This window comes from Methylocystis sp. sgz306128 (assembly GCF_056032725.1).
In genome coordinates, this window is record NZ_JBVYWO010000012.1 from 1 (window position 1) to 57172 (window position 57172).

The window sequence follows — 57172 nt, forward strand, 5'->3', positions numbered from 1 at the left end:
ATAACCCGCAACGTAAGCATGTCAGAAACGGCATGCTGTCACCGGCTGACTTCGAGCAGCAGCAAAAATTGAAACTGTAAGGTGTCTAGAAAACTCGGGGCTATTCACTTGCCAAGCCTGATGTAAAGCTCAACGGCGCGAAGCCTGTCTGCGTAGGAATACATGAACTACCTCCCGGTGGTCCAAGTTTTCGTCCGCACCCCCATTTTTCCATTTAGTGGTGATCTGCGTTATCGAGAAATTTTTGATAAATTTCAGTGATTTGATTAAGTCAAAACGGATCAGCGTAGAGTGACAAAATGGGTCAATCTGAAGCGAAAATTACCACCCACACCTATCCTTGGACCGCCTGAGGGTAGAGTTTCCGGCTTGTGACCCCTTTGGAGAGAGAGGAGAGTTTCGATCCAATGACGACAAAATGCACGATCTTGACAGCGTTGAACATCGCCGCATTTTGAGAGCGGTTGCCAATCATCGCTAGCGAAATTACCTGTCTGATAGTGCTATTGGATTGCCGCAGTATTGGTTCGAATTCCTCCGGCTTGGCCGGGAATAATCTGTCTTCAGCTCGTATTATCTCTACTGCGGCTAATCCGGTCGGGCAATCAATTGGTGATGGGCATTGACTCCGATCTTGCCGCGCTCGGCACCATGAAAGCGGCTGTCGCTGTGATAGACGAGAAGGATCGCGTTGACATGCGTCGGTACATCTGGCGCCTTGATTAAAATCTGTGCTGAGCCGTCGGCGCGGGCGATGAAATTGTTCCTGATGCCTTTACCGTCGAGCGGCGTAAAACCGGTGGGTGACTGATCGAAGTGATTTTCGAAAAGGCTGTAATGGCCGCGCGGACGCAGGTCCTTGAATGACAACGAGATCAGCGCTCCGTCAGGCTCAGACTTGATTATCGCCCGGCCGCGGGCAGTAAGCCATTGCCCCAGATTAAAGCCCAGCGGCTTTGCCTCAGCATTGACCAGTGGCGTGTTCTTGCCGTCATCAGCAATGAAAGCGGGGCGAACACCCGGTGCGTGCGCAATGTTTTGCGGCCCAATTCCGGCTGCCACACCCGAATCAGCGACAAAGGCTTGCGGATCAAGCGCCTTTGCCTGTTTCGTTTCAGCGGAGAAAAAGGCGGCATGCGTTTGAAACTCCAATATGACGACGGGTGCAGCAGAGGCGGGGGCTGCGACGATGCCGGTTGAAATTACCAATGCTGCGCTGAAGGCAAATGGTCTCATATGGTTCTCCAGTTCTGATGCTATATTGCACATTCAAATGAGGGCGATTGCGTGGCAATTGCTCGTCAGATGTCAGCGCAGTGCCTTGCTACGGGTTTGGCGTCCATGCATAGGCCGAAAAAGCAGCATCCAGTTCCGGCATGTTCACGTGGTTTGCATAATTGCTAATGGTCTTAACAGCCAAGGCCAGAACGATTTCCAGAACCTGAGATTCAGTGAAACCAGCCGCGAGAAATTTACGCAACTGGCTTTCGGCCGGTCGGCCACGTGTGGCGAACATGTGTGAGGTGAAGGAGCCCAAGACCGCGAGTTTTTTATCGGGAACGTCGGCGTCGGAGCGCAGGGCCTGCAACACGTCGGACGGCACTTTTGAAACCCGGTCTGCGATCATACTATGCGCCGACATACAATATTCGCAGCCATTTTCCCGGCTGATTGTCAGGAAAATTACTTCTTGCTCTGCCGGTGTGAAGCCAGAATGCGCACGAAATGCATTGTAGCCTTCGAGATATGTATGTAACAGCCCCGGCGAATTCGCCATACCGGCATACATGTTAGGAATGAATCCCACCTGAGCCTTTACTTTTTCCAACATCGCTCTGGCCTGTGGATTGTCCGATTCAAGCGTTTGCGGGGCGAGTGATAATTTTGCATTTTCGGACATTTCATTCTCCTTGGAGTGCTTTTTACCTTGGCGGGCGCAGCAAAGATCAGATTGCCGCGGTTTAAAATCGAATATTTGAAAATTGAACACGGTTCATTCAGCGCTGAACCAGATATTTCCATAATAGGCCACAGCATCGCCGCCGTGATTGTCGGTGTCTGTCATCAGTGCGGCGGCATCGATTTCTTCGATGTCTTGACCAAAGGCCTGATGCAGGTCGGCGCGCAGGTTGCGCTTATGGCTGGTCCAGGTACCAAGATTCCGTGTTCCGGAATCGACAGCAAACAGCATGACCTGGCCGGTATAAGGGCTTGGCCAGAGACTTTGCGCCGGGTGCTCGCTCGCCCAGACATAATTGAGCGAGAGCGAACGCATAACCATTATCCCGCGCTCGGCCACGACGTAAATACGCGCCGGAAAATCATCGCCGGCTTTCGAGCTTTCGTCTATCCCCGGGAAAATATTTTCGACTTTCCAGGACCAATTGATGAATGGCGTCTTGGAGAGATCGACCTTGATTTTGCGATAAAGGCCGGAAGCCGAGTCATGCGCCTGCGCTTTCAGCACATTCACATGTTGATCCGAATCCGGCACGAAGGAATATGCCGTCTCACCTTTGAACAGCTTCGTTTCCCAGCCCTGCAACTGGCTCGCAGAAAAATCCCCCACCATAATTCTGGACGGCATATCTTGAGCTTGTACTCCGCTAGCAAATAAAAACAGAAAAACTAAAATGGCTTCCCGGCACTTGGGCATGGGTTATCCCTCTGACTTGCGCTCTTGTCCTGGTGAAGGTCGCTCATGCCGTGTCCTTGTCCCGGAATGGCTGAGTCAGCATTTTATCAAGACGCTGTTCTGCGGAGTCACGAAATTCATTAATGCCGAAGATCATGTGTGATTGCCCAGCCTCGGGTTCGGCGCGGTAAGTCCGGAACACGAAGTCCCACCAGGGCAGGTTGAAGCCGAAATTGCTATCTGTTTCGGCGCGGACCACCGAATGATGTACGCGGTGCATGTCCGGCGTGACCAATATCCAGCGCAACAGCCCCTCGAGCCAGAAAGGCAGGCGTATATTGCTATGATTGAACATGGCTGTGCCGTTGAGGAGGATTTCGAAAATAATCACAGCAACAGGCGGAGCACCGAGAAGCGTTATGGCGCCGAACTTGATTATCAGCGAAAGCAGAATTTCAACCGGATGAAACCGCAGGCCCGTCGTCACATCGAATTCGGTATCGGCATGGTGGACGCGGTGCAGGCGCCAAAGGACCGGCACGAAGTGAAACAGTACGTGCTGGCAGTATATAGCCAGATCGAGCAATATTACCGAAAGGATGACGGCCAGGCCGCCGCCGGGCTGGATTGTGTTGAACACGCCCCAACCCGCCTGCTCGGCATAAAGTGCAACCCCGACAGCGGTGGTTGGAATGAGCAACCTGACCAGTAAAGTATCCAGAATCACAAGGCCGAGATTTGACGGCCAGCGCGTGGCGCGGCCAAGTGTCTGAACCCGCCGTGGCATGGCCAGTTCCCAAAGAACCATGAGCGTGAAAATGCCGATAAAAAATATCAGCCGCAACTGGCTAGCGTGATGGTTGATGGCCTCAAAACCCGATATCACTCTTGCCCCCATATTGTCGCGCATTTTCCATCCCGGCTAAATCCGCCGAGACAAATTAGAAGATGCCAAGCAGTGCTCATGACCATTTGTCGCGCCAAGGCTCCAGATCTTACAGGCCGCGTGCAATAATATTTGAGGCGCAGGCGGTGCGGCTCATGTGAATTAACTGCGCAGGGCAACGATGTTGCCCCCGGCTGCGGCGGCATCGGCTTCGTCATGAGTGACCATCAACACCGGAAGATTTTCCGCCAAAGCATGTTCAAACACAAAGGACCGCACGTCCATGCGAAGGCTTTGATCGAGTTTTGCGAAGGGCTCGTCGAGTAATAGAGCTCGGGGCTTTGACAAGAGCGTGCGCAGAAGCGCGACGCGCGAGCGTTGTCCGCCAGACAGGGAGGCCGGATCGCGCCCGGAAAAGCCGGACAGTCCGGCGTTGATCAGCGCCGCGTCCACCCGTTCCTTCCGCGCAGCCCTGCCGCGAATATCTGATGGCAGTCCAAACATGAGATTTTCACCGACCGAAAGATGTGGAAATAGCAGATCGTCCTGAAACATGATGCCGATATGCCGCTTCTCGGGTGCGAGATGAGTAACATCTTGCTCGCCGATCCTGACAGTGCCTGTTGCCTGGAATGCCGGATCGAGATGTCCGCCGATGAAGGCCAGCAAGGTGGACTTGCCGATACCGCTTGCACCCATGATAACCGCTATCCTGCCCGGCAATACATGAAGATCGAGATCGTCAATAAGCGTCTGGCCGGAATTGCGCAGCCGGATCGTCACATGGCATAAGTGAAGCGCATTCATATGATATCTCCGCGCAGGGCTGCGCGCCGCGCATACACGAATCGTGGAATCAGAAACGCTGCCGCGTAAGCTAGCATCGGCAGAAAAGCCTGTAGCACCGCATAGACACCCTGCAGACGTCGGTCTGCGCCGCTTGCGAGCGCGACAGCTTCTGTCGTTAGCGTCGGCACGCGTCCTTCGCCAATCACGAGGGTTGGTAAATACAAGCCAACGCTCACTGCAAAGCCAATGGCGGCGGCGGTAAGAATCGGTCGAAGCAACAAGGGCAATTTTATCCTCACGAGGATATGCACCGGGTCGGAACCGAGCGCGGCTGCAGATCTGATGTAGCGCGGGTCCAGTGCGCGCCAAGGATCGGAAAGCGCCATCATAACGTAGGGGAAGACGAACAACACCTGTGCCCAGGCTACTGCGACAAATGACCCGCTCAATCCCCATCGCAGAAAGATGACATCAAGGCCGAACAGAAATGCAATTTGTGGAATGAAGAGCGGCAGGAAGACAACAAAGAGCAAAGCCGCGCCAGAGCCGCCTCGTCCTGATCCAGCCCCTTCAAACCATGCAATGGCAAGGACTAGCGCTGTCAGAGTTGTCACCAGCCCGAGCCAGATCGTGTTGGTAATGTTATCATACCCTGCGGTGACTGCTTCATGCCAAGCATGCCACGACCATACCGTGGGTGCGACGGCAGGAAAAGGCCAACGCCAGGCGAGCGACCACAATATGAGAGAGAAGAGCGCCAGCGCCGCCAAAGCAAAGAGAACCAGAACGAGGAACGAGGCGAAACGCAATCCGGGCTCACTCGTCAGGCCGCGCCCACCGCGCACGATCCACCAGCGTCCGATCCGGATGAATACGCGCTCAACCCACCACCAGAGCGCAATGGCTGCGACAATGATCAGCGTTTGCAGCATTGCCGCGGCAGCCGCCGGCTTCAGCAATGCCGTATCCGGGGCCTCGAACCATCGCATCGCCGCCACGGCGAGAGTCGGTGGATTGTTCGGACCGAGAATGATGGCCATGTCGACGACCGAAAAAGCGAAGGCAAGAACTACATAGAGGCTGAGGCGTATCTGAGGATAGACCTGTGGAAAGATGATCTTGACCCATACGAGGCCGCGAGCATAACCGAGGGCTTGTCCGGCCGCCAGATATTCGCGCACGGCGATCTGATTGAGCGCTGCCAGAATGACCAGCAGCAGAAACGGAACCTCTTTCGCGAGAAGACCAATTATCAGCGACATGCCCCAGCTATCGTGGATAATCACAATATCCGGGGGGGTCTGCCAACCAGTGGCCCAGGGGCTGACCAGACGGAACAAGAGCCCCGAAGGCGCCAGGAGGAAGGCCAATCCTATGGCCATTGCGGCGTGCGGAGTGGCAAGAAGCGGGGCCAGCATCCGCTCCGCAGCATTTCTGCCGATGCGGCCATGGACGATAGCGCAGAAACTCATGGCAAGCGCGAGGGCCAGCGCGGTTGAAGCGAATCCGGTGCCAAGGGTCAGCCGAAGACTGGTTCCGAAGCCAGGCATACTCACTAATTCTCGCCATGGCCCAAAATTTATCTCATTATCGCCAAGCGCTGGCATATAGCCGAATGCCGGCAATAATGTTTGCCAGAAACCTAGAGCGACAGGCGTAAGAAAGCCGGCGGCCAGGCACAGCGCTAAGCCCAGTCGATATCCAATTACATGGGTTGAGATCATCTGGTGTAGCGTTCGCTCCAGGCTTTGGTGAGGCGGGTCATCCACGAGGCATGCGGCTCCAGCAATGTTTTGCCGAGTTCGGCATTGGTGGGGAGCGCTGTTGATTTAGGCAGCGCCTTGAATGCAGCCGCTTGATCCGGATTCAGCTTTGTCTGGTCAAGCACCGAAAAACTGCCAAGAACATGGATATCCTGCGCATGGGCCTGTGTCGCGGGATCCAGAAGGAAATTGGCAATGACCATAGCCCCTTCCTTGTGGGCTGCGTTAAAGGGAATGGCGACAAAACTGACATTGCCAAGCGTTCCATTGGAGAGCGTATAGGTCTTGATGCTTTTCGCCAATTTACCATCCGCTATGGCCGCCGCCGCGCTGGCCGGGTCAAAAGACATTGATATGTCAATTTCGCCATCGGCCAGCAATTGCTGCTGCGCGGATTCACTGGCCGGAAAGTCATTACCTTGATGCCAAAGAGCCGGGCGCAGTTGGTCATACCAGGCCCAGAGCGGAGCGGTTGCTGCTGCAAAACTTGCATCGGTTGCGGGCAATTGCAGGACAGAGGGATCGGGCGCGAGTTCAATCAAAGCCTGTTTGAGAAAGGTGGCACCCATGAAATTAGAGATGACTGGATGGGTGAACCGGCCTGGATGCGCTTTGGCCCAGATGAGCAGGTCCTGCATGGTTTTGGGTGGCGACTCGACACGGGCGCTGTCATAATTGAAGACGAATTTTGCTAGCCTCCATGGCGATTCATACCCCTGCACAGGAACGGTAAAATCCACCGAGGCTGGGGATGCAGGGGAGAGATCAACAAAGCGTGCGTTGGGCAGATCTTTCACGAATGGTCCGGCAAGTAAGCCTTTCTCTTTCATAGACAGGAAATTAGGTCCATTGATCCAGATAAGATCCACGGAACCATCGCTGGTCTTGCCCGCTGTCCTTTCGGCGATCACACGCGTGACGGCCTCTGCTGTGTCCGATAATTTCACCTGTTGCAACCTTACGCCGTAGCGCTGGCTCACTTCGTCGCCAACCCAGTGAATGAAGGCGTTGGTGCGCTCGTCACCGCCCCATGCGTTCCAATAGACTGTCTGTCCCTTTGCCTTTGCCAGCGTTTCATCCCAAGAGCCGGCGGCTTGCGCGGTACTGGCCAAAATCATACATCCAACCGCGGCTAAAAAAACCGGACGAAACATGGATAATACCTCTCTCAAAATGACAAAAAACTCAGATTTAAAGCTTTGCTCATTAGTCGTGGTGACGCAGCGATTTGTTACAGAGTGTTACACATCATTTCGGCTTGAACGTCGTCCAGCCTTGATGCCAACGCATGAGCGTGGTGATCACGCATAAAAGCGCAAATCCATAGGCAAGCGGGGCAAACCAACTGGGCCAAAGACACATCGTAATGAAAAGAGCAATTGTCTCTGCGCCTTCGGTTAGCCCGCCGAGATAATAAATGCCTTTGTTGAGATGATGCTCCGCCTTCATCTGTCGCTGCGCGGCGAAAATCGCGAAGGCGAGAAAACTCGTCCCTGTGCCCACAAAAGCCGCGATCAGACTGGCCGCGGCAAGTGCATTGCGCGTAGGATCAGCAATTGCAAAGCCGAGTGGCACAATGGCGTAGAAGACGAAATCCAGAGCTACATCCAGAAAGGCGCCCCTGTCGGTTGGGCCTTCGAGTCGGGCAACCGCGCCATCAAGTCCATCGAGCAACCGATTGGCCAGAATGAACCAGAGCGCGATCCGGACATGATCGGACGCGAGCAAAGGCACAGCAAGCAGGCCGGCCGCAAAACCTGCCAAACTAATCTGATCGGCCGATATTCGCCCTGCGCGCAATAGCCGGGCTGCAGGCTGCAGCAGAATTTTCTGACCCGGCAAGATATAACGATCAAGCATGTCACGCGCCTCTTCGCCAGCGATGATACCATTCCATCAAGCTGCGTGCTTTTTCTGGGATATGCGCGCGTTTCCACTCGCCCGCGGCATATTTGTTCGCTTCGGCGAAGGTTGGATAGGCATGGATAGTGGCAAGAATCTTGTTAAGGCCAAGGCCGTGCCTCATCGCCAGAACAAATTCGGCCAGCAGGTCGCCGGCGTGTTCGCCTACAATCGTGACGCCAAGAATAGTGTCCTGGCCCGGCGGTGTCAGCACTTTGATGAAGCCACGCGCAGAGCCATCGGCAATGGCGCGGTCAAGTTCTGCAAGATCGAAGCGGGTCACTTCAAATTTTATGCCCTGTTGCTGGGCGTCCTGTTCGTTGAGGCCGGCACGGGCAATTTCGGGATCCGTGAATGTGGCCCAGGGAATGACCCGGTAATCAACCCGGAATTTGCGGAATATGCCGAACAGGGCGTTGACCGATGCAAACCACGCCTGATGTGCGGCAATATGAGTGAACTGATAAGGGCCGGCAACATCCCCAGCCGCAAGAATATTCGGATAAATCGTTTCAAGAAAATCGTTGGTATCAAGCGTCCGCTCCAACGAAATTCCGAGTTCTTCCAGGCCGAAGCCGGTTAGCCGCGGCGTCCGACCCACCGCGCAGATCAGTTCGTCAAAAGCGATCCGGCTTTTAACGCCATTGCATTCGATGTCGATCAGCTTTTCGCCGTCCTGAATGGCGCATGAGAGCGCCTTGTGCCCGGTCAGGATGGCGACGCCGTCCGCCTCAAGCGCGCGCCGCGCAAATTCCGATACATCCTTATCTTCCCGCACGAGCAAGCGAGGCGCCATTTCAATCTGCGTCACCTGCGCGCCCAGCCGGGCAAAGGCCTGCGCCAGCTCGCAGCCGATGGGGCCGCCACCTAGCACGACAATCCGTCGCGGTGGCGCGTCATATTGTGCAAATGTCTGCCACAACGTGTCGGAGGTGACATAACCGGTCTCCTCTAGTCCAGGCAGCTTCGGAACAAAGGGTCGCGCGCCAGTCGCAATGATGATGGCGCGCGTGGTAAGCCGGCGCGAGACGCCATCATTCAGTGCAATATCCACTGTCCAGGGATCGATGATGCGGGCATAGCCTTGCAGGACTTCGGCGCCCAGCGCCGTGTAGCGTGCAATGCTATCATGCGGCGCGATGGTCTCGATAACGTCTTGTATACGTGCCATGACCTTGCGGAAGGACGGCGGATTGGCGGAGGCGACAAGTCCATATTGCTCAGCATTGGTAAATTGATGCATGAGTTTGGCGCTTTTGATCAGGGCCTTGCTTGGCACACAGCCATAGTTGAGGCAGTCTCCTCCCATCTTATGAGCTTCAACAAGTGTCACTTTTGCTTTTACGGCAGTGGCGATATAGGTGCTGACCAAGCCGGCCGCGCCAGCGCCGATCACGATAAGGTTGCGGTCGAAATGTTTTGGCTTCTTGAAACGTTTGTAGATCCGCCGTTTGCGCCAAAGACTAATGCTGGCTTTGCCCAGCCAGGGGAACAATCCTAACAAAGCGAAAGACGCGATGAGCCCCGGAGATAGCACGCCCGAAAGCGAATGGAGGCGGCCAAGCTGAGTGCCTGCATTCACATAAACAGCTGAACCCGCCAGCATCCCGGCCTGACTAACCCAATAAAACGTCCATGCCGTGAGCGGCGTGAGGCCCATGGCCAGATTGACCAGAAAAAACGGGAACACCGGAATGAGCCGGAGGGTGAAGAGATAAATTGGGCCATCGCGCCTGAATCCTTCATTCATGCGTTTCAGACGCAGGCCTAGGCGTGTCTCAACCGCTTCGCGCAAGAAAGTGCGGGCGCTGAGAAAGGCGAGCAACGCGCCGAGGCTTGATGCAAATGAGACGATCAGCAAGCCCTGAATAAAGCCGAATATTGCTCCGATCGCCAGAGTCATGAGCGTGCCGACCGGCAGGGAAAAGGCCGTGACCAGCACATAAATAACAAAAGTCAGAAGAATTGAGGTGAACGGCGATTGTTCCCGCCAGACTGTCAGATCTGAAAGATGGGCTTTGAGATAAGCCAAATCCGGCACTTGTGCCCGAAACAAAAAAATACCCAGAGCAAGAGCGCCAGCGATTGCGGCAAAGAAGAGCGGACGCTTCATGGCAGGGCTGTGGGATTGACGCAGAGCCCTATGACGTTCGTAAAATCACTGATTGGGCGGATCAGATCCTCAAACTGAATTTCGGCCAGAACCATATGCTCTCTCGCGTCGACAAAGTGATCTTTGTTAGGTTTGTCGCGCGAGCGGGTAAATTCTTACACGGCACGCCGAAGATGGCGTCATTTTTCCGGATCGGGACTATCGGACCGGTTATCGGCCTCGCCCTGACGCATATAGGTGCGGGTGATCAGACGCAATTCTTCCATCTGTCTGGTGAAATGCCGGCATCCCTTGCAAAAGGCAATATGCATCTGGAGCGCGACCTGTTCCTTGATATTCAGACGGCGATCCAATTTTTCTGAAGAGAGACGGGAAACATATTCGCAGCTCATCATCTGTCATTACTCCCTGCAAACCAATGCAACTCGAGACACTCGCGCAAGCGCAGGCGTGCGCGATATAGCATGACATTGAGATTGGAGATGGTAATGCCGACCTCGCGGCAAATTTCATTTGAGTCGAGTTCGATCATTTCCCGCATCATGAACACACGACTATGCTGGGGCGGAAGATGGCTCATGCAGGTTTCAAAGACGCGCCAGAAATCCTGCCCAAGTAACGCAATCTCTGGGTTACCCCAGTCGGCAGGCTTATGCTGCGAAGACCACATGTCGCGCTCATTAAAATAGTTTTCCGTCCCTCGATCGGACTCATTGTCGGAATGCTCATCAATTGAAATCATCCGCCGCTGGCGTGCCCTTAAAATGTCGCGGATCTTATTTTTCAAAATGGCATAGACCCAAGTCTTGAATGCGGCCTGTGCACGAAATGAACCTGCATTTTTTAATGCACCCATCAGGGCTTCCTGGACAGCATCTTCTGCGAGCGCGCTATCTCCGAGCTGCTGGGTAGCAAATCTCAGCATCTGCTGCCGTAGTTCCTTGATAAATGCGCCGTCGGAGAAGATCACGTCGGCCTTTGCGCTGGCTTGAGAGGAACAGTCCGTGCTCATCATGTTTGCTCTTCGTATGGTCAGAAATTTGAATGAAGCTTAGGCGCACAGCACTTTAACTGCAAACGGGGGTAACCTGAGTCCCTAAATCTGCTCTAAAATTTGGTAGAGCCGGCTGCTCGGGGACTCTGCCTCAAAAATGGAGGGCATGCGGCTTTCAGGTCAGGCTTGCTTGTTGAATGGCCTGTCACTAAAATGACCTTTGTCGCGGCGGACAATTATCTTGAGGCGACATGAGCGACTTCAGCGCCTTCGCGGATACGGAAAGTTCGGCCTGGAAGGAAAATACTCGGGCTGCCGATTATGTGCAGCTTTTCGCTGGCGTTCCCCGACAGGCAATACCGGATCTGCTCGCTTCAGTTGATGTTCATGCAGGCGAGGATGCGTTAGACCTTTGCTGCGGTCACGGTTCTGTGGCGGAGGCTTTGGTCGCCGCTGGCTGCAAAGTAACGGGCCTTGATTTTTCTCCCGCCATGCTGGAACTGGCGCGGGCCAATGTCCCCGATGTCAGCTTTGTTGAAGGGGATGCACAGCGGATGCCTTTTGCCAGCCAGCACTTCGACATCGTACTCTCGAATGTTGGTATTCCGCATGTGCCTGAACAAGAGTTGGCGCTCAGGGAAGCCTATCGCGTGCTGCGTCCGGGCGGCCGTTTAGCGATGACCGCGTGGTTCGGCCCTCAAGACTCGCCCTGCATGGGAATTTTATATGCCGCGATACGTCAATGCGGCAGCCCGGACGTCGTCTTGCCTCCGGCTCCGGATTTTCATCAGTTTGCCAATGAGGATTTTGCTCGCGATGTGCTGAAAAGCATCCGGATCGAGCGCATAGCGTTCCGGCGCGTTGAATGCGTTTTGCGGCTCAGCTGTTGATTACCGTTACGATTTAATCGACTTTTTCATTTAACCGTAGCCTAGTGCTACGTCTGAATATTTCACAAAAACATATACTTAAATATCTCTTGAATGGATCAGCGCCACATGAAAAAGTGGATCAATTACTAGCGAATTTCTACAGTATTGCATTTTGGCTCGAACTAGCATTGCGACCTGGATGCACGATCGGCAATTTGTAAAGCGATCGGGCAGGACGGTATAAATCGTTCCAAGTGCAATTTTTGATCTGGCGCAAGGTCTTCGCCGAAAGATCGGCCTAACCTCTTCACACTTTGATTTGCCCGAGCAGGCTCCGGCATTTGTTATTATCTCGAACTTCTGTGCGAGGGATCATGCGTCTTAAAGACAAAATCATTCTGGTCACGGGCGGCGCCAGCGGTATTGGTCTGGCGACTGTGCAGCGCTGCCTTGAAGAGGGTGCCAGTGTGGCGATTGCCGATCTTCCTGGACATAATGGCGAATTCAGAGCCATGGAACTGGACAGGGATTATCGCTCACGCTGTTTGTTTTTTGCCGCAGATATGACCTCGAGTGATCAGGTGGACAAGCTGATATCGTCCGTATCCGCTGACATGGGCCGGTTGGATGGGGTGTTTAATAATGCCGGAATTGGCGGCATGAGCGCGGCTGAATCTTATCCGGACGGAGATTTTTTGCATGTCCTCGACGTCAATCTGACCGGAGTTTTCCGGGTGGCGCGTGCGTCCTTGCGCCAGATGTATCGTCAGGGCAGGGGCAGTATCGTCAATTGCGCCTCAATTCTCGGCGTTTTCGGTCAATCGATGACGGCGGCCTATTCTGCGGCGAAAGGCGGCGTCGTAAATCTAACTCATACACTGGCGCTGGAGGCTGCGGGCAAAGGCGTACGTGTCAATGCGGTTGGCCCCGGCTATATTGACACTCCCCTACTGGCTGGGCTGGATCAGGCCACCATGGATGCCTTGATCAAATTGCATCCCGTTGGCCGACTTGGGCGTCCGCGGGAGGTGGCCAATGCTGTTGTTTTCCTGCTCAGCGATGAGGCGAGTTTCATAACGGGCGCGCATCTGCTGGTTGATGGCGGATTCACTGCCGGCAAATCCTGAAAGGCAATCCCGGTTCGGTATCGGCAGGCCCAGAAAAAATGGTAAAGTTTCAAGGAAATGGCGTCCGACAACAAAGGCAGCACGGAATTGCTCATGAAACTGGCGCAAGCAACAGGTATTGTCCGCTCTGTTCGTGGCGCTATCGTCGACGTCGGATTTGACGCACCGCCGTTGCCCGAGATCAACAGCGCCCTTATTGTCGAATGGGATAGGCCGGGATCGCTCGTGCTGGAGGTTCACAGCCATGTTGGCAATGATATGGTCAGGTGCATCGCGTTGCAGGCCACAGCAGGTCTTGCGCGCGGTACGAAGGTTTGTCTGACCGGTGCGCCTATATCAGTGCCGGTGGGCGAGGCGCTGCTGGGGCGTCTGCTGGATGTGGTTGGCAATATCTGCGATCCGGGAGTGCCGCTTCCGCCTGACGTGCCGCGCCGCTCAATACATGCGCTGCCGCTGCCGCTGGAACGTGAAACATCGATCAATGAGATATTCGACACAGGAATCAAGGTCATCGATCTTTTGTCACCGCTTGCACAAGGTGGCAAAGCTGCCATGTTTGGCGGGGCGGGCGTGGGCAAGACCGTCCTTGTAATGGAACTCATTCATGCAATGGTTGAGAAATCGAAGGGCATTTCCGTGTTTGCTGGAGTTGGCGAGCGCTCGCGCGAGGGGCATGAATTGCTCACCGACATGCGGCGCTCGGGAGTTCTTGCCCGCACGGTTCTTATTTATGGCCAGATGAATGAGCCACCTGGCGCCCGCTGGCGGGTGCCTCTCTCCGCGCTCAGCATCGCTGAATATTTCCGCGATCAGAAGCACCAGAATGTGCTGCTGCTGATGGATAATGTGTTTCGCTTTGTTCAGGCAGGCAGTGAATTGTCGAGCCTGCTGGGACGGCTGCCTTCACGCGTGGGGTATCAGCCAACATTGGCAACGGAAGTTGCGGATCTGCAGGAGCGGATCGCTTCGGTTGCTGGTGCCGCTGTGACGGCCATTCAGGCGGTCTATGTGCCGGCGGATGATTTTACCGATCCTGCCGTCACTGCAATTTCCAGCCATACGGACAGTATCATAATGCTCTCGCGTGATATGGCTGCACAGGGTTTCTATCCGGCCATTGATCCGCTTGCCTCGAGTTCCGTGCTGCTTGATCCGCTCATCGTTGGCGCCGAACATTATGCGATTGCTGAAAGGGCGCGTGAGGCGCTTGCCCGTTTCAAGGATTTACAGGACATTATCGCCTTGCTCGGGATTGAGGAACTGGGCGCAGCGGACAGGCTCGTCGTGCAGCGGGCGCGGCGGCTTCAGCGATTTCTCAGCCAACCCTTCGCAGTGACGCAAGCTTTTACCGGCAAACCCGGACGCAGCGTTTCCCGAACGGACACTTTGGCCGGATGTCGTGCAATTCTTGATGGAAAAACGGATGATTGGGCTGAGAGCTCGCTCTATATGGTGGGCACGCTGGAAGAGGCGCGCCTGCGGGAGATCGCAAGCCGGGAGCATGCCGCATGAAATTGCGCGTCATCACGCCGTTGAGTATCGTTGCAAACGTCGATAATGTTTTGGCCATTCGTGCCGAGGACGAAAGCGGCGGATTTGGTATCATGCCCGGTCATGCACCGTTTCTCACCAGCCTGACATTATGCATCGTTAGCTGGCGCATTGCGGAAGAACGGCCGCATTATTGTGCTGTGCGTGGAGGAGTGTTGTCGGTTGCCCGTGATGGAATAGTAACCATTGCCACGCGCGAGGCGGTGCCGGGAGACGATATGGCGCGTCTTGATGAATTAATCCTCGTGCGATTCCGTGCAGATACAGAGGCCGAACGCACTGAACGCACCCAAAGCACTCGACTGCATCTGAATGCCATACGACAGATTATGCGGCATCTTAGGCCCCAACAGCAGGGCGGGCTGTTTTGATGACCGCACCTTTCCAGATGGATCCGCCTGACGGCACTGATGACGAGCAGGATCCGCTTGTCGGTCATGTACGTGTCCGCAGCAGGCGCTATCTGCGCGCGGCGCACGAAGGTGACCCTTCCGTGGCGCATCGTCTGGCGCAGATCGGCGTACTCGGCTGGATTATCGTCACCCCCATGCTGACCGGCATTTTCATTGGTCGTTGGCTCGATAGTATGTTCCATTCCGGGATATTCTGGACTGGTCCGTTATTGTTGATCGGGGTCGTGCTCGGTAGCTGGTCGGCATGGAAATGGATGAAAAACCCATGATCGGTCTGCTATTCCATCACTTGCCGTTCTGGGTGCTCATGCCTGTGCACCTGATGTTTGGATTTGGCGTTGGACTTATCTATTTCTGCTCGTTGTGGTGGAATGTGCGGCGTTTCGCTGGTGGCGGCCGGATATGGCCGGTTTTGATTGTCATGCCAGTCCGCCTAATGCTGCTGGGCATCGTGCTCGCGCTGGCCGCGCTTGCAGGTACTTGGCTCTTGCTCGCCACTGCGCTCGGCCTGCTTTTGGCCCGGCCCTGCGTTGTCAACAAAATCCGCGGGACATTGCCATGATTTCACCGCTAATTAGTACTCCGCTGTTTCATCTCGGGCCGGTGCCCGTCACCAACGGTGTCGTCACGACTTGGGTTATCATGGCGGCGCTGACATTTGCAGGTTTTGCCCTGACCTGCCGTCTCAAGCTGGCACCCACCCGTGTCCAGACGTTCATTGAAATGATTGTGCAGACGCTCGACGGTCAGATCCGCGATACGATGCGGGTGGAACCAGCACCATACCGAGCCTTTATTGGCACGTTGTTCATTTTCATTTTCGTTGCCAACTGGTCATCCTTGTTGCCAGGTATCGAACCGCCGACTGCCCATCTTGAGACTGACGCCGCGCTGGCTCTGCTGGTGTTCGGCGCGGTGATCTGGTTTGGGGTGCGTGCCGGCGGCATACGTGGGTATCTGCGCACATTTGCTGCGCCGAACCCGCTGATGATCCCGCTTAATTTTATCGAAAGTTTAACGAGGACATTCTCTTTGCTTGTGCGCCTTTTTGGCAATGTGATGAGCGGGGTCTTTGTTGTCGGCATCGTACTTTCGCTGGCGGGACTGCTCGTCCCGATTCCGTTGATGGCGCTTGATCTGCTGACTGGCGCGGTGCAGGCGTATATTTTTGCCGTTCTTGCCATGGTTTTCATCGCAGGTGCCGTCAGTGATGCAAAATCCGCGTCCGAACATACCAGCAAGAGGATATCTCCATGAACTGGCTCGCGTTCATCAGTATCATCGCCGCCGCTGTTGCGGTCTCATTCGGAGCCATTGGCCCGGCACTTGCCGAGGGGCGAGCTGTTGCCGCTGCCATGGATGCCATAGCCCGCCAGCCCGAGGCCGCCAACACGATCTCGCGGACACTGTTTGTCGGTCTGGCGATGATAGAGACTATGGCGATCTATTGTCTTGTCATCGCCCTTTTGCTGCTCTTCGCCAACCCTTTGCTGAAATAACACATGAAGATTGATTGGTGGACACTTGCGCTGCAGACGGTCAATGGCCTTGTTCTCATATGGCTGCTGGCCCGCTTTTTCTGGCGTCCCGTCGCTGCGATTCTGGAGCAACGGCAGAAGGCCGCGTGTGACATACTCGAATCGGCACGGGCACAGAAGGCCGCAGCCGACAGCGCATTGCAGGATGTTACTCAACTTCGTGCAAAATTGGAGGCTGAGCGGGCGCAGATCGCCGCTTCGGCGAAGCAAGCCGGCGAGGCCGTGCGCGACGAAATTCTCTCCGCAGCCCGGCGCGAAGCAGAAGCCATGTTGCAAGCCGCGCGGCTGGACATAAAAACTGAAAGCGCGGCCGCCCAGCAGGTTTGGCGCGAACAGGCGAGCCGTCTTGCCGTTCAGATTGCCGGGCACTTCTTGGCGCGGTTGAGCAAATCGGGCTTGAATGAGGTTTTCCTTAACTGGTTGGGGGCTGAACTTGCGGCTCTGCCGCAGGACAGGCGCGCGGCATTGCACGATGGAGTGCCGGTACGCATCATAAGCTCGTCACCGCTGCCGCAGGCTGAACAGGATAAAACCCGAAAAGTCATCGAAGATGCGGTTGGCGCAAAACCTCACCTGACGTTTCAGGTCGATCCCGGATTGATCGCTGGTCTGGAGCTGCAGTCGCCGCATCTTATTATCTCCAACAGCTGGCGCGCCGATCTTGCGGCCATTCAAGCGGAACTGGATCATGACGGCAATCTCTGATCCGATTGCGGAGCATTGGCTGGACAGCGCGGTGCGCAGGCTGCGTAAGCTCAGTCTTGGCCCGCATACGCAAGAGATCGGGCGTGTAGAGCGGGTGGGGGACGGCATCGCCCTTGTGTCCGGACTGCCGGGCGCGCGGCTCGACGAATTGCTGCGTTTTGAGGGCGGGCAATTTGGATTTATCCAGATTCTGGATCAGCACGAGATCGGCTGTGTGCTGTTTGATGGGGTTGATCAGGTCAAGGCTGGAGACATCGTGCGCGGCACCGGTGATGTTGTGCGCGTGCCGGTGGGGCCGGCCCTGCTTGGCCGTATTGTCGACCCGCTGGGAAGACCGCTTGACGGGAAAGGTGCTATTGCCGCTATCCGTAGGGAGCCGGTGGAGCGGCCTGCGCCGGCTATTCTGGAGCGTGACCTTGTCACCCAACCGGTACAGACCGGCCTGTTGGTCGTTGATACTTTGTTCGCTCTGGGTAGGGGGCAGCGTGAACTGATCATCGGCGATCGTGCCTTGGGCAAAACCACGATCGGCATCGACACGATCATCAATCAGAAAAACACCGATATGGTTTGCGTCTATGTCGCCGTTGGCCAGAAAAGTTCGGGTGTGCGGCGTGCTATCGATGCCATTAACGCATTTGGCGCGCCGGAGAGGTGCATCATTGTCGTGGCCGAGGCAGCGAGCTCGCCTGGTCTGCAATGGATTGCACCTTTTGCGGGCTTCACCATGGCGGAATATTTTCGTGATCTGGGCCAGCATGCGCTCATTGTCATTGACGATCTGACCAAACATGCGGCGAGCCACCGTGAAATTGCTCTGCTGACCCGCCAGTCACCAGGTCGGGAGGCCTATCCCGGCGATGTGTTCTATATTCATGCGCGGCTACTGGAGCGCGCTGCCAAACTCTCGAAGGAAAAAGGTGGTGGCTCGCTCACCGCGCTGCCCATTGCCGAAACTGATGCGGGCAATCTGAGCGCCTATATTCCCACAAATCTTATTTCGATCACCGATGGGCAGATCGTGCTTGATGGACGGTTGTTCCATGAGGGTCAGAAGCCTGCTGTCGATGTCGGACGAAGTGTCAGTCGTGTTGGCGGCAAGACACAAGCTCAGGCGCTGCGGGTGGCAGCTGAAAATCTGCGACTGGATTATGCTCAGTTTCTCGAGCTTGAAACCTTCACGCGATTTGGCGGGATGCCAGATGCCCGGGTCAGGGCGCAATTAACACGTGGTGCGCGCATCCGCACCCTGCTGTCACAGGCGCAACATGCACCGTTGCGGCTGTGTGACCAGATCGCCGAGATTATGGCCGTGCAGGCCGGGTTGCTTGATGACTTGCCGCTACAAGCGCTGCCCTTGTTTCGGCAAGGACTGGCAGCCTGGCTGGATCAGAATTTCGCACAAGTCGTCGCGGGGATCGAGTCCGCCGGCGTGCTTGGCGAAGTCGACCATGCTGCGCTGCTGAATGCTCTTGGTCGCCATGCACGCACGTTCCTTAAGCCTTCCGTGCCAGAGAGCAGCCAGTCATGACCGAGCGTCTGGCCGATATCAGTGCACGCATTGCCGGGATTAGTCAGCTTGGCACGGTGGTCAGTGCCATGCGCGGCATTGCGGCAGCGCGTGCGCAACAGGCACGCAATCAGTTGGCAGCCGTCGATGCTTATGCGGCAACCATTGTTGCGGCGATCGGCCAGACTTTAGCGCTTATGCCGCAAGGTTATGCCGAGACCGGAGAAAGATCAGCGGCCCGGCAGGCGTTGGTTCTATTCTGTGCTGAGCAGGGCTTTGCCGGCGCGTTCAGTGAGCGGGTCTTTTCCAGTGTGGCTGACGAATTTGGACAATCGGAACTTATCATTATTGGCACGCGCGGCACTGTTCTGGCCGAGGAAAAGGGGCTGAGAGCATTTTGGAGCGCGCCCATGCCGTCCCATTCGCTCGCTATTCCAAAACTCGCCGATCATATTTGCCTGGCGCTCGAGCGCCTTCTGACCAACGGTTCGGTAAACCGCCTGGATACAGTTTTCAGCCAATGGCATCCGGGCCAGGGCATTCATATCGAACGGCACCGCTTGTTTCCGCTGGATTTTTCGGCAATGCCCGTTGCGGCGGCGCTCATGCCGCCCTTGCTTAATCTTTCGCCACAAAAGCTATTGTCCGATCTGACCATGGATTATGTACAGGCCCAGTTATGTAACCGCGCGCTTCATGCGTTTGCAGCGGAAAATGAAGCACGTATGGAAGCTATGGCCGCTGCTCATAGTCAGATCGAACGTCGGCTGGGCTCTCTGGAGGCGCGCCAACGCATCGTGCGCCAGGATGAAATAACTGCAGAAATCATCGAGCTTGCAGCCGGTGAGACGGCAAGCAGAGGCTGGTCTGGCGATCAATGATCTGAATTCTGCTCTGTTGCGAGTATCAGTTGATGTAGCCTGTGCTTTCTGTTCACAGTCAAAGAGCCTGCAAATCAAAGACGTTCAAACTTCCACACATGTTGGATCGACGCGCCGACAAACCATTAATTGCCGCGACCTGAGACCCGAATTCGCTTCATTTTCTGGGGACAGATTGACAATTTTCGCTTCAGATTGACTCATTTGTGCATTTGGCGTTGATCTGACCTAACTCGGTCAAATCACTGAAATTTATCAAATTTTTTAGATAATGCGGATCATGACGAAATGGAAAAATGGGTCGATACGAGAGGTAAATCAATATCCTAAAGGTGAATAGATGGAGTGGTTGCCGCCCTTCCTAAACGATAATTCTTGTTTGAAGATTGTTGCGTTCAATTCATTCAACGGGAAGGATGGCAGACATGAAGACAGAGACGATGATCGGTATCGATCTGGCCAAGAGCGTTTTCCAGGTGCACGGAGCCTCCATGACGGGGCAACTTAAATTCCGCAAAAAGCTATCCAGGGTGCAATTTCGCAAGTTTTTGGCGGAGCATCCTGTGGCGAGCGTTGTGATGGAGGCCTGCGGCAGTGCGCATTATTGGGCAAGAGAGATAGCCAAACATGGCCATCGGGTAAACCTGATCGCACCCCAGTATGTACGCCCATTTGTAAAGCGCCAGAAGAATGATGCCGCGGATGCCGAAGCGATTGTTATCGCCGCTCAGCGACCGGAGATGCGCTTCATCGCTTCGAAGACAGAGGAGCAGCAGGCTAAGGCGCTTCTTTTCCGTGGAAGAGAACGGCTCGTCCGCCAACGCACAGAGCTGGTCAACGCACTACGGTCGGCCCTTTATGAGTTCGGCCTGTTGATTACCGTTGCGATTTAATCCATTTTTTCATTTAACCGTAGCGTGGCGCTACGTCTAAATAGTTCACAAAAAAATATACTTAAAGATCTGTTGAATGGATCAGCGTCACATGGAAAAGTGGATCAATTACTAGCGAATTTCAACATGAGTGAACAAGTGATTCAATCTGCAGCGAAAATTAACAGCGCTGGTGGTTTTAATGCTCCATAAACGCGGCAATCTGTGCTTCGAGATCGCCGGGCAGCTGGAACAAATTGGCGTGCCTCGAACAACATTCTATCGCTGGTATGACCGTTATCTCACGGGTGGCCCGGAAGCGCTTGGCGACCGCCCAAGCAGACCTGATCGCATTTGGGACCGTATTCCCGACGCAATTCGATTGGACTTTGTTCGTGAACAGAGCGTAGCTGTTTTTGACGCGGCAGCGATACCTGGCCGCGCTCCACCCTGCAGGCTGATGCCATTGCGGGGTCGTGTTGGTGACAGCGGATGCTGTTGCAACATCTGGAGCCAGAACAATGTCGAAGCTCACAAATATTCAAACCATGATCCTCATTGATGCCGCGTCGCGTGAAGATGGCGCGGCCATTGTGCCGTGGCCGATGGGTTCGGCCCGTTTGGTGGATTTAGCCGAAAACCTTCTCCTGGAAAGGCTGATGCGGGAGCGGACGGCGGAACCCGGCATGCCGGCTTGGCGCCGGGCAGAGAATGGGCGCGTGATCAGCCTCGTGATTACGCGAACAGGTCGCAGGTTGGTCCACAGCCTGCATGGGGCAAAGGCTGCGGCAGAAACCGACAGTGAGGTCGTGGATTGGAACGATCAATGGCCGCAGAATGCGATGCGGCCTACCTTGGTGCCTGAGCCTGTATCAACCCGGCCGACGTCGTCCAGCGCGGCACCGTCCACGCCTGCATCGTCCAGCGCGGCACTGTCCTTGCCTGCACTGTCCATGTCTGCATCGTGCACGCCTGTTTCGACCCTGTCTGCACCGTCGACGCCGGCCATCGACGAGAGCGCGGCACAGTCGGAGGCCATTGCTGTGGCGACCGTGAACTGCAAAATTTCCAAAAGGCAACTGGTCATCACGCTCCTGTCGAGGACGGACGGAACGACAATCAAGGCGCTCGCCGCGGCGACCGGCTGGTTACCACATACAACGCGGGCTTTTCTGACGGGCTTGCGCAAGCGTGGGCTTCGCATCGATTCCCAACGTCCGAACAAGACAGAGCCGAGCATCTATCGGCTTCTGAGCGATCAGAACGAAGCGGCTTAAGTCCATGCCCAGACCGTCAGCCAGAGAGGAGGTTGTCATGGCGACCGCGATTGGCACCGGTTTGGCCCCGCGGCGCGATGAATTACCTGAGCGCGCGCTCGAGGCAGATAAAAGCCCTGGCTCAATTGAGGTCGAGCACGATTTCGACCGGCTTGATATGGCGTTGCTCCGCCGGCGTTGGCGCGGAGTAATGGGGCGCGCGGCACCAGTCGGACTTTCAAGGGTCTTGTTGATCCGTATTCTTTTCTGGCGCGAGCAGGTGGCCAAGTCCGGCGACCTTGATGCGCAGGCGCGGGCGCTGTTGGCCGCGTATGCCGAAGCTAAACCGGGGGCAGGGGGAGCATCTGTCCCTCGGCCCGATCTGTCCGGGCCGAGATCGGGTAGCGTGCTGGTGCGTGAACATGCAGGGGTTCATCATCGGGTCGCAGTTCTCGATCAGGGCTATCTTTGGAATGATCAAACCTTCGGCAGCCTCTCGGCAGTAGCCCGGGCGATTACCGGCACCAATTGGAACGGTCGGCGCTTCTTCGGTCTTGATCAGCCTGTCGGCAAGACCAAGGGGCAAGTGCAATCATCGTCCGCAAGCCGCGGCCAGACAAGGGCGAGGTCGACCTGATGACCACTCTGCGCTGCGCCATCTACACCCGTGTATCGAGTGATTCCGGCCTCGAGCAGGAATTCAACTCCCTTGATGCCCAGCGGGAATCCGCTGAAGCCTATATCAAAAGCCAGGCGCATGAAGGCTGGCGGCTGGTTCGCGACCGCTTCGATGATGGTGGCTTCTCGGGCGGTTCGATGGAGCGCCCGGCACTGCAACAGCTTCTCGAGCGAATTCGCGAGCGTCGTATCGATATTATCGTTGTTTACAAAGTTGACCGATTGACCCGCTCGCTGGCGGATTTTGCCAAGCTCGTTGACTTGTTCGACCTGCATAAAGTCTCCTTCGTATCGGTGACCCAATCCTTCAATACGACAAGCAGCATGGGGCGCCTGACCCTGAATGTGCTGTTGTCCTTCGCGCAGTTCGAGCGTGAGGTGACCGGCGAGCGTATCCGCGACAAGATCGCCGCCAGCAAGAAGAAGGGGATTTGGATGGGCGGGGTTGTCCCCCATGGTTATCGGGTCGAGCAGCGCAAATTGATCGTTGTTGAACAGGAAGCGGATGAGGTCAGGCTTATATTCGAACTCTACCGCAGATATGGCTCGGTGCGGGCAGTTCAGCGTGAACTCAAGGCCAGACATATCCGCACCCGTCCGCGGGTGCTTTCAAGTGGCCGCGCGATCGGCGGCATATTCTTCACCAATGGGCCACTCGCCCATATTCTGACCAACCGCCACTATCTGGGCGAGATCAATCACAAGGGCCAGTTTTTTCCGGGGGAACATGCAGCGATCATCGACGTCGACGGCTTCGATGCGGTTCAACTCAAGCTTCAGCAGCAACGTCGGTTCAAGCTGGCGGACCGGGCGGCGTCAGGGGCCTTGCTGCTTGGCCGGATATTCAACAGCGACGGAGAGCGGATGACTCCCTCCTATTCGGTCAAAAAGGGTGTGCGCTATCGCTACTATCTGTCGATCTCAGCCGCTCAATCGCGGGATCGCGCCAAGGACAGTATCCATCGTATTCCGGCGCAGGCGATCGAAATACTGGTGCTGCGCGCCTTGCAAGCACATACGTCCACGCCAGAACAGGTCACTGGCCTTGATGCCTCGGCATCGTCTAAATCTGCGCAGGTGCATTTGAGCCTTGGCAAAGGCGAGCCCTCCGCTCAGGCGCGACGACAGGCCCGGGACTTGATTGAGCGCCGTCTCGCGCGTGTCGTGGTCAGTCACGATCATGTCGAAATCCTTCAGCGCCATGAAGCGGGCTCAGATGCGCCGCGCGATATGATACGTGTGCCTTGGAATAAACCTGTGCGGACACGCCAGCGCGAGATCCTGCTTCCCCTCGATGCACGAGGTGGCGAGCGGCGGATGGAAGGGGAGGAGCGGGGACGGTTGTTGCATGCGATTGCCCGTGCTCATCGATGGGTCGCCGAACTCACACAGGGAACCATCACTGATTTGTCGGCCATCGCGCTGCGCGAGGGCAAGACTGAACGGTCGATCCGCATGACGCTGTCTCTTGCTTTTCTGGACCCGGCGCTGATCAAAGCCGTCATACACGGTCATCTGCCGCGTGGCTATGGTGTGACACGTCTTGCCAATCTGCCGTCACGCTTTGCCGATCAATGGTTGGCGCTGGGTCTGCCCCGCCCAGATTGATCGCGCAGTTCTCGCATTCGCAAAATAGTCCTGCGAGCAACTAAGCGGCATGTCGCATCGCGTTGCCCATTGCTCCGCGCCTTGCACCTCGCTACTTCGTATCGCGTCTCGCACCTCGCGCCTCACACCTCACACCTCCCGGCCTCAAAACCCTTTTTTCCTTGACTGGTTTGAGCCAGGTCCAGCCCCGGCGCCATGGCTCAATATCCCAATACGTGACGCCGCGGAAAATCGAAATTCGCGCCGTGAGACGGCCCCGCCATTCTCGAAATATTCTCGTGAATCGTGCCCGCAGAGACTGGTTTTGCCGCCATAGGCTTTGCAAGCCGCTGACATGTCGTTGGAATTTTCTCAACCCGGAAAAGCCGGTAAATGAGCCGAATACGTGGTGGGCCGGGAGGGACTCGAACCCCCAACCAGACCGTTATGAGCGGCCGGCTCTAACCATTGAGCTACCGGCCCGGTAGCGCGCAGAGAGATATACCTGAACAGCAGCGTCGTGCAACTGGCCATATCACATTTTATTCGTGTTTATTCTTGGTTCTTTCGAGGAGGCAGCGTAAATCCGCACCAGAGAATTATTCAGTCGCGCGGGATGACGCGCGGTTTGCCATTGTCGTCCACCGCGACGAAGGTGAAGGTTGCGTCGGTGACCTTTTCCTGAATGTCTGTGCGAAAGCGGGTGGCCCAGGCTTCAATATGGATTTTCATCGAAGTGCGGCCGATGGATTCGACATCCGTGTACACAGAGAGCACATCGCCCACCTGCATGGGCCTGATGAAGGTCATTGCATCCACCTTCACGGTCACGACGCGGCCTCTGGCGCGGGTGACCCCGGCAATGCCGCCGGCCTGATCCATCATGCTCATGACCCAGCCGCCGAAAATATCGCCATTGGCGTTTGTGTCTGCCGGCATGGCGATGCAGCGCACCGATAATTCGCCGTGAGGTTCTGTCTGAGCTGTCATGTTTCCTCGCTTTGGAGCAAGTTTAGCGGGCGGTTTACAGGCGGGCAAGGGCCGCACCCTCTCGGGTGCCGCGAAGGATTGCAACCTGTCAGCTTTACCGGCATGTTGCATCCATGATGACGACACATGAAACAGCAGCAAAAGCTGCGCGCGCACTCCGGCTCATCGGGGCGTTCAAAGCTCGCCTTTCAACTTTTCGGGGTGAGGGCGTACATGAAGTGCTGGCGCGGCTTGATCAGCAAGACCTTGAGGAGGCGCGGACGGTTCATCCGAAATCTTTGGAGGTCGTGCGTTTTCTGGAGGAACGCCTGGACGCGGCTGCCCCGTTTGATCGGGAGATTGCCGCCAGTATCGCGGATCTTGCGCCGGATTTACAGTGGATGCAGTCTAGTTCCTATACGGATGAACTGTTGGGCGATGGGTTCACCGCCAATTATGGCTGGTGCGAGATCATAGGACCGCGCGGCTTTTTCAAGGGTGACGATTTTCTTCTCGGGTTGCTGATGCTCGGTCCGCGGCGGCATTATCTCGACCACCACCACCCGGCGCCCGAACTCTATTGGCCGCTGACCGGTGGCGCGCTCTGGCGCAAGGGAGATTCGGATTTGATCGAGCGTGCGGCTGGCACACCGATCTGGCATCCGCCCCATGTTGTCCATGCCACCAAAACGCTGGATAAGCCGCTGCTCACATTCTGGAGCTGGACGCGGGACACAGGTGTGGCGGCGCGGTTGGTGTGAGGGGCTTTGCATAACACAACCATCATGCTGAAGCGCCAGCTTGCAAGCGTCTTAGCATGAAGTTGCGGCCCACCCCGCATCCTTCGAGAGCCTCAGGATGAGGGGTGGGGGAGAGACTAATTATCCAGGAAGCTGCGCAGCTTTCTCGAGCGGCTCGGGTGCTTGAGCTTGCGCAGCGCCTTGGCCTCAATCTGGCGGATACGTTCGCGCGTCACCGAGAACTGCTGGCCGACCTCTTCGAGCGTGTGGTCGGTGTTCATGCCGATGCCGAAGCGCATGCGCAGCACGCGCTCCTCGCGCGGCGTGAGCGAGGCCAGCACACGCGTGGTGGTTTCGCGCAGGTTGGACTGGATCGCCGCGTCGATGGGCAGCAGCGCGTTCTTGTCCTCGATGAAATCCCCGAGGTGTGAATCTTCCTCGTCGCCGATCGGCGTTTCAAGGCTGATCGGCTCCTTGGCGATTTTCAGCACCTTGCGCACCTTTTCGAGCGGCATGGCCAGCTTTTCGGCCAGTTCCTCCGGTGTAGGTTCGCGGCCGATCTCATGCAGCATCTGGCGGCTTGTGCGCACGATCTTGTTGATCGTCTCGATCATGTGCACCGGAATGCGGATGGTGCGGGCCTGATCGGCGATGGAGCGGGTGATGGCCTGCCGGATCCACCATGTGGCATAGGTCGAGAACTTGTAGCCGCGGCGATATTCGAATTTATCGACGGCCTTCATCAGGCCGATATTGCCTTCCTGAATCAAATCAAGGAATTGCAGGCCGCGGTTCGTGTATTTCTTTGCGATGGAGATAACGAGACGCAGGTTGGCCTCGACCATTTCCTTCTTGGCCTGACGGGCTTCGCGCTCGCCCTTCTGCACCATATGGACGATCTTGCGGAATTCCTGAATCTCAAGGCCCGTCTCGGTGGCAAGGTCGTGAATGGCCGTGCGCAGATCCTTCACGCCGTCCTTATCCTGCGCGATGAGTTCGCGCCAGCCACGTGAGCCGAGCTTGGAGACGCGCAGCACCCATTTGGGGTCGAGTTCGGAATTCTGATAATTCTTGAGGAAGTCCTCGCGCGACACGCCATAGCTTTCGCACAGGCGCAGCAGTCTGGTCTCAAGGCCGATGAGGCGTTTATTGATGTCGTAAAGCTGTTCCACCAGCGCATCGATGCGGTTCTGGTTCAGCGACAGGCTCTTGACGTCCTGCACGATATCCTTTTTCAGCGCCTTGTACTTGCGCTCCTGCGCCGGGGTCAGGGCCTCGTTCTTGAGCTTGTTCTCGACATTCTGGTCCTGCAGGCGGCGCAGTTTCTTGTAGGTGTCGGCGATGCGGTCGAAGGTCTCGAGCACCTTGGGTTTGAGTTCGGCTTCCATGGCCGAGAGCGATACGGAATTTTCCATATCGTCCTCATCCTCGAAAACTTCCTCGCCGAGCGGGCGCTCGCCGTCCTCGCCATCGAGTCCGGGGGGCGGATTGCGCGGCGCGGTGGGCGCGGCTGCGGCGCGGGCGGCCAGCGCCTCCTGCGCGCCGGGCGCGGTCATGTCGATCTTGGGCGTATTGCGCCCGTCCGGTCCTGCATAGGTGGCCTCAAGATCGATAATGTCGCGCAGCAGCACCTTGCCGTCGTTGAGTTCGTCGCGCCAGATGATGATGGCCTGGAAGGTCAGGGGGCTTTCGCACAGGCCGGCGATCATGGCCTCGCGGCCGGCCTCTATGCGCTTGGCAATGGCAATTTCGCCTTCACGCGAGAGCAACTCCACCGAGCCCATTTCGCGCAGGTACATGCGCACGGGGTCGTCGGTGCGGTCAGTGGGTTCGGATTTTGTTGTGGCGACAGCCGTTGAGCGCGATGCTTCCACCAGATCGCCGCCCTCGACGGTCTCCTCATCGTCTTCCTCGGCCTTTTCGGCCGGGCGCTCGACCTCGTCGGCTTCCTCGCCGTCGGTGACGCTGATGCCCATATCGTTGAGCATGGCGTAAATATCTTCAATCTGGTCGGAGGAGACCTCTTCCGAGGGGAGAACGGCGTTCAGCTCCTCATGGGTGACAAAACCGCGCTTCTTGGCAAGTTTGATCATCCGTTTGACGGCGGCATCGGAAAGATCAAGCAATGGACTATCTGCGGAGGATGTTTCCAGTTCCGCTGTTTCGTCTTTTTCTGCTGCCTTATTCGCCATGTTCACTCTAACTCCTGCCGATGCGAATGCGCCACGCGCCTGCTCATCTGCCAATGGGACAGTTTATGGTTCCCTGAACCGCACATCAGCCGACAAAGTCAGCCTGCGTTACGATTCGGGAGCCTAATGTGGATTCATCTTGTTTAAGCGCCGGTTAACCATTCGAACCTTCCATTCATAAAGATCGGATTGCATCCGGATGCATATCAACCGCTTCGCTTCTCATCACGTGGCCTGTTCGTCATTCCGGAGGGAATTTGCCACCCCCGCCGGATAATGCTCACGCGCGATTATACTCTGCTCTTTGCGCTGTCAGATAAATGCTTATTTGTCAAGACCTTGCAGATATGTAGTGCGTATTATGCGCTATACAAGTGCAAGCGGCTGGACTTGTCCACAAAAACTGGCAATTTTCGGCCGGAAATTTCTGTTCCCCTGCAAGAGGCGACCCGGTGGCGAGTTCATTGCGCATAGCGCTCTATCAACCTGATATTCCACAAAATTGCGGCACCATTCTGCGCATGTGTGCGTGCCTCGGCGTGGGGGCGGATATTATCGAGCCTGCAGGCTTTCCGACATCCGACCGGCACTTTCGCCGCTCCGGCATGGATTATCTCGACCGCGTGCATCTGGAGCGGCATATATCCTGGACAGCGTTCCGCGCAGCGGTGCAGCCCCGGTTCAGGCTGATCCTGCTGTCCACCAAGGCCGCTCAGCCCTACACGGAATTTGCCTTCCGCCCGGACGATGTGCTGCTTCTGGGCCGCGAGTCCGCAGGCGTGCCGGAGGACGTGCACGCGGCAGCGGATGCGCGGGTTCTCATTCCCATGCAGCCGGAGATGCGTTCGCTGAATATTGCGCTTGCAGCGGCCATGGTTTTGGGTGAAGCCATGCGCCAGACCGGCGGTTTTGGGGAGATGGATCATGGATGAGCTTGAAGAGCGCAAGGGCAAGGCCGCCGCGTGGTTTATGGAATTGCAGGAGCTTATTCTGGCGGCGCTGGAGCGGCTGGAGCTCGATTGTCAGGGTCCGTTCGCAGAATCGGTCAGGCCCGGAAATTTTGTCGTCACGCCCTGGACGCGGACAAACCATGACGGCGCACCGGGCGGCGGAGGCCGCATGGCCATGTTGCATGGCCGGTTGTTCGAGAAGGCGGGTGTGCATACATCCACCGTATACGGCACCTTCGCGCCGGAATTTGCCCGGCAGATTCCCGGCGCTGAAAGCGATCCGCGCTTCTGGGCCGCCGGGATTTCGCTCATCGTGCATCCGCGCAATCCCAATGTGCCGACTGTGCACATGAACACGCGCTTCGTCGTGACGTCCAAGGCATGGTTTGGCGGCGGGGCCGATCTGACGCCGGTGCTGGACCGAAGGCGCGTGCAGACGGATGCAGACGCCATCGCCTTTCATGCAGCCATGCAGCGCGTGTGCGGCAGCCACGGCGCCGATTATGCGCGCTACAAGCAATGGTGCGACGAATATTTCTTTTTGAAACACCGCAATGAGCCGCGCGGCATCGGCGGTATTTTCTACGATTATCTCGAAGGCGACTGGGAAAAGAATTTTGCGTTCACCCGCGGCGTGGGCGAGGCTTTTCTGGAGATTTACCCGCAGATCGTGCGGCGCAATTATCATGAGGGATGGAGCGAGGCCGACCGCGACGAGCAACTCGTGCGCCGTGGCCGCTACGTGGAATTCAACCTGCTTTACGACCGCGGCACGATTTTCGGCCTCAAGACCGGCGGCAATGTCGACAGCATCCTGTCATCCATGCCGCCCGTGGTGAAATGGCCGTAAATGCTGCGCCGCGGGTTAGAGCGGCGGGCTAGCCCTCGAGGCTCTGCCCCAGAAACAGCGCTGCTTCCTCGCCAAGTTCCATATCCATGCTGTGGATGGTGTCCTGCAGGCGGTGAAGCTCGGCACGGAAGCTGGTGATGCGCAGCATGGCGGCCTCGTCCTCGCCGTCGAACACGCTCACCATGGCGCGCAATTCCTCTTCAAGCAGGCGCAGGGTGATCTTGTCGCGGAACAGCCGGAAAAAGCGCTCGATGAATTCGCCGGAAGGCTCCGCCGCCAGAACCTGATAGAGCTTTGTCAGCCGGTACCCGTAGGGGCGGGTCTCGTCGCCCTTGCCATGCACCGCATCAAATGCCGCCGCAAAGGTCGGTTCGGCATGGGCATAAAGCGCCGAAGCGGTGGCGGGCTCGAATTCGTCGTAGAGATGCAGCACTTCATGCAGCAGCGCATCGTGGCTGACGTCACCCGTGCTGCCCCTGAGCGCCAGCCGGGCCAGATCGTGGCGGTAGCGGCGCCCCAGTTCGGGATAGGCGATGCAAAGGGCAAGCAGCGTCTGTTCGGCGTCATCCTGCCGGACTGAGGAAGGCACGCTGGCGGGTGCGCCGGGGGCGGCGCGGTTGCCGCGCTGGCGCGGTTCCCAGGGCTTGAAATCACTGGCGCGGAAAAGCTCGCGCAGCGCCGTGCCGGCCTTGCTCTGAAAATGTTTGAGCAATGTCGGCTCTTTGATTTCCCTCAGCAGTTCGAAAAGCTTCTTTTCCAGCATGGCGCGCTGCTCGGGACGCTGCACGGCGACCCCCGTCGTCTCGCGCTGCCAAATCACGTCCCAGAGCGGCTTGGCTTCGTTCAGCACCTGCCTGAACCGTTCAATCCCGCCGCTCTTGATCAGGTCATCCGGGTCCTGCCCGGCGGGCAGGAAGGCAAAGGAAAAGGAATTGCCGACGTTCAGCACCGGCAGGATACGGTCTATGGCGCGGAAGGCGGCGGCTGTGCCCGCCCGGTCGCCGTCAAAGCAGATGACGGGTTCGGCGGCAAAGCGCCAGAGCGTCTGAATCTGATCTTCGGTGAAGGCGGTGCCGAGGCTGGCCACCACGGCCTTGAACCCCGCCTGATAGACCGAGATGGCGTCCATATAGCCCTCCACCACAACCGCCGTGCCAAGTTCATGCGCGGCGGGGCGGGCGCGATGGGCGTTGAATACCATGCTGCCCTTGTGGAACAATTCGTTCTCGGAGGAATTGAGATATTTCGGCTTGCCATCGGGAAGCAGAGTGCGCCCGCCGAAGGCCACGACACGGCCCTTCGAATCCTGAATGGGAATCATCAGCCGCCCGCGGAAGCGGTCATAGGACGCGCGCCCGTCGTCGGGCGCGATCGTCAGTCCGGCGCGCAGCAATTCGTCCTCGGTAAAGCCCTTGGCGAGCAGGTGGGCTTTCAGTCCGTCGCGCGCATCCGGCGCAAAACCGATCCGGAACTCCGCCTGCGTCTCAAGGCTGATGCCGCGTTTGGCCAGATAGGCTCTGGCGGCTTCGCCTGCGGCGGTCTGCAGTTTGCCTTCAAAATAGAGGCAAGCGGCCTCCGTCGCGTCATAAAGATCCTTGCGGCGCTCGGCGGCCTCGGCCATTTCCGGCGTGGCCTTTGGCAGATCGACACCGGCCCAGCCTGCAAGCTGCTCCACCGCCTCGGGAAAGCTCAGACCCTCGGTTTCCTGCAGGAATTTGAAAATATCGCCATGCCGGCCGGAAGAGAAATCGTGATAGAATCCCTTCTGGTCATTGACAAAAAAGCTCGGCGTCTTCTCCGCATTGAAGGGCGAGAGACCGGCCCATTCGCGGCCCTGCTTGCGCAATTTCACGCGCCGGCCAACCACCTCGGAGACGGGCAGGCGCGCGCGAATTTCATCAAGTAGGTGGGGTGGGAACCGCATGAGATGTGTATAGCGCGCAGATGCACAGACGGGAAGCGTCGTCGATAGTGGTGAAGTTCAAAAGCGTTAATGTCTTTTGTGCTGCGCTCCAGCGTCATTGCGAGCGCAAGCGAAGCAATCCAGTTTAAAATGGATTGCCGCGTCGGCTTCGCCTCCTCGCAATGACGAAACAGGATGGGGAACGTCGACAGCGCGCTCATCGAAGGCAGCGATGGTTTCGTTTGCCCGCTCCCCCGCCTTTCGACAGGCTCAGTGTGAGGGAGCAGGTGAAGCCGTCATGCGCGGGCTTGACCCGCGTATCCACAGTTTTTGCGTGGATGGCCGGATCAAGTCCGGCCATGACGGCTCTGTCTCAGGCTATTAACCCAGCTTGCCCACGGCCTGCTCCACCGCGTCGATCAGCCGGTTTGAGCGCACGAGATTGATGGCCTGGTTCATTTCCGTGGCATACCAGCGGTCGCCGGAAAGCGCGGGTTCAATTTCCTTGCGCACGGCCTCCAGAGCGGCGCGTGTGCCGATGCCGATGGGATGATCCTTGGCCAGATCCTCGATAAGCGAGAGCGCCTGACAGCTCATCAGGATTTCTCCGGCAATGACCATTTCGGCATTTTCAACGATGGTGCGGGCCTTGCGTCCACAATAGGTGGAGTTGGAAACGTGATCCTCGGCATTGCTCTTGCCGGGGATTGAGTCCACCGAGCCGGGGTTGGCCAGATGGCGGTTTTCCATCACCAGCGCCGACATCGAGCATTGCACGGTGGCAAAGCCGGTGTTGAGCCCTTTCTTGCCGGCAAGCAGGTTGCGCGGCAAGCCATAGGACATGGTGGGGTCGATGAGGCGGGCGAGACGGCGCTCGGAAATGGAGGAAAGGTCGGCGATGGTAATGCCCAGCACATCCATAGCCTGAGCGATATATTGTCCGTGGAAATGGCCGCCGGAAATAACGCTATAGGTGCTGTCGCCATTTTCGAAAATCAGCGGATTGTCGGTGGCCGAATTCATCTCGCGCCCGACGATGCCGTCAACATAATCCAGAGCCTCGCGCACCGGCCCGTGCACCTGCGGCGCACAGCGCAGCGAATAGACATCCTGAATGCGTGGCGAGGGCTTGGTGCCCGGAGCGCGGCTTTCTTCCGGATAAACGGTCATGCGGGCGGCTTCCGAGCAGCGCTTGGAGTCCTGTGTCAGTTTCAGGATATTGGCAGCCGTCTTGGCCTGTCCGGGATGCGGGCGCGCCTTGTGGACGCGCGGATCGAAGGCGGCAAGTTCGCCGCGCAGGCATTCCAGCGTCAGCGATACGGCGATATCCGAGAGCTTGAGCAGGCGCTTGGCATCTTCAATGGCGAGCGCGGCCAGAGCCAGCGAGACGGTCGAGCCGTTGATGAGGGCCGAGGCGTCCTTGGCGCCGAGCGTGAAATCAGGCGTGAGGCCGGCCTTCTGGATGGCGGCGCGCGCGGGCATGCGCCTGCCCTTATAGATGATCTCAGCTTCCGGCACGCCGCAGAGCGCGCCGCTCATATGCGCGAGCGGCGCAAGGTCGCCGGATGCGCCGACCGATCCCTTCTGCGGGATGACGGGATGGAGGCCGGCATTGAGAAAGGCAAGCAGGCGCTCCACCACCTCGACACGTGGGCCGGAATAATTGGAGGCAAAGGCATTGGCGCGCAGCAGCATCGTGGCGCGGGTGACATCTTCAGCGAAGGGTTCGCCGATGCCTGTGGCATGGGCAAAAATGCTCTTGATCTGATATTCGGCCATGTCGCTCATGGCGACCCGCGTATCCTTGAACAGGCCGACGCCGGTGTTGAACGAATAGATCATCGGCGCTTCGTCATGCATCCAGTTGGCCTCGAGATAGGCGCGTGTTGCGGCGATCCTGTCTCTGGCCTTGGGCGCGAGCGTCGCCTTTTCATAACGGCCCGATGAAGAGGGGCGGGCGATCTGCACCACCTTTTTGGAACTGAGCGTGTGGCCGTCGAGGGCAATGGTCATTGAACGTTTCCTTGAAGAGACTGGACGAAATCATGAAGAATGCGCGCGCCGAGGCTGATATCCTCCATGGCGGCAAATTCCTCGGGGTTATGGCTGATGCCATCCTTGTTGCGCACGAAAAGCATGGCCATGGGAATGCGACCGCGAAAGGCCATGGCGTCATGCCCTGCGCCGCTGGGCAGATGAAAGACGGGCAACTGGTTCCGGGCGAAAACGTCGTCGAACTGCCTCATAAGGCCCGTATCGCAAGGTGTCGCGGCAGCGTCGTAGCTGATGTCGAGCTTCGCGGTCGTGCCGCGACTGGCACTGATGCGGGCGATTGCCGCCTTTATGGCGTCCAGCGCCCTGAGCCGCGCCTCATCCTGCGGCGCGCGCACGTCGAGCGACAGCTTCACCGCGCCCGGCACCACATTGACCGCGCCGCCCGGCACTTCAATGCGGCCGATGGTGGCGACGAGATCGGGAGTTGCACGGGCAATCTCCTCCACGGCCAGCACGATCTCCGCCGCGCTGGAGAGCGCATCCTTGCGCATGGACATCGGCAGCGTTCCGGCATGGCCGGCCATGCCCCTGATGGTGATGGTGCCGCGGCTTGCGCCGTTTATGGCGGTTACGATGCCGAGCGCGAGATTCCTGTCCTGCAAGACCGGGCCCTGCTCGATATGCAGCTCGACATAGCCCAGCGTTGCCGAGGGATCGAGCGCTTCCCCGGCAATTCCTGTCGGATCGATGCCGAGCTTTGCCATGGCGGCGCGGCGCGTGATGCCATCGGCATCCTCGTCGTCGAGGCATCCGGGATCAAAGGTTCCCGCCAGCGCTTTCGAGCCACTCAAGGTTGAAGGAAAGCGCACGCCTTCCTCATCCCCGAATGCGGCGACCTCGATATGGAAGGGCAGCCTCTTGCCTTGACGGTGCAGGCTGTCGACCACGGCAATGCCGGTGATCACGCCCAGATTGCCGTCATATTTGCCGGCATTTCGCACCGTGTCGATATGCGAGCCGATCACGAGCGTTTTTGCATTGTTGTCAGCTGACCTGTAAATGCCGCGCACCGAGCCGGTGCCATCGACGCGGGTGCTCATCCCGGCCTCGTTCATCCAGCGCGTGACAAGCGCGATTGCCTGCCCATGGGCGGGCGAGAGATAAAGCCGAGTGAGTTCGTCCGGCTCATCCGTCAGGGTGGCGAGTTCATCGACCCGGGCCTGAAGCTGCGGGCCGGTCAGTGGGAGGTAGGGATCGCTCATGACGGCAGCCTGTCCTGAAGGCGCAGCAGGGCAATGCGCTCGATCTGCGTCAGGGCTTCGGCCATCTCGGCTTCGGCGCTGTTGTTCAGGCGGCTTTTAAACGCGCTCAGAATGTCGGCTTTGGTTTTTCCCTTCACGGCAAAAATAAACGGAAATCCGAATTTGCTTTTGTAAGAGTCGTTTAGCGCCGTAAATTCGCTTAATTCCTCAGCCGAGAGGCGGTCGAGCCCGGCAGAGCTTTGCTCTTTTGTTGAGTCCTCGGTGAGCTTGTTGGCCAACGCCAGCTTGCCCGCGAGATCCGGATGCGCCTTGATCAGATCAAGCTTCTGATCCGGGCGCGTGCCTCTCAAAGCCGCGACGAAGGCCGCATGAAGGCCGCCGGCGGTGTCGTGCCGCGCATCGAGGCCCGCCGCATAAACCATGTCGGCGAGATAGGCGCTATGCTCGAAAACATCGCCGTAAACCTCGCGGAAAAGCGCCGGCCCCATGTTTGACGGCCTGTACCCGCCCTGTGGCGGATGATGTTTTATCCAGTGACGGGCGATGTCGAGACGCGTCGCCACCCATACGCGATCATGTCCCTGCACATAATCGAGGAAGTGGGCGAGGGCAGCCGCGCGGCCGGGACGCCCGACAAGACGGCAGTGCAGGCCGATCGACATCATCTTTGGTGCGGTGTCGCCCTCGGCGTAAAGCGTGTCGAAACTGTCTTTCAGATAGGCGTAGAACTGGTCGCCGCTGTTGAAGCCCTGCGGGGTGGCAAAGCGCATGTCGTTCGCGTCCAGCGTGTAGGGCACGATGAGCTGCGGGCCTTTGGCACCTTTCATCCAATAGGGCAGTTCATCGGCATAGGCGTCTGCGGCATAGACGAAGCCGCCTTCTTCCGCCGTGAGGTCAAGCGTATTGAGCGACGAGCGGCCCTGATACATGCCCAGCGGGCGTGAGCCGCACAATTCGGTATGCAGGCGTATGGCCTCTTGTATATGGGCCATTTCGGCCTCGCGGCTGTAGTCGCGGTAATCGATCCATTTAAGGCCGTGCGTCGCGATTTCCCAGCCGGCCTCATGCATGGAGGAGACGATTTCCGGATAGCGGCCAAGAGCCGAGGCCACGGCATAAACAGTGACCGGCATCTTGCGCTGCGTGAACATGCGCCAGAGACGCCAATATCCGGCGCGTGAGCCATATTCATAGATTGATTCCATGTTCATGTGGCGCATGCCGGGCCAGGGTGCCGCGCCGACAATTTCGGACAGAAACGCTTCCGAGGCGGCGTCGCCATGCAGGATGTTGTTTTCGCCGCCCTCTTCGTAATTGATGACGAACTGCACGGCGATGCGGGCTTTGTTCGGCCAATTGGCGAAAGGCGGGTTGCGGCCGTAGCCGACCATGTCGCGGGGGTAGGAAGTGCTCATTTAACTGCCTCTATAGGTGGAATAGCTCCAGGGTGAGACCAGAAGCGGGACGTGATAGTGGCCTTCGGAATCCGAAATGCCGAAGCGCAGGGGCACAGTGGACAGAAACGGTGTTTGCGGCAGGTTGGCGCCCTGTGTCGCAAAATAATCCGCGACATCGAACACCAGTTCGTAGATGCCGGTTTTCAGGGTACCCGACAGCAGCGGCGCGTCGGTGCGGCCGTCCTGATTGGTGCGGGTCTCCAGCAGCAGCGTGCGGGCTTCGCCATTAAGTGCATAAAGCGCAACGCGCATGTGCGCGGCAGGCTTGCCGCTGGCTGTGTCCAAGACGTGGGTTGACAGGCGTCCCATTTGATCTCCGTTTTGTTTATCCCTCACCCTGAGGGAGAGGGGATGAATGGAACCGGTGCTTCTCTCCTTGGGAGAAAGTTGGGAAGAGGGCCCTCATGCAAACACTCTCGCCGCGCTGGCGTGGTCGGCCAGCAGTTTTGGCAGATCCAGCCCCGCCACATGGCCATCAACCACCCGCCATTGGCCGCCCACCATCACGCGGTCGGCGCGGTGCGCGCCGCATAGCACGAGGGTTGCGAGCGGATCATGCCCTCCGGAAAAACGCGGCTCGTCCAGCGTGAACAGCGCGAGATCGGCGCATTTGCCAACCGCGATTTCGCCAATGTCGGCACGCCCCAGACAGCGGGCAGATCCTTGTGTCGCCCAGCGCAGAACATCGAGATGCGTGACAGCGGCTGCGCCATATTTCAGGCGGCCGATCATCAGAGCATGCCGCACCGCTTCCATCATGTTGGACGAGTCGTTCGAGGCTGAGCCGTCGACGCCGAGCCCCACTGCTGCGCCTGCCGCCTCCAGTTCCTTTGTGGCGCATATGCCGGAGGCCAGCACCATGTTGGATGTGGCGCAATGGCAGATGCCAACACCATGTTTGCCAAGACGGGAGATTTCGGCGTTGTTGAAATGGATGCCATGCGCCAACCATGTACGGGGGCCGAGCCATCCGGTTTCTTCGAGCAGATCCACAGTGCGGCAGCCGTATGTGGCCAGACAGAAGTCTTCCTCGTCAGTGGTTTCGGCCAGATGCGTGTGCAAGGGTGCGTCGTATTTTGCGGCCAGTTCGGCGCTGGCCTGCATCAGGCTTTTGGTGACGGAAAACGGCGAGCAGGGCGCAAGGCCGATCTGCGTGTAGGACCCATGCGCACGGTCATGAAACAGGTTGAGAACCCTCTCGGAATCCTGAAGGATTTCATCCTGTGTCTGCACTACGCTGTCAGGCGGCAGGCCCCCGTCTTTTTGCGAGAGGTTCATTGAGCCGCGCGTGATGGTCATGCGGATGCCAAGCTGTCTGGCCTCATCGGCTTCAATATCAACGGCGTTTTCCAGTCCCGCCGGGAACAGATAATGATGATCTGCCGCCGTGGTGCAGCCGGAGAGCAGAAGCTCGCTCAGGGCAAGCCGCACGCCAATGCGGAACGTCTCCGGCGTCAGGCGCGCCCAGATCGGATAGAGCGCCTTGAGCCAGGGAAAAAGTTCTTTATTGATCGCCTGCGGATGAGCGCGGGTCAGCGTCTGGTAGAAATGGTGATGCGTGTTGATCAGGCCGGGCAGCACCACATGGCGGGAAGCATCAAACACCTGATCAACCTGCGTGACCGGCCCGGCGCCGGCAGCCACGCATTCGACAATCCGGCCATCGGCCACAACAATGCCGCGCGCGGCATTGTCGGCGAATATGGCCAGCGGGTCTTTGATCCAGAGGTTCATAATGTGTGTTCCAGCAGCGGGCTGTGACGTTCGCCCATGACATAGGTTTCGAGAATGGCGCGGTCGTCGCCCAGTGTCATGAGCACGAACAGTTCTTCCCAGAGGTGCTGTGTCCTTTCCATGCGATGCGCCATGGCGGGGGTGGCGCGGGCGTCGAGCACGACGAAATCGGCCTCCATGCCCGGCTTGAACGAACCGATCCGGTCTTCGAGACCGAGCGCGCGGGCATTGCCGAGCGTCATCGTGTAAAAGGCCATGAGCGGCGAGAGGCTGTGTCCCAGCAATTGCTGCACCTTGTAGCCTTCGGCTGCGGTTTGCAGCATGGAATAGGACGTGCCGCCGCCGACATCGGTCGCCATGGCGATGCGCACGCCGGCCTGTTCGGTCTTTTTCCAGTTGAACAGACCGGAGCCGATGAAGAGGTTTGAGGTGGGGCAGAAGACAGCGACGCTCTTTGTCTCGCAAAAGCGCGCAAGCTCGCGCTCCGAGAGATGAATGCAATGGCCGAAAAGCGATTTTTCGCCCAGCAGGCCATAGGTGTCATAGACGTCGGTGTAATCCTTCGCCTGCGGAAAGAGTTCCTGAACGAATTCGATTTCCTTCAGGTTTTCAGAAATATGCGTCTGCACATAGCAATCGGGGAATTCGTTTTTCAGTGCGCCGGACGCGAGCAGTTGCTCGTGGCTCGATGTGATGGCGAAGCGCGGACTGATGACATAGAGCTGGCGGCCTCTGCCGTGCCATTTTTCGATCAGGGTTTTTGTCTCGTCATAGCCGCGCTGCGGCGTATCGCGCAGGCCCGGCGGACAATTGCGGTCCATCATCACCTTGCCGCCGAGCATGCGCACATTTTTGGCGGCGGCTTCGGCGAAATAGGCCTCAGCCGACTCGGGATGTACCGAGCAATAGGAAACGGCAGTGGTGGTGCCGTGGTTGAGCAGGGTGTCGATGAAGAATTTTGCCACCATCTCGGCATGCAGCGGGTCAGCAAAACGCTGTTCCTCGACGAATGTATATTTATTGAGCCATTCGAGCAGTTGCGCGCCATAGGAGGCGATGACCTGCGTCTGCGGAAAATGAATATGCGTGTCGATGAAGCCGGGCATCACGAGATGCGGGCGATGGTCGATGATCTGGGTGCTTTCGTCCAGTTCGAAGCGCAGCGCCGAAGCCTCGCCGGCAGCCCTGACCATGCCATTCTCGATGACGAGCATGCCGTCCTCGATATAGCGGTAAGCGGCATCGCCCTGCACAGCAGGGTCGCCTTCAAACCAAAACAGCCGGGCGCGTATCGCGCGTTGAGACATTCCACCCATATTGAACCCGCGTTGCTGCTTCTGAGCCTGGCCGGAAACGATGCAGCTTCCGGCAAGCCTGGCATTGTCTTATGCTTGGCATTTGCAAAGGCTATGCCATACTAACGCGAGAAATCACCGTTCGGCTACGACAGAACGCGGCAGATTTGGGCCAAAAATTTGAAAGTCCTTCTTCGCGCTTTGTTCTTTGCGGTGGCTTGAAGCGTGGCAGGATAGTCCGGATTTGCTCCGGAAAGGACGACGATGCGCCAAACTCTGCGGTTTTACTTCGGCGATGATCTTGTGGAGCTCGGGGCCTGCCCGCCCGCGCGCACGCTGCTCGACTGGCTCCGGCTCGACCGGCAGAAAAAAGGCACGAAGGAAGGGTGCAACGAGGGGGATTGCGGCGCCTGCACCGTTGTTGTGGGACGCGTTGAACATGACCGGCTGACCTATCGCGCCGTGAATGCCTGCATCACCTTCATGCCGATGCTCGACGGGTGCCAGATCTGGACCGTCGAACATCTCAAACAGGATGGCGCGCTTCATCCGGTGCAGCGCGCCATGGTGGCCTTTCATGGTTCGCAGTGCGGCTTTTGCACGCCGGGCATCGTCATGTCGCTATTTGCGCTCTGGCTTAACGAGGTGCATCCGCATGTGGCGCGGATAGAAGATGCGCTTGCCGGCAACCTCTGCCGCTGCACCGGATATCGTCCGATCATAGATGCCGCGCTCAACATGTATGAGTTCGGCGCGCGGGACGAGGATCGTTTCATTCAGAGCCGGGCGGACGTGGAATCGCGCCTGCTGGCGCTGCGCGATCATTCGGGCGTACACATGTCGGGTGAGGGTGGAACGCTATTCGTGCCGGCAAGCATCGACGAACTGGCGCGTCTTTATGCTCAGAACCCTACGGCTACTCTGGTGGCCGGCGCAACGGATGTCGGATTATGGGTCACCAAGGGATTCCGGCAGCCTGATCCGGTGATCGCGCTCAACAGGGTCGATGAATTGCGGCGGATCAGCGAGAGTCCCTCTCAGATTGTTTTTGGTGCGATGGTGCCGCTCGGCGAGGTCAAGGCGGTGCTGGGCCGCCAGCACCCGCATATTGCCGAGGTTCTGCGGCGTTTTGGCTCCGAACAGGTGCGCAACAGCGGCACGATCGGCGGCAATATTGCCAATGGTTCGCCCATCGGCGACCTGCCGCCAGTGCTGCTCGCTCTGGGTGCGCGCCTCGTTTTGCGCAGGGGCGAAGCCGAGCGCGTCGTCGCTCTTGATGATTTTTTCATCGGTTACAAACAGCAGGATCGCGCCGAAGGCGAATTTCTGGCGCGCATCGAAGTGCCGCGGCTTGATCCGGCGGCGCTGTTTCATGTGTCGAAGATATCCAAGCGGTTTGATGAGGATATTTCGGCGCTCTGCGGCGCATTCCGGCTTGAACTGGCCGATGGCATCGTGAAGAAGGCGTATCTGGCCTTCGGCGGTATGGCCGCCATTCCCAAAAGGGCGCGCGCTGCCGAAGCGAGCCTGATCGGCAAGCCATGGGGGCACGCGAGCGCGTCCGATGCGGCTCTTGTGCTCAGTCTTGATTTTACACCGCTCACCGACATGCGCGCGACGGCGGACTACCGGCTGAAAGTGGCTGGCAATCTGATCCGGCGCTTTGCGATGGAGACGCTGGAGCCCGGGGTTGAAGCCCGCGTGACACGGATGGGAGGCCGCCATGCGTGACGAAGTGACAATGAAGGCGATCGATGGGGCGATGGGGCAGGCGCCCTACCATGATTCCGCGCACAAGCACGTGGCGGGCGATGCCGTTTATATCGATGACATGCCCGAGCCAAATGGTCTCGTCCATGTCTGTTTTGGTCTTTCCGACCGCGCCCATGCCCGGATTGTCAGCATGGACCTCTCGGATGTGCAGGCTTATCCCGGCGTGGTCGGCGTCCTGACAGCGCAGGATATCCCCGGTGAAAATGATATTTGTCCCGTGGGGCTGCATGACGAGCCGGTTTTTGCGACGGAATGCGTCATGTTTCATGGCCAGCAGATATTTGCGGTGGTGGCGAAATCGCGCGAGGCCGCGCGCCGCGCCGCACAAAAGGCGCATGTCGTTTACGAGGATCTGCCCGCGCATCTGGATGTGGCTGCGGCCCGCGCCGCCGGAGGCGATCTTGTCACGGCGCCGCTCAGGCTGGAGCGCGGCAATGTCGCGTTGGCGATGGCACAGGCGAAGCACCGTCTTAAAGGCTCGATGAAAATCGGCGGGCAGGATCATTTTTATCTGGAGGGCCATATCGCGCTGGCGGTGCCGGGCGAGGACGGCGACGTGACCGTTTATTCCTCGACGCAGCATCCGAGCGAGGTGCAGCACATGGTGGCGCATGTTCTGGGCGTTCCCTCGAACAATGTCACTGTGGAAGTGCGGCGTATGGGCGGCGGATTTGGCGGCAAGGAAACGCAATCCAATCTTTTTGCCTCGGTTGCCGCTCTGGCCGCGAAGAAATATGGCGTGGCGGCAAAGTGCCGGCCAGACCGCGACGACGACATGATCATCACCGGCAAGAGACATGATTTTGTTGTCGATTATGAAGTGGGTTTCGACGACGAAGGCCGGATCGAGGCCGTAGATTTTACCTATGCCGCGCGTTGCGGCTTTTCCGCCGATCTGTCCGGCCCGGTGACGGATCGCGCTTTGTTCCATTGCGACAATGCCTATTTCTATCCTGCGGTGCGTGCCGTTTCGCAACCTTTGCGCACGCATACCGTGTCAAACACCGCCTTCCGCGGCTTTGGCGGGCCGCAGGGCATGGTGGGGGCCGAGCGTGTGATCGAGGAGGTGGCCTTTGCTCTGGGTAAGGACCCGCTGGACATCCGCAAGGTCAATTTTTATGGCACATTCAGCCAGAACATTACGCCCTACCATCAGGAAGTGAGCGATAATATCATCCATGAGCTGGTGCGCGATCTGGAGAAAAACAGCCATTACGCCGAGCGCCGGGCGGCGCTGCGCGCAGCCAATGCGCGAAGCCCCGTGATCAGGCGCGGCATCGCGCTGACGCCGGTCAAGTTCGGCATATCTTTCACAGCCACCTGGTACAATCAGGGCGGGGCGCTCGTGCATGTCTACACGGATGGCTCAATTCAGATCAATCACGGCGGGACGGAGATGGGGCAGGGCCTGCATCTCAAGGTGGCGCAGGCCGTGGCCAGCACGTTCGATGTCGATCTGGCGTCCATCCGCATCACGGCGACGAATACCGGCAAGGTTCCCAACACATCGGCGACGGCCGCCTCTTCTGGTGCGGACATCAACGGCAAGGCGGCACAGAACGCGGCTCTCGCGATCAAGGAGCGTCTGATTGCCTTTGCGGAGAGCAAATGGAGTGTTCCGCGCAACAGAATAGTCTTCGCCGCCAATGAGGTGCGCGTGGGCGACGAGGTGATGAGCTTTGCCGCTCTGGTCAAGGCGGCCTATATGGCGCGGGTGCAGCTTTCAGCCACCGGTTTTTACAAGACGCCGAAAATCCACTGGGACCGTGCGGCGGGCAAGGGCCATCCGTTCTATTATTTTGCTTATGGCGCGGCGGTCGCAGAAGTTGCGGTCGATACGCTGACCGGCGAATACAAGGTCGAGCGCGTCGATATCCTGCATGATGTCGGGCGCTCCATCAATCCGGCGATCGACAGGGGCCAGATCGAGGGCGGCTTCATTCAGGGCATGGGTTGGCTCACCACCGAGGAATTGTGGTGGGATGAGCGCGGCCGCCTGCGCACTCATGCGCCGTCCACCTATAAAATCCCTGTCGCGTCGGATATTCCGCGCATCTTCAATGTTGAACTCGCGCATGGCATCGAAAATCACGAGGATACGATCCATAAATCCAAGGCCGTGGGCGAGCCGCCGCTGATGCTGGCCATGTCTGTTCTGCATGCGCTTTCCGATGCCGTGGCCAGCGTCGCGGATTACAAATATTGTCCGCGCCTTGATCCGCCCGCAACGCCGGAAGCCGTGCTTAATGCCATCGAGGCTCTGAAGGCGAAGTGAGCAGAGCCGCGCGATACACGCTCCTTTCACCGCGCGGGGGAAGGGGAGCCGGCCCGGGGTCCTTTGGTGCTGGCCGGATACGGGCGTTGGCGAGATGAGTCCATCGCGCCATCTTGCTGCTCTGCTCGCGCAGGGCGAGCCTGCAGTCCTTGTTGAAATCATCGGGGCCGACGGTTCGACCCCGCGCGAACAAGGTGCGCTGATGCTGGTGAGCGCGCAGGCCTCCTCTGGCACCATCGGCGGCGGCCAGCTTGAGTTTCATGCCATCGATCTGGCGCGGGAGATGATTTCGACCGGAGAGATGCAGCGGGAGGTCGTGCTGCATCTGGGGCCGCATCTGGGCCAATGCTGCGGCGGGCGGGTGACGCTCAAGCTCTGGAGGGCACAGACGGCCGATGCGACGGCGCTGGCTGCGCGCGAGCTTGTGCAGGCGCAGCGGCAGCCGGTGGTCGCGATTTTTGGCGCAGGCCACACGGGTCTGGCCTTATGCCGCCAGCTTTCGCTTCTGCCTTTCAGCACCGTGCTGATTGACGACCGCCCGGCAATATCGGGTGAAGTGCCAGCTGGCCTTGCCATGCTGCGGCTTGAGCAACCGCGCGAATGGGTGGCCGGGGCGCCGCCGGACACAGCATTCATCATTCTGACCCATAGCCACGCGCTCGATTACGCAATTGCGGAAGCCGCGCTCAAGCGCGATGACGCCGCCTATGTGGGGATGATCGGTTCCGCCACGAAAAAAGCGCGCTTCTCCGGCTGGTTCCTCCAGAGCGGCGGCAGCGCGGCGCAACTGGCGCGCCTGACCTGTCCCATTGGCGGGCATGATGTAAGGGATAAGCGCCCGGAGATCATCGCGGCACTGACTATTGCCGAAATCATCAGGGTGTTCGCAATGTGATCTGCCCTTATCCCCGCCTTCTCCCTGAGGGAGAAGGCGGGGTGTGAGCTTTGCCGCCTTCCTTTGGAAGAGGGATAGGCTTAAATCAGTTGAATATCGCGGCCCCCTGATCGGCGCGGCCGGCATTGGCGCGGAAAGCGGCGAAGAGTTCCCGTCCGACGCCAAAACCTGATTCCGTCAGGTCGGCGGTCACGGCTTCGCGCGTGTCCCAGATATCGGCGGCTACAAGCACGTCGATACGGCCGTTGATCGTATCGAGGCGAAGCATGTCGCCGTCCCGCAATCTCGCAATGGGGCCGCCGTCGACGGCCTCGGGCGTGACATGCAAGGCGGCGGGCACCTTGCCCGAAGCGCCGGACAGGCGTCCGTCGGTGACAAGAGCCACCCGGTAGCCTTTGTTCTGCAGCACGGTGAGCGGCGGCATCAGCTTGTGAAGTTCCGGCATCCCATTGGCCTTCGGGCCTTGAAAGCGCATGACGACGATCACGTCGCGGTCCAGTTCTCCGGCGCGGAAGGCTTTCTGCACGCTTTCCTGATCGTGAAAGACGCGGCAGGGGGCCTCTATGACCAGCCTGTCCGGCGGACAGGCCGAGATTTTGGCTATGCCGGTGCCGAGTGCGCCATGCAGCACCTTCAGGCCGCCATTGGTCTGGAACGGCTCCGTCACGGGGCGCAGAACGGTCTGGTCGCCGCTTGTCTGCGGACCGTCCACCCAATGCACATCGCCCGAGGCATTCAGGCGTGGTTCTTGCGTGTAGAGGCTAAGTCCCTCGCCGGCGATGGTGCGCACATCGTCATGCAGCAGCCCCTTGGCGAGCAGTTCCCGGATAAGGAAGCCCATGCCGCCCGCAGCGTGGAAATGGTTCACGTCGGCCTTGCCGTTGGGATAGACGCGGGCAAGCAACGGCACAAGATTGGCGATATCGGCGAAATCCGCCCAGGTCAGGCGAATGCCGCCCGCTGCCGCCATGGCGATGAGATGAATGGTGAGATTGGTAGAACCGCCGGTTGCATTCAGCCCGACAATGCCGTTGACGAAGGCGCGCTCGTCGAGGACCTGGCACAAGGGCGTATATGAATTGCCTTGCGCCGTGATCTCGAGCGCGCGCCGGGTGGCTGCGCTGGTGAGGGCGTCGCGCAGGGGCGTGTTCGGATTGACGAAGGACGAGCCGGGCAGATGCAGGCCCATGATTTCCATCAGCATCTGGTTGGTGTTGGCCGTGCCGTAGAATGTGCAGGTGCCGGGGCCGTGATAGGAGCGCGCTTCCGCCTCCAGCAATTCGGCACGGCCAACCTTGCCTTCGGCATGAAGCTGGCGGATATGGGTCTTCTCGTCGTTGGACATGCCGGATGTCATCGGCCCGGCAGGCACGAAAACGGCGGGCAGATGGCCGAAAGCCTGCGCGCCGATGACCAGGCCGGGAACGATCTTGTCGCAGACGCCGAGCAGCATGGCGGCGTCGAACATCTGATGCGAGAGGGCAATGCCGGTCGCCATGGCGATCACGTCACGCGAGAACAGCGAAAGCTCCATGCCGGCCTCGCCCTGCGTGACGCCGTCGCACATGGCGGGCACGCCGCCCGCCACCTGCGCTGTGCCACCCGCAGCACGTGCCGCTGCCTTGATGAGGTCGGGGAAGCGCTCATAGGGCTGATGCGCGGAGAGCATGTCGTTGAAGGCGGTGACGATGCCGATGTTGGGCGTCTCGCCGGCGCGGATGGCGGCTTTGTCGTCAGGGCCGCAGGCGGCAAAGCCATGGGCCAGATTGGCGCAGCCAAGCGCGCCGCGTTTCTTGCCGTGCCGGGCGGCATGCTCCATGCGCTCCAGATAGGCTGAACGCGAGGGCTTCGAGCGTTCGATGATGCGGTCGGTTACGGCTTTGAGGGCAGGGTGCAGGGACATGGTCAATCCTGATACGACGAAAGTTGGATCGTTCTTAAAGCGCTTTTAACGAAAAATCACGTCAGAAATTTTGCAGAGCGGCGCGGGCGCCGCCTTCGAACAGGCCGCGCGCCGCGGCGCTGACGGTTTTGCGGAACAATTCATTGTCGCGCAGATCACCAAAAACAGCGCCAATATCAAGAATTGCGTCGATGAAATCGCCGCTGCCTGAGGTTTCGCTTCTGATCTGCCCGAAGGTGGTGCGCAGCGGGTCCCGGATATCGATCGGCTGACCCTTCTCATCCGTGCCGTAAATATAGCGGATCCAGGCCGCGACACCGAGCGCATGCGCATCGAAGCCGTGTCCAGCCTCCATGAGGTCTCGGATGCTTCCAAGCAGCCGTTGCGGCAGCTTTTGCGAACCATCCATGGCGATCTGCCAGGTGCGGTGTCTGAGGGCCGTGTTGGCAAAACGCGCGATAAGCTGCGCCTGATAGGCGGCAAGATCGATGCTTTCCGGCATAGTGAGGGTTTTCGCACTGTCGCGCATCAGGCGGCCGATAAAGCGTGCAATGTCGGTATCGGCAATGGCTTCGGCCACGGTCTGGTGCCCGAGCAGATAGCCAAGATAGGAGAGCGAGGAATGGCTGCCGTTGAGCAACCGCAGTTTCATCAGTTCGAACGGGGCGACATCCTCGACGAACAGCACGCCAAATCTGTCCCAGGCCGGACGCCCCATGCTGAAGCGATCCTCGATCACCCATTGGCTGAAGGCTTCCGTTACGACAGGCGCTTCATCGTACAGGCACAGAGCCTGCGATATGCGGGAACGATCTTCAGCAGTTGTGGCGGGTACGATGCGGTCCACCATGGAATTGGGACAGGCAATTTCGGTCTCGATGAACGAGGCCAGATCATGTGATTGCAGCGCCGCGAATTCGGTCAGGATGCGGAGCAGAGTCGCGCCATTGGCGGGAAGATTGTCGCAGCACAGAATGGTGAAGGGGGCGATTCCGGCAGTGCGGCGACGGGCAATGGCCGCAGCCAGAAAGCCCAGAGCCGAACGCGGCTTTTCAGGATTGGCAAGGTCGTGCAATACGTCCGGATGTTCGCGGTCAAGGCGGCCCTTAGCCGGATGATGGCAATAGCCCTTCTCGGTAATGGTGAGGCTGACGATCGCCGTCGTGGCGTTGCTCATCAGCGCGATCAGCGCCTCAGGGTCTTCCGGTGCAACGAGCACCTCCGCAATTGAGCCGATGACGCGCAGGCTTTCGCCCTGTGTGCCGCTGACCGAAAGCGTGTAGAGCGCATCCTGCGGCGCGAGTGCGTTGCGCACATCGGGACTGCGCAGGCTCACGCCCGTGATCGCCCAGCCCATGTCGCCGCTGGCCAGCACATCGTCGGTATAGGCGGCCATATGCGCCCGGTGAAATGCGCCAATACCAAGATGAACGATACCGGCCTTCCGCGTGTCCAGTGGATAGCGCGGCCGTACGGCCTCCGGGAGCAGCGGCAGATTGGCTTTGTTCAGACGCGGAAGGTGCATGGCGAACCCTGTAGAAGACCTATTTTGCGTTTTTGCGGGATATTTGCCGGAGCGGCAAGGCCGGGCCGGCATCGAAAATAAGGTAAAATAATACCTTTTTATCTAAATATATGAAAAATATGATTTATTTTATAAGACCAGCAGAAAAATCCGTTTGACAATACAGGGTGGCCTCTCCTATAAGCGCCCATCTTCGGAACTTGGATTCATCCGGGCTCCGTTTCATTTAAAGATGGAAAGACACATGTTCGGCAAGACCTTTCAGGCCAATGCTGGCAATGTAGACAAAAAATGGGTGCTGATTGACGCCAAGGGCCTCGTTGTGGGCCGTTTGGCAACTATCATCGCTCTTCGTCTGCGCGGCAAGCACAAGGCAACCTTTACTCCCCACGTTGACTGCGGCGACAACATCATTGTCATCAATGCAGAGCACGTAGTGTTCACCGGCCGCAAGCGGGACCAGAAGGTGTATCATCACCATACCGGCTTCCCGGGCGGCATCAAGGAGCGTTCGGCCAAGTTCATTCTGGAAGGTCGTTTCCCGGAGCGTATCGTCGAGAAGGCTGTGCAGCGCATGCTGCCGCGTGGCCCTCTGGGCCGCCAGCAATTGTCCAACCTGCGCGTGTATAAGGGTGGCGAGCATCCTCACGCAGCCCAGACCCCCGTTGTTCTGGATGTTGCAGCCCTCAGCCCGAAGAATTCGGTGCAAAATGCCAAGCGGAGCGCCTGAACATGGCTGATACCATTTCCTCCCTGCAGGACCTCAAGTCTGCAACCTCCGCACAGCCGGAGGCTCCCAAGCATGTCCAGAAGCTCGACAAGCTCGGCCGCGCCTATGCCACCGGCAAGCGTAAGAATGCCGTTGCACGTGTCTGGCTGAAGCGCGGCAGCGGCAAGATCACCGTCAATGCCCGTACGCTGGAAACATATTTTGCCCGTCCGGTGCTGCGGATGCTGCTGAATCAGCCGCTGGTCGTGGCTAACCGTCAGACCCAGTATGACGTGATTGTCACCTGCGCCGGCGGCGGTCTCTCCGGTCAGGCAGGCGCCGTGCGTCACGGCATTGCCAAGGCTCTCACCTATTTCGAGCCGGAACTGCGTGCCGTACTGAAGCCGGAAGGCTTTCTCACACGCGATTCACGCGTCGTCGAGCGCAAGAAGTACGGCAAGAAGAAGGCCCGCAGAAGCTTCCAGTTCTCGAAGCGCTGATTTTTCAGACTTTCGTTTCAGGCCGCGCATCACTCATGCGCGGCCTTTTTGCTTTCCGGGGCAGCAATGCCGAACCGGTCGGCCGCGCGCCTTATTTGGTCGGCAGAACCTGTCCGCGAATTTCGCCGCCGCCATTGGCCGCGGTGTGGATGTTGAGATAAAGCTTGCCGGCCTTCAGATCGGCAGCCTGAGAATCGCTGAGCTGCGCCGAACCCTTGAGCGGGTTTGTCACTGTTTTCAGCGGAACTTCAACGCCAGCGCTTTTACCGGCTTCTGCCGGACCATGAAAATGCGCCATTGTGGCCGGGCCGGTCAGGCCAGAATATGTGCCGCTCCAGCTCAGGGTCTTGGTGGCTGTGTCATAGGTTATTTCGACCGTGCCAGTACCGGTGGAGGTTGTCGGCGGCACTTCCTGAGCGCCACTCAGTTTCGCTTCGAAATGCATCATTTCTGCAAAGGCCGGGCTGGCGGCGAGTGTGCCCGCGAGTGCGGCTATCATCAATCGGGAGGCGATTTTCATTGAAATTTTCCTTCCTGTATTGTTCAGGCCGGCGGATAATCTGGCCTGTTATTCATAAAATGAATCAAGTTGGGCTGGCAATTTACTGATCTGTAAACACTAATGCCGGCCAGTGGCGCTGGCTCTCGTCCGGCGCCTTATTGTTTGACGTTGTAATTAGGCGAGAATTGCGCCCTCTCAATGGCAGCGAAGCGATAATTGATCAAATGACGCGAGATTTATTCCGTAACGTTGGGCGGGAGAATTTTACTTTATGAGGCAAGGTCACGTGAAACACGTTGAAACAGCTCCCGAATTGGCATAAATCGAAGCTCGCTGTGCGGTGCAGCGAAAGGATCGCGACGTGAAGCAGATATTCATCGATGGAGAGGCCGGAACAACCGGGCTCGGAATCCGGGCGCGGCTCGAATCCATGCCCGGCGTGGTGCTGCGCAGTCTGGCGCCTGATCTGCGCAAGGACGATGCCGCCAAGGCAGCATTGATGCAGGAAGTCGACCTCGTCATTCTGTGTCTGCCGGACGAGGCCGCCAAGGCCACGGTCGCTATTGCGGATAAACTGGGCGACAAGGCTCCCAAAATTCTTGATGCATCCACTGCGCACCGGGTGGCGCCCGGCTGGATCTATGGCTTTGCCGAACTGGCCCGCAGCCAGAGCGCGGCCATTGCCTCGGCGCGGCGCGTTGCCAACCCCGGCTGCTATGCGACGGGTGCGATTGCGCTCTTGCGGCCGCTGACGGATGCCGGGCTGCTGCCTGCCGATTTTCCGGTTTCGATCAATGCCGTCTCCGGCTACAGCGGTGGCGGCAAAAGCATGATTGCCGATTATCAGGCGCATCGCGCGCCAAGTTTCGAATTATATGCCCTGGGCCTTGCGCACAAGCATGTACCGGAAATTCAGGCCTATTCGGGCATGAGGCAGCGTGTTTTGTTCGTGCCGTCGGTGGGCAATTTCGCGCAGGGCATGCTGGTGTCGGTTCCGCTTTTTCTCGATGCCTTACCGGGGCGGCCTAAGGCAGCCGATCTTGAGGCGGCGCTGAGGGCGCATTACGGAACAGATGGTCCGGTTCTGGTGCCGTCGGCGCAGGACGTGACCAAGCTTGAGGCCGAAAGCCTCAACGACACCAATAATATGGAGCTCCGCGTGTTTGCCAATGAGTCGGCGCGTCAGGCCGTTCTGGTGGCCAAACTCGATAATCTGGGCAAGGGCGCATCGGGCGCTGCTGTGCAAAACCTTAAATTGATGCTCGGCCTGTAACCATCCTTGACAAAGGCGAGGCGGCATGTACCTCTCGCCTCGCAAAATTCAACTCTGAAAAGTAGAAAAATGTCGCTGCTGAAATCCAGATATCGCACCCATACCTGCGCCGAACTGACCGTGGATTCCATCGGCCAGGATGTCAGTCTTTCCGGCTGGTGCCATCGTATCCGCGACCATGGCGGTGTGCTGTTCATCGATCTGCGCGACCATTATGGCCTGACGCAATGTGTTGCCGACCCGGATTCGCCTGCCTTCCGCGACGTTGAAAAATTCCGTGCGGAATGGGTGGTGCAGATCAACGGTCTTGTGCGCGCGCGCCCCGCCGGAACGGAAAACCCGAATCTTCCCACAGGATTGGTGGAAGTCTTTATCAAAAGCGTTGAAGTGCTGGGCGCTGCGGCCGAACTGCCGCTCCCTGTTTTCGGCGATGTCGATTATCCTGAAGAGACGCGGCTCAAATATCGCTTCCTTGATCTGCGGCGCGAGCGCCTGCACAACAACATCATGCTGCGCGGCAAGGTGATCAGCTCCATGCGCAGCCGCATGATGGGGCAGGGCTTTAATGAGTTCCAGACACCGATTCTGACAGCCTCCAGCCCCGAGGGTGCGCGAGATTTTCTGGTTCCGAGCCGCATTCATCCTGGCACGTTCTATGCGCTGCCGCAGGCGCCGCAGCAATACAAGCAACTTCTCATGATGGCGGGCTTCGACCGCTATTTCCAGATTGCGCCGTGCTTCCGCGACGAGGACCCGCGCGCCGACCGTCTGCCCGGCGAGTTCTATCAGCTCGATCTGGAGATGAGCTTCGTCGAGCAGGAAGATGTTTTTGCAACAATTGAGCCTGTCATTACCGGAATCTTCGAGGAGTTCGGCAAGGGTAAGCGGGTCACCAAGGGCTGGCCGCGCATTCCTTATGCCGAAGCCCTGCGCAAATATGGTTCGGACAAGCCGGATCTGCGCAATCCGATTGAAATGCAGGACGTGTCTGAGCATTTCCGCGGTTCGAACTTCAAAGTGTTCGCGCGGATGCTGGAGACAGCGAAAAATGCCGTATGGGCCATTCCGGCGCCCACCGGCGGCCAGCGCACATTCTGCGACCGCATGAACTCATTTGCGCAATCCGAGGGCCAGCCGGGTCTTGGCTATATTTTCTGGCGCGAGACAGAGGGCAGGGCCGAGGCGGCAGGGCCGATTGCCAACAACATTGGCCCCGAGCGTTCCGAGGCTATCCGCGTTCAGCTCGGCCTCAAGGCGGGCGATGCGGCCTTCTTTGTCGCGGGTGATCCGAATGTGTTTTATAAATTTGCTGGCGTCGCGCGCAACAAGGTGGGCGAGGAGCTCAAACTGATTGACGAAGACCAGTTTGCTCTGGCCTGGATCGTCGATTTCCCCATGTTTGAATGGAATGAAGACGAGAAGAAGGTCGATTTCTCGCATAATCCGTTCTCCATGCCGCAGGGTGGGCTGGATGCACTGGAAAATCAGGATCCGCTGACCATCAAGGCCTTCCAATATGATATTGCCTGCAACGGCTTCGAGATTGCCTCGGGCGGCATTCGCAACCACAAGCCGCAGGCGATGGTGAAGGCCTTCGAAATCGCGGGCTATTCCGAGCAGACGGTGATCGATCGCTTTGGCGGCATGTATCGCGCCTTCCAATATGGCGCGCCGCCGCATGGCGGCATGGCGGCGGGCGTCGACCGCATCATCATGTTGCTGGCCGGTGAGCAGAACCTGCGTGAAGTGGCGCTGTTCCCGATGAACCAGCGCGCAGAGGACCTGCTGATGGGCGCGCCGACAGAGGCCACCCCAAAACAATTGCGCGAATTGAGCCTGCGGGTGAATTTGCAGCCGAAATGAACCAGCGCAGTCCCTGCCGTCCATGGTGAGAACAAGATGCACATTCTGATCGTCAACCGGGTTCCTGTTCCAGTCTTTGCTTATGGCGGAACCGAGCGTGTCATCTGGGATCTTGCGCTGGAACTCACCAAACTGGGGCACCAGATCACCTTCATGGTGCCTGAGGGCTCGCACTGCGATTTTGCAAGGGTCGTTCCCTACGATAAAAAACGGCCTCTCAAGCCGCAGATGCCGCGCGATGTGGATCTGGTGCATTTCAAGTTTACGCCTGATTTTGATCTCGATACGGACTTTGATCTGCCATATCTCGTTACCGAACACAGCAATCTGAAAATTGGCCACTCGCGCCCGTTCAACACGGTGTTCGTTTCTCAGGATCACGCGAAGCGCCACAGTTCTGATCAATATGTTTATAACGGCCTTAACTGGGATGCTTACGGGGAGGTGGATTTTAACCGTCCGCGCACCTACTTTCATTTTCTTGGCAAGGCCTCGTGGCGCGTGAAGAATGTCGTCGGCGCGATCAAGGTGGCGCAGATGGCCAAGGTGACTCTGGCGGTGCTGGGCGGCAATCGTCTTAACCTGAGCCGCGGTTTTCGTTTCACGTTTACGCCGCGGGCCAGGTTTTACGGCATGGTCGGCGGGCAGCAGAAGTTCGATCTTCTCAACGGCTCGCGCGGTTTTATCTTTCCCGTGCTCTGGGAGGAGCCCTTTGGTCTGGCGATGATCGAAAGCCTGTTTTTTGGTGCGCCGGTTTATGGTTTCCCGAACGGATCGTTGCCGGAGATGATTGTTCCTGACGTTGGATATCTTTCCGCTTCGCGTTCGCTGGATGATCTGGCGCAAGCGATCCTCAGCCGAACCTACGATGCGCGAACCTGTCACGAATATGCGCGCGATACGTTCAGTTCCAAGCGCATGGCGTTGCATTATCTCGAAAAGTTTGAGGCGATTCTGGATGGCGTCAAACTGCACCAGCATCGGCCGTTCCTGATTCCGCCGTCGCCGACGCAAGGATAAGTCCGACCGTATATCGACAGTGATGTGCTGCGGCTAACTTTTCCACTCTGCGAAAAGTTATCCGTCCACCGGCATTCTCCCTTTGGTCTTTTGCGCATTTGCCGCTAAAAAAGCTTGCTGATAAAGGGGTGTCGTATGGCTTCAAATATGTCGGATGATCTGCGTTCTGGCGCGATGGTCTATCATCGCTTTCCCAAGCCGGGAAAGCTTGAGATTCAGGCAACGAAGCCTCTCGGCAACCAGCGCGATCTGGCGCTGGCCTATTCTCCCGGCGTGGCTGCGGCCTGCGAGGCCATTGTCGAAAACCCGGCAGTGGCGGCGGAAGTGACCGTGCGGCAGAATCTGGTCGCTGTACTCTCCAATGGCACGGCCGTTCTTGGGCTTGGCGATATCGGCCCGCTGGCCTCGAAGCCGGTGATGGAGGGCAAGGCCGTCCTGTTCAAGAAATTTGCCGGTATCGATGTGTTCGACATCGAAGTCGACGAAAAGAATGTCGATAAATTGGTCGATGTCATTTGCGCGCTGGAGCCGACATTTGGCGGCATCAATCTTGAGGATATCAAGGCGCCCGAATGTTTCGAAGTGGAGCGCCGGTGCCGCGAGCGCATGAAGATTCCGGTTTTTCACGATGACCAGCACGGCACGGCTATTATTGTCGGCGCGGCGGTTCTTAATGGCCTTGAACTCGCGGGCAAGGACATCAGCAAGGTCAAGGTGGTTGCCAGCGGGGCGGGGGCTGCGGCGCTGGCTTGTCTCAACCAGTTGGTGGCGCTGGGCGTCAAGCGCGAGAATGTCTGGGTAAGCGACCTCGAAGGGGTTGTTTTTGAGGGCCGCACCAAGCTGATGGATCAGTGGAAAGCGGTTTACGCCCAGAAGACGGAAGCGAGAACCCTTCGGGACGTTATTGGCGGGGCTGACGTGTTCCTCGGCCTGTCGGCCGGCGGGGTGCTGAAGCCCGATATGGTTGAGACCATGGCCGACAAGCCGCTGATTCTGGCGCTGGCCAATCCCAACCCGGAGATTATGCCCGAAGAGGCGCTGAAGGTGCGCCCCGATGCGATGATCTGCACCGGTCGTTCGGATTATCCCAATCAGGTCAACAATGTCCTGTGTTTCCCGTATATATTCCGGGGCGCGCTGGATGTGCACGCCACCACGATCAACGAGGAAATGAAACGGGCTGCGGTTCATGCCATAGCCGAGCTCTCCCGCGAGGCGCCGAGCGATGTTGTGGCGCGCGCTTATGGCGGCGAAGCACCGATGTTTGGCGCAAATTCTCTGATCCCGTCGCCGTTTGATCCGCGCCTGATCCTGCGCATTGCGCCTGCTGTCGCGAAAGCCGCCATGGATACGGGCGTGGCGCGCAAGCCGATCGATGATTTCAAGGCCTATGCCGAGCAGCTTTCGCGCTTTGTCTTCCGCTCCGGCTTCATCATGAAGCCATTGTTTGAAAAGGCAAAACTCAACCCCAAGCGCGTGATCTATGCCGATGGCGAGGAGGAGCGCGTGCTCCGCGCCGCGCAGGTGGTGATCGAAGAAGGGCTGGCCATTCCGATCCTTATCGGGCGTCCGCATGTCGTTGAGTCGCGTCTGGAGCGCTTTGGCCTGTCGATACGCGCCGGACGGGATTTCGAACTCGTCAATCCGGAAAATGACCCGCGTTATCGCGAATTTGTTGCAGAATATGCCGAAGCCGCCGGGCGCAAGGGTATTTCACCCGCTGCCGCGCGCACGCTGGTGCGCACCAACAGCACGATCATTGCCGCCATCGCCGTGCGGCGCGGTATTGCCGACGCGATGATCTGTGGACTGGAAGGGCGTTTCCGTTCGCGGCTCAAGCATATTAAGGACATTATCGGACTGGCGCCCGGCGTGCAGGATTTCTCCGCCATGAGCCTTCTGATCACGTCGCGGGGAGCTTTCTTCATCGCGGACACGCATGTGCGCGAAAATCCCAGCGCGGGCGAATTGGCCGATATGACCATTCTTTGCGCCGAGCACGTATCGCGTTTCGGGATGGAGCCGAAAATCGCTTTGCTGTCGCATTCCGACTTTGGCGAAGCGGACAGTGCGTCTGCCATGCGGATGCGCGAGGCGCTCTCCCTTATCCGCGAGCGCGCGCCGCAACTGGAAGTGGACGGCGAAATGCAGGCCGATACGGCAATGAGCCAGATGATCCGCGATATTGTTTTGCCAACATCGGCGCTGAAAGGCGAAGCCAATGTGCTGGTGATGCCGAACCTCGATGCAGCCAACATCGCCTTTCAACTGACCAAGGTTGTTGCCGATGCGCTGCCTGTCGGCCCGATCCTGTTGGGTCCTGCCAAGCCCGCGCATGTTGTCACCGGCTCTGTCACGGCGCGCGGCATTGTCAATATGACGGCCATTGCCGTTGTGGAGGCACAGGCGCAGGACGCATAAGACGGACGACGCCGAAGCTGTCCGCCTATGCGGGCAGCAGCGGTCTTGCTGACAATCAGGGATCGACCTTGGCGATGAATCTGGCGATCACCTCGCAGGAAGGCGCGTCCAGCAGAAGTGGCGCGTGGCCCTGTCCGTTGATTTCATGAAATTCTGCGCCGGGATGGCGGAGCATCATTTCCTCAACCGTCGCAGGCGAAAGCAGGTCTGATGTCGAGCCGCGCAGAATCAGCAGTGGCACGTCGGCCAGAGCCTCATAAAGCGGCCAGATGGCGGGCAGCGGATTATCGCGCGTCACCGCTTCAAAGGTTTTTGCGACGGCGGGATCGTAGCGCATGACGATGATGCCATTCTTTTCAACGAAGGTGATGCGGGCGTAAGTTTCAAATTCCGCGTCGGAGACAGCAGGAAAATGTTCAGCCATGCTGGCCTTGAGAATTGCGACAACATCCTTCCATTTCGATACGGGCGGAAATTTGCCGACATAATCCTTGATCCGCATCAAGCCTCCAATTTCGATCACGGGGCCGATATCGTTCAGCACCGCAGCATGCACCAGAGCCGGATCCTTGACAGCCGCGAACATGGTCTGAATGCCGCCGCGTGACGTGCCGACGAAAATGGCCCGGGAAATTCCCGCATGGGCGAGAACCGTGCGCATATCCTCATATTCCACCTGAATCGAGTAATTATCGGAGTTCTTATCCCATTCAGACAGGCCGCGGCCGCGATAGTCGATGGCGATGATGCGGCGCGCCCTGCCGATCTTTCCTGAATTCAGCATTCCGCCGATAAAATCGAAATCCGCCGCTGGACGTGAGACGCCGGGCAGGCACACGACGGGCAGACCGCCGAGCGTTTCGCCGATCTCGCTGTAATGCAACTGCAAACCGTCGGTTGAGGTGACGAAATGATGTCGAATAGGGTTGGAAGAGGGGATCATGCTGCCTCCTGTTTCGAAATTCACAATAAAGGCAGGAAATTCTCAGGCAAGGGGCACGACAAAGCTCTTTCCCTTTTCGGGTCTAGCCTTTATGTCTGGCAGCACTCTTGAAAAAAATTATCGGACTCAAGCCCATGTCATATGCGAATAA

At 58.1% G+C, this 57172-nt stretch carries 51 protein-coding genes, 1 tRNA gene and 2 pseudogenes (1 of these 54 cut by a window edge); 29 read left to right on the forward strand and 25 right to left on the reverse strand.

What is annotated here, in order from left to right; genetic code table 11:
- Window positions 1-588 precede the first annotated feature (588 nt).
- From AC0N03_RS14635 to AC0N03_RS14685, 11 genes are all read right to left on the reverse strand, one after another.
- Window positions 589-1236: a hypothetical protein gene (locus AC0N03_RS14635; RefSeq protein ID WP_474289557.1), complete on the reverse strand. Its 648-nt coding sequence runs from the start codon at window positions 1234-1236 to the stop codon at window positions 589-591.
- A gap of 88 nt (window positions 1237-1324) precedes the next feature.
- On the reverse strand, window positions 1325-1900 hold the full coding sequence (locus AC0N03_RS14640) for a carboxymuconolactone decarboxylase family protein (RefSeq protein ID WP_474289558.1): 576 nt from the start codon (window positions 1898-1900) through the stop codon (window positions 1325-1327).
- Window positions 1901-1993: 93 nt separating this feature from the next.
- The gene (locus AC0N03_RS14645; RefSeq protein ID WP_474289559.1) at window positions 1994-2587 is read right to left on the reverse strand and encodes a DUF3047 domain-containing protein; all 594 of its coding nucleotides are present in this window, start codon (window positions 2585-2587) and stop codon (window positions 1994-1996) included.
- A 112-nt stretch (window positions 2588-2699) separates the two neighbouring features.
- Window positions 2700-3545: a sterol desaturase family protein gene (locus tag AC0N03_RS14650; protein WP_474289560.1), complete on the reverse strand. Its 846-nt coding sequence runs from the start codon at window positions 3543-3545 to the stop codon at window positions 2700-2702.
- Between the two features lie 138 nt (window positions 3546-3683).
- The gene (locus tag AC0N03_RS14655; protein ID WP_474289561.1) at window positions 3684-4328 is read right to left on the reverse strand and encodes an ATP-binding cassette domain-containing protein; all 645 of its coding nucleotides are present in this window, start codon (window positions 4326-4328) and stop codon (window positions 3684-3686) included.
- Window positions 4325-6079, reverse strand: coding sequence for an ABC transporter permease (locus tag AC0N03_RS14660; protein ID WP_474289562.1), 1755 nt, complete (start codon window positions 6077-6079; stop codon window positions 4325-4327). The genes AC0N03_RS14655 and AC0N03_RS14660 overlap by 4 nt, the downstream gene beginning before the upstream one ends.
- Window positions 6031-7191 (reverse strand): ABC transporter substrate-binding protein, encoded by a 1161-nt coding sequence (locus AC0N03_RS14665; protein WP_474289563.1) that lies wholly within the window; start codon window positions 7189-7191, stop codon window positions 6031-6033. The genes AC0N03_RS14660 and AC0N03_RS14665 overlap by 49 nt, the downstream gene beginning before the upstream one ends.
- A gap of 130 nt (window positions 7192-7321) precedes the next feature.
- Window positions 7322-7933, reverse strand: a complete 612-nt coding sequence (locus AC0N03_RS14670) for a CDP-alcohol phosphatidyltransferase family protein (RefSeq protein ID WP_474289564.1) — start codon at window positions 7931-7933, stop codon at window positions 7322-7324.
- A 1-nt stretch (window position 7934) separates the two neighbouring features.
- Window positions 7935-10007, reverse strand: a complete 2073-nt coding sequence (locus AC0N03_RS14675) for an FAD-dependent oxidoreductase (protein ID WP_474289636.1) — start codon at window positions 10005-10007, stop codon at window positions 7935-7937.
- A gap of 260 nt (window positions 10008-10267) precedes the next feature.
- On the reverse strand, window positions 10268-10483 hold the full coding sequence (locus tag AC0N03_RS14680) for an anti-sigma factor family protein (protein ID WP_474289565.1): 216 nt from the start codon (window positions 10481-10483) through the stop codon (window positions 10268-10270).
- Window positions 10480-11103, reverse strand: coding sequence for a sigma-70 family RNA polymerase sigma factor (locus AC0N03_RS14685; RefSeq protein ID WP_474289566.1), 624 nt, complete (start codon window positions 11101-11103; stop codon window positions 10480-10482). The genes AC0N03_RS14680 and AC0N03_RS14685 overlap by 4 nt, the downstream gene beginning before the upstream one ends.
- 230 nt (window positions 11104-11333) lie before the next feature.
- On the opposite strand from AC0N03_RS14685, the gene AC0N03_RS14690 reads away from it, so the two are divergent.
- From AC0N03_RS14690 to AC0N03_RS14765, 16 genes and pseudogenes are all read left to right on the forward strand, one after another.
- Window positions 11334-11972, forward strand: coding sequence for a class I SAM-dependent methyltransferase (locus AC0N03_RS14690; protein ID WP_474289567.1), 639 nt, complete (start codon window positions 11334-11336; stop codon window positions 11970-11972).
- Window positions 11973-12328: 356 nt separating this feature from the next.
- Entirely contained in the window at window positions 12329-13081 is a 753-nt protein-coding gene (locus AC0N03_RS14695; protein ID WP_474289568.1) for an SDR family NAD(P)-dependent oxidoreductase, read from the forward strand.
- Between the two features lie 93 nt (window positions 13082-13174).
- Complete coding sequence (gene atpD / locus AC0N03_RS14700) at window positions 13175-14593, forward strand: F0F1 ATP synthase subunit beta (protein ID WP_474289569.1); 1419 nt, start codon at window positions 13175-13177, stop codon at window positions 14591-14593.
- Window positions 14590-15003 (forward strand): F0F1 ATP synthase subunit epsilon, encoded by a 414-nt coding sequence (locus tag AC0N03_RS14705; RefSeq protein ID WP_474289570.1) that lies wholly within the window; start codon window positions 14590-14592, stop codon window positions 15001-15003. The genes atpD and AC0N03_RS14705 overlap by 4 nt, the downstream gene beginning before the upstream one ends.
- Complete coding sequence (locus AC0N03_RS14710) at window positions 15003-15314, forward strand: AtpZ/AtpI family protein (RefSeq protein ID WP_474289571.1); 312 nt, start codon at window positions 15003-15005, stop codon at window positions 15312-15314. Before AC0N03_RS14705 ends, AC0N03_RS14710 begins: the two co-directional genes overlap by 1 nt.
- On the forward strand, window positions 15290-15607 hold the full coding sequence (locus tag AC0N03_RS14715) for an N-ATPase subunit AtpR (RefSeq protein ID WP_474289572.1): 318 nt from the start codon (window positions 15290-15292) through the stop codon (window positions 15605-15607). Before AC0N03_RS14710 ends, AC0N03_RS14715 begins: the two co-directional genes overlap by 25 nt.
- A complete protein-coding gene (locus AC0N03_RS14720) occupies window positions 15604-16302 on the forward strand; it encodes a F0F1 ATP synthase subunit A (protein WP_474289573.1) in 699 nt (232 codons plus the stop codon). The genes AC0N03_RS14715 and AC0N03_RS14720 overlap by 4 nt, the downstream gene beginning before the upstream one ends.
- The gene (locus tag AC0N03_RS14725; RefSeq protein WP_474289574.1) at window positions 16299-16544 is read left to right on the forward strand and encodes a F0F1 ATP synthase subunit C; all 246 of its coding nucleotides are present in this window, start codon (window positions 16299-16301) and stop codon (window positions 16542-16544) included. Before AC0N03_RS14720 ends, AC0N03_RS14725 begins: the two co-directional genes overlap by 4 nt.
- 3 nt (window positions 16545-16547) lie before the next feature.
- Window positions 16548-17288 (forward strand): F0F1 ATP synthase subunit B, encoded by a 741-nt coding sequence (gene atpF / locus AC0N03_RS14730; RefSeq protein ID WP_474289575.1) that lies wholly within the window; start codon window positions 16548-16550, stop codon window positions 17286-17288.
- Window positions 17272-18819, forward strand: coding sequence for a F0F1 ATP synthase subunit alpha (locus tag AC0N03_RS14735; protein ID WP_474289576.1), 1548 nt, complete (start codon window positions 17272-17274; stop codon window positions 18817-18819). Before atpF ends, AC0N03_RS14735 begins: the two co-directional genes overlap by 17 nt.
- Window positions 18816-19679, forward strand: coding sequence for a F0F1 ATP synthase subunit gamma (locus AC0N03_RS14740; protein WP_474289577.1), 864 nt, complete (start codon window positions 18816-18818; stop codon window positions 19677-19679). Before AC0N03_RS14735 ends, AC0N03_RS14740 begins: the two co-directional genes overlap by 4 nt.
- A 425-nt stretch (window positions 19680-20104) precedes the next feature.
- A pseudogene (locus AC0N03_RS14745) lies at window positions 20105-20557 on the forward strand (IS110 family RNA-guided transposase); the annotation flags it as partial.
- A gap of 196 nt (window positions 20558-20753) precedes the next feature.
- Window positions 20754-20945 (forward strand): annotated as a pseudogene (locus AC0N03_RS14750) (helix-turn-helix domain-containing protein); the annotation flags it as partial.
- Between the two features lie 127 nt (window positions 20946-21072).
- On the forward strand, window positions 21073-21828 hold the full coding sequence (locus AC0N03_RS14755) for a DUF3489 domain-containing protein (protein WP_474289578.1): 756 nt from the start codon (window positions 21073-21075) through the stop codon (window positions 21826-21828).
- Between the two features lie 37 nt (window positions 21829-21865).
- Window positions 21866-22444 carry a DUF2924 domain-containing protein gene (locus AC0N03_RS14760; RefSeq protein ID WP_474289579.1) on the forward strand — a complete coding sequence of 193 codons (579 nt, stop codon included), beginning with the start codon at window positions 21866-21868 and terminating at the stop codon, window positions 22442-22444.
- The gene (locus tag AC0N03_RS14765) at window positions 22444-24093 is read left to right on the forward strand and encodes a recombinase family protein (protein WP_474289580.1); all 1650 of its coding nucleotides are present in this window, start codon (window positions 22444-22446) and stop codon (window positions 24091-24093) included. Before AC0N03_RS14760 ends, AC0N03_RS14765 begins: the two co-directional genes overlap by 1 nt.
- Before the next feature lie 386 nt (window positions 24094-24479).
- On the opposite strand, the gene AC0N03_RS14770 is transcribed toward AC0N03_RS14765, so the two are convergent.
- A tRNA-Ile gene (locus AC0N03_RS14770) sits at window positions 24480-24555 on the reverse strand.
- Between the two features lie 120 nt (window positions 24556-24675).
- Window positions 24676-25062, reverse strand: a complete 387-nt coding sequence (locus AC0N03_RS14775) for an acyl-CoA thioesterase (protein WP_474289581.1) — start codon at window positions 25060-25062, stop codon at window positions 24676-24678.
- Between the two features lie 113 nt (window positions 25063-25175).
- On the opposite strand from AC0N03_RS14775, the gene AC0N03_RS14780 reads away from it, so the two are divergent.
- Window positions 25176-25802: a dimethylsulfonioproprionate lyase family protein gene (locus AC0N03_RS14780; RefSeq protein WP_474289582.1), complete on the forward strand. Its 627-nt coding sequence runs from the start codon at window positions 25176-25178 to the stop codon at window positions 25800-25802.
- Between the two features lie 116 nt (window positions 25803-25918).
- On the opposite strand, the gene rpoD is transcribed toward AC0N03_RS14780, so the two are convergent.
- Entirely contained in the window at window positions 25919-27973 is a 2055-nt protein-coding gene (gene rpoD, locus AC0N03_RS14785) for an RNA polymerase sigma factor RpoD (protein WP_474289583.1), read from the reverse strand.
- 464 nt (window positions 27974-28437) lie between these two features.
- Between rpoD and AC0N03_RS14790 the strand changes: the two genes are divergently transcribed.
- Window positions 28438-28905 (forward strand): tRNA (cytidine(34)-2'-O)-methyltransferase, encoded by a 468-nt coding sequence (locus AC0N03_RS14790; RefSeq protein ID WP_474289638.1) that lies wholly within the window; start codon window positions 28438-28440, stop codon window positions 28903-28905.
- A complete protein-coding gene (gene hemF, locus AC0N03_RS14795; protein WP_474289584.1) occupies window positions 28898-29773 on the forward strand; it encodes an oxygen-dependent coproporphyrinogen oxidase in 876 nt (291 codons plus the stop codon). The genes AC0N03_RS14790 and hemF overlap by 8 nt, the downstream gene beginning before the upstream one ends.
- Before the next feature lie 28 nt (window positions 29774-29801).
- On the opposite strand, the gene dnaG is transcribed toward hemF, so the two are convergent.
- The 7 genes from dnaG to guaD all read right to left on the reverse strand — a co-directional run bounded on the left by dnaG (window position 29802) and on the right by guaD (window position 39431).
- Window positions 29802-31697, reverse strand: coding sequence for a DNA primase (dnaG, locus tag AC0N03_RS14800; RefSeq protein ID WP_474289585.1), 1896 nt, complete (start codon window positions 31695-31697; stop codon window positions 29802-29804).
- Window positions 31698-32057: 360 nt separating this feature from the next.
- Entirely contained in the window at window positions 32058-33689 is a 1632-nt protein-coding gene (locus AC0N03_RS14805) for an HAL/PAL/TAL family ammonia-lyase (protein ID WP_474289586.1), read from the reverse strand.
- A complete protein-coding gene (locus tag AC0N03_RS14810; RefSeq protein ID WP_474289587.1) occupies window positions 33686-34933 on the reverse strand; it encodes an allantoate amidohydrolase in 1248 nt (415 codons plus the stop codon). The genes AC0N03_RS14805 and AC0N03_RS14810 overlap by 4 nt, the downstream gene beginning before the upstream one ends.
- Window positions 34930-36348, reverse strand: coding sequence for an allantoinase PuuE (gene puuE / locus AC0N03_RS14815; protein WP_474289588.1), 1419 nt, complete (start codon window positions 36346-36348; stop codon window positions 34930-34932). Before puuE ends, AC0N03_RS14810 begins: the two co-directional genes overlap by 4 nt.
- Complete coding sequence (gene uraH, locus AC0N03_RS14820; protein ID WP_474289589.1) at window positions 36349-36699, reverse strand: hydroxyisourate hydrolase; 351 nt, start codon at window positions 36697-36699, stop codon at window positions 36349-36351.
- A gap of 93 nt (window positions 36700-36792) precedes the next feature.
- Window positions 36793-38124, reverse strand: a complete 1332-nt coding sequence (locus tag AC0N03_RS14825) for an 8-oxoguanine deaminase (RefSeq protein WP_474289590.1) — start codon at window positions 38122-38124, stop codon at window positions 36793-36795.
- A complete protein-coding gene (gene guaD, locus AC0N03_RS14830; RefSeq protein ID WP_474289591.1) occupies window positions 38121-39431 on the reverse strand; it encodes a guanine deaminase in 1311 nt (436 codons plus the stop codon). Before guaD ends, AC0N03_RS14825 begins: the two co-directional genes overlap by 4 nt.
- A 252-nt stretch (window positions 39432-39683) precedes the next feature.
- On the opposite strand from guaD, the gene xdhA reads away from it, so the two are divergent.
- From xdhA to xdhC, 3 genes are all read left to right on the forward strand, one after another.
- Entirely contained in the window at window positions 39684-41150 is a 1467-nt protein-coding gene (xdhA, locus tag AC0N03_RS14835) for a xanthine dehydrogenase small subunit (protein WP_474289592.1), read from the forward strand.
- Window positions 41143-43467 carry a xanthine dehydrogenase molybdopterin binding subunit gene (gene xdhB, locus AC0N03_RS14840; protein ID WP_474289593.1) on the forward strand — a complete coding sequence of 775 codons (2325 nt, stop codon included), beginning with the start codon at window positions 41143-41145 and terminating at the stop codon, window positions 43465-43467. The genes xdhA and xdhB overlap by 8 nt, the downstream gene beginning before the upstream one ends.
- 94 nt (window positions 43468-43561) lie before the next feature.
- On the forward strand, window positions 43562-44362 hold the full coding sequence (xdhC, locus tag AC0N03_RS14845) for a xanthine dehydrogenase accessory protein XdhC (protein WP_474289595.1): 801 nt from the start codon (window positions 43562-43564) through the stop codon (window positions 44360-44362).
- 85 nt (window positions 44363-44447) lie between these two features.
- Here the strand turns inward: xdhC and edd are convergent, their stop codons facing one another.
- Together edd and AC0N03_RS14855 are read right to left on the reverse strand one after the other, a co-directional pair.
- Window positions 44448-46265 (reverse strand): phosphogluconate dehydratase, encoded by a 1818-nt coding sequence (gene edd, locus AC0N03_RS14850; RefSeq protein WP_474289596.1) that lies wholly within the window; start codon window positions 46263-46265, stop codon window positions 44448-44450.
- 61 nt (window positions 46266-46326) lie between these two features.
- Window positions 46327-47790, reverse strand: a complete 1464-nt coding sequence (locus tag AC0N03_RS14855; RefSeq protein ID WP_474289598.1) for a mannitol dehydrogenase family protein — start codon at window positions 47788-47790, stop codon at window positions 46327-46329.
- Window positions 47791-48034: 244 nt separating this feature from the next.
- Between AC0N03_RS14855 and rplM the strand changes: the two genes are divergently transcribed.
- On the forward strand, window positions 48035-48520 hold the full coding sequence (gene rplM, locus AC0N03_RS14860) for a 50S ribosomal protein L13 (protein ID WP_474289600.1): 486 nt from the start codon (window positions 48035-48037) through the stop codon (window positions 48518-48520).
- Between the two features lie 2 nt (window positions 48521-48522).
- On the forward strand, window positions 48523-48999 hold the full coding sequence (gene rpsI, locus AC0N03_RS14865) for a 30S ribosomal protein S9 (protein WP_474289602.1): 477 nt from the start codon (window positions 48523-48525) through the stop codon (window positions 48997-48999).
- 91 nt (window positions 49000-49090) lie between these two features.
- Here the strand turns inward: rpsI and AC0N03_RS14870 are convergent, their stop codons facing one another.
- Entirely contained in the window at window positions 49091-49519 is a 429-nt protein-coding gene (locus tag AC0N03_RS14870) for a CHRD domain-containing protein (protein ID WP_474289604.1), read from the reverse strand.
- Window positions 49520-49841: 322 nt separating this feature from the next.
- On the opposite strand from AC0N03_RS14870, the gene argC reads away from it, so the two are divergent.
- The 4 genes from argC (at window position 49842) to AC0N03_RS14890 (ending at window position 56078) form a co-directional block, all read left to right on the forward strand.
- Window positions 49842-50774, forward strand: a complete 933-nt coding sequence (gene argC / locus AC0N03_RS14875; protein ID WP_474289606.1) for an N-acetyl-gamma-glutamyl-phosphate reductase — start codon at window positions 49842-49844, stop codon at window positions 50772-50774.
- A gap of 69 nt (window positions 50775-50843) precedes the next feature.
- A complete protein-coding gene (aspS, locus tag AC0N03_RS14880) occupies window positions 50844-52637 on the forward strand; it encodes an aspartate--tRNA ligase (RefSeq protein ID WP_474289607.1) in 1794 nt (597 codons plus the stop codon).
- Between the two features lie 36 nt (window positions 52638-52673).
- Window positions 52674-53657: a glycosyltransferase gene (locus tag AC0N03_RS14885; protein ID WP_474289609.1), complete on the forward strand. Its 984-nt coding sequence runs from the start codon at window positions 52674-52676 to the stop codon at window positions 53655-53657.
- Window positions 53658-53792: 135 nt separating this feature from the next.
- Entirely contained in the window at window positions 53793-56078 is a 2286-nt protein-coding gene (locus AC0N03_RS14890; RefSeq protein ID WP_474289611.1) for an NADP-dependent malic enzyme, read from the forward strand.
- Between the two features lie 55 nt (window positions 56079-56133).
- On the opposite strand, the gene AC0N03_RS14895 is transcribed toward AC0N03_RS14890, so the two are convergent.
- Window positions 56134-57021, reverse strand: coding sequence for an alpha/beta fold hydrolase (locus AC0N03_RS14895; RefSeq protein ID WP_474289613.1), 888 nt, complete (start codon window positions 57019-57021; stop codon window positions 56134-56136).
- 134 nt (window positions 57022-57155) lie between these two features.
- On the opposite strand from AC0N03_RS14895, the gene dapA reads away from it, so the two are divergent.
- A protein-coding gene (gene dapA / locus AC0N03_RS14900) for a 4-hydroxy-tetrahydrodipicolinate synthase (RefSeq protein ID WP_474289615.1) crosses the window boundary here: on the forward strand, window positions 57156-57172 show its start. Its footprint extends 877 nt past the window's final position; only the first 17 of its 894 coding nucleotides appear in the window; its start codon is at window positions 57156-57158; its stop codon lies off the right edge, out of view.

What these genes read in the sequence shown, in the direction of transcription:
- AC0N03_RS14635 (WP_474289557.1), bottom strand. Translation starts at nt 1,236, where the DNA reads ATGAGACCATTTGCCTTCAGCGCAGCATTGGTAATTTCAACCGGCATC.
- AC0N03_RS14640 (WP_474289558.1), bottom strand. Translation starts at nt 1,900, where the DNA reads ATGTCCGAAAATGCAAAATTATCACTCGCCCCGCAAACGCTTGAATCG.
- AC0N03_RS14645 (WP_474289559.1), bottom strand. Translation starts at nt 2,587, where the DNA reads ATGCCGTCCAGAATTATGGTGGGGGATTTTTCTGCGAGCCAGTTGCAG.
- AC0N03_RS14650 (WP_474289560.1), bottom strand. Translation starts at nt 3,545, where the DNA reads ATGCGCGACAATATGGGGGCAAGAGTGATATCGGGTTTTGAGGCCATC.
- AC0N03_RS14655 (WP_474289561.1), bottom strand. Translation starts at nt 4,328, where the DNA reads ATGAATGCGCTTCACTTATGCCATGTGACGATCCGGCTGCGCAATTCC.
- AC0N03_RS14665 (WP_474289563.1), bottom strand. Translation starts at nt 7,191, where the DNA reads ATGATTTTGGCCAGTACCGCGCAAGCCGCCGGCTCTTGGGATGAAACG.
- AC0N03_RS14670 (WP_474289564.1), bottom strand. Translation starts at nt 7,933, where the DNA reads ATGCTTGATCGTTATATCTTGCCGGGTCAGAAAATTCTGCTGCAGCCT.
- AC0N03_RS14680 (WP_474289565.1), bottom strand. Translation starts at nt 10,483, where the DNA reads ATGATGAGCTGCGAATATGTTTCCCGTCTCTCTTCAGAAAAATTGGAT.
- AC0N03_RS14685 (WP_474289566.1), bottom strand. Translation starts at nt 11,103, where the DNA reads ATGATGAGCACGGACTGTTCCTCTCAAGCCAGCGCAAAGGCCGACGTG.
- AC0N03_RS14690 (WP_474289567.1), top strand. Translation starts at nt 11,334, where the DNA reads ATGAGCGACTTCAGCGCCTTCGCGGATACGGAAAGTTCGGCCTGGAAG.
- AC0N03_RS14695 (WP_474289568.1), top strand. Translation starts at nt 12,329, where the DNA reads ATGCGTCTTAAAGACAAAATCATTCTGGTCACGGGCGGCGCCAGCGGT.
- atpD (WP_474289569.1), top strand. Translation starts at nt 13,175, where the DNA reads ATGAAACTGGCGCAAGCAACAGGTATTGTCCGCTCTGTTCGTGGCGCT.
- AC0N03_RS14705 (WP_474289570.1), top strand. Translation starts at nt 14,590, where the DNA reads ATGAAATTGCGCGTCATCACGCCGTTGAGTATCGTTGCAAACGTCGAT.
- AC0N03_RS14710 (WP_474289571.1), top strand. Translation starts at nt 15,003, where the DNA reads ATGACCGCACCTTTCCAGATGGATCCGCCTGACGGCACTGATGACGAG.
- AC0N03_RS14715 (WP_474289572.1), top strand. Translation starts at nt 15,290, where the DNA reads ATGGAAATGGATGAAAAACCCATGATCGGTCTGCTATTCCATCACTTG.
- AC0N03_RS14720 (WP_474289573.1), top strand. Translation starts at nt 15,604, where the DNA reads ATGATTTCACCGCTAATTAGTACTCCGCTGTTTCATCTCGGGCCGGTG.
- AC0N03_RS14725 (WP_474289574.1), top strand. Translation starts at nt 16,299, where the DNA reads ATGAACTGGCTCGCGTTCATCAGTATCATCGCCGCCGCTGTTGCGGTC.
- atpF (WP_474289575.1), top strand. Translation starts at nt 16,548, where the DNA reads ATGAAGATTGATTGGTGGACACTTGCGCTGCAGACGGTCAATGGCCTT.
- AC0N03_RS14735 (WP_474289576.1), top strand. Translation starts at nt 17,272, where the DNA reads ATGACGGCAATCTCTGATCCGATTGCGGAGCATTGGCTGGACAGCGCG.
- AC0N03_RS14740 (WP_474289577.1), top strand. Translation starts at nt 18,816, where the DNA reads ATGACCGAGCGTCTGGCCGATATCAGTGCACGCATTGCCGGGATTAGT.
- AC0N03_RS14755 (WP_474289578.1), top strand. Translation starts at nt 21,073, where the DNA reads ATGTCGAAGCTCACAAATATTCAAACCATGATCCTCATTGATGCCGCG.
- AC0N03_RS14760 (WP_474289579.1), top strand. Translation starts at nt 21,866, where the DNA reads ATGGCGACCGCGATTGGCACCGGTTTGGCCCCGCGGCGCGATGAATTA.
- AC0N03_RS14765 (WP_474289580.1), top strand. Translation starts at nt 22,444, where the DNA reads ATGACCACTCTGCGCTGCGCCATCTACACCCGTGTATCGAGTGATTCC.
- AC0N03_RS14775 (WP_474289581.1), bottom strand. Translation starts at nt 25,062, where the DNA reads ATGACAGCTCAGACAGAACCTCACGGCGAATTATCGGTGCGCTGCATC.
- AC0N03_RS14780 (WP_474289582.1), top strand. Translation starts at nt 25,176, where the DNA reads ATGATGACGACACATGAAACAGCAGCAAAAGCTGCGCGCGCACTCCGG.
- rpoD (WP_474289583.1), bottom strand. Translation starts at nt 27,973, where the DNA reads ATGGCGAATAAGGCAGCAGAAAAAGACGAAACAGCGGAACTGGAAACA.
- hemF (WP_474289584.1), top strand. Translation starts at nt 28,898, where the DNA reads ATGGATGAGCTTGAAGAGCGCAAGGGCAAGGCCGCCGCGTGGTTTATG.
- dnaG (WP_474289585.1), bottom strand. Translation starts at nt 31,697, where the DNA reads ATGCGGTTCCCACCCCACCTACTTGATGAAATTCGCGCGCGCCTGCCC.
- AC0N03_RS14805 (WP_474289586.1), bottom strand. Translation starts at nt 33,689, where the DNA reads ATGACCATTGCCCTCGACGGCCACACGCTCAGTTCCAAAAAGGTGGTG.
- AC0N03_RS14810 (WP_474289587.1), bottom strand. Translation starts at nt 34,933, where the DNA reads ATGAGCGATCCCTACCTCCCACTGACCGGCCCGCAGCTTCAGGCCCGG.
- puuE (WP_474289588.1), bottom strand. Translation starts at nt 36,348, where the DNA reads ATGAGCACTTCCTACCCCCGCGACATGGTCGGCTACGGCCGCAACCCG.
- uraH (WP_474289589.1), bottom strand. Translation starts at nt 36,699, where the DNA reads ATGGGACGCCTGTCAACCCACGTCTTGGACACAGCCAGCGGCAAGCCT.
- AC0N03_RS14825 (WP_474289590.1), bottom strand. Translation starts at nt 38,124, where the DNA reads ATGAACCTCTGGATCAAAGACCCGCTGGCCATATTCGCCGACAATGCC.
- guaD (WP_474289591.1), bottom strand. Translation starts at nt 39,431, where the DNA reads ATGTCTCAACGCGCGATACGCGCCCGGCTGTTTTGGTTTGAAGGCGAC.
- xdhA (WP_474289592.1), top strand. Translation starts at nt 39,684, where the DNA reads ATGCGCCAAACTCTGCGGTTTTACTTCGGCGATGATCTTGTGGAGCTC.
- xdhB (WP_474289593.1), top strand. Translation starts at nt 41,143, where the DNA reads ATGCGTGACGAAGTGACAATGAAGGCGATCGATGGGGCGATGGGGCAG.
- xdhC (WP_474289595.1), top strand. Translation starts at nt 43,562, where the DNA reads ATGAGTCCATCGCGCCATCTTGCTGCTCTGCTCGCGCAGGGCGAGCCT.
- edd (WP_474289596.1), bottom strand. Translation starts at nt 46,265, where the DNA reads ATGTCCCTGCACCCTGCCCTCAAAGCCGTAACCGACCGCATCATCGAA.
- AC0N03_RS14855 (WP_474289598.1), bottom strand. Translation starts at nt 47,790, where the DNA reads ATGCACCTTCCGCGTCTGAACAAAGCCAATCTGCCGCTGCTCCCGGAG.
- rplM (WP_474289600.1), top strand. Translation starts at nt 48,035, where the DNA reads ATGTTCGGCAAGACCTTTCAGGCCAATGCTGGCAATGTAGACAAAAAA.
- rpsI (WP_474289602.1), top strand. Translation starts at nt 48,523, where the DNA reads ATGGCTGATACCATTTCCTCCCTGCAGGACCTCAAGTCTGCAACCTCC.
- AC0N03_RS14870 (WP_474289604.1), bottom strand. Translation starts at nt 49,519, where the DNA reads ATGAAAATCGCCTCCCGATTGATGATAGCCGCACTCGCGGGCACACTC.
- aspS (WP_474289607.1), top strand. Translation starts at nt 50,844, where the DNA reads ATGTCGCTGCTGAAATCCAGATATCGCACCCATACCTGCGCCGAACTG.
- AC0N03_RS14885 (WP_474289609.1), top strand. Translation starts at nt 52,674, where the DNA reads ATGCACATTCTGATCGTCAACCGGGTTCCTGTTCCAGTCTTTGCTTAT.
- AC0N03_RS14890 (WP_474289611.1), top strand. Translation starts at nt 53,793, where the DNA reads ATGGCTTCAAATATGTCGGATGATCTGCGTTCTGGCGCGATGGTCTAT.
- AC0N03_RS14895 (WP_474289613.1), bottom strand. Translation starts at nt 57,021, where the DNA reads ATGATCCCCTCTTCCAACCCTATTCGACATCATTTCGTCACCTCAACC.